The sequence below is a fragment of the Rhizobium sp. ERR 1071 genome, assembly GCF_007828675.1.
GTDB lineage: Bacteria > Pseudomonadota > Alphaproteobacteria > Rhizobiales > Rhizobiaceae > Rhizobium > Rhizobium dioscoreae.
The window spans coordinates 173,014-230,684 of record NZ_VITM01000008.1; the positions used below are offsets into that span (position 1 = coordinate 173,014).

General features: G+C 60.7%; 50 protein-coding genes and 2 riboswitches (2 of these 52 only partly in view). Of the genes, 22 read left to right on the plus strand and 28 right to left on the minus strand.

The features are described from left to right. Positions 1–124, plus strand: partial view of a beta-ketoacyl-ACP reductase gene (locus FBZ99_RS24510; RefSeq protein WP_069611533.1) — the 3' end only. The gene continues 602 nt to the left of window position 1, outside the view; the window shows 124 of its 726 coding nt (coding positions 603–726); its start codon lies beyond the left edge, outside the window; its stop codon occupies positions 122–124. Between the two features lie 215 nt (positions 125–339). Here the strand turns inward: FBZ99_RS24510 and FBZ99_RS33260 are convergent, their stop codons facing one another. From FBZ99_RS33260 to FBZ99_RS24520, 3 genes are all read right to left on the minus strand, one after another. Continuing rightward, a complete protein-coding gene (locus FBZ99_RS33260) occupies positions 340–513 on the minus strand; it encodes a hypothetical protein (RefSeq protein WP_173002557.1) in 174 nt (57 codons plus the stop codon). A gap of 148 nt (positions 514–661) precedes the next feature. Then, positions 662–916: a YMGG-like glycine zipper-containing protein gene (locus FBZ99_RS24515; protein WP_113389778.1), complete on the minus strand. Its 255-nt coding sequence runs from the start codon at positions 914–916 to the stop codon at positions 662–664. A 45-nt stretch (positions 917–961) separates the two neighbouring features. Further along, the gene (locus FBZ99_RS24520) at positions 962–1,117 is read right to left on the minus strand and encodes a DUF3309 family protein (protein ID WP_075853478.1); all 156 of its coding nucleotides are present in this window, start codon (positions 1,115–1,117) and stop codon (positions 962–964) included. 1,265 nt (positions 1,118–2,382) lie between these two features. Here FBZ99_RS24520 and FBZ99_RS24525 point away from each other — a divergent pair. From FBZ99_RS24525 to FBZ99_RS24545, 5 genes are all read left to right on the plus strand, one after another. Further along, a complete protein-coding gene (locus tag FBZ99_RS24525; protein ID WP_145635469.1) occupies positions 2,383–5,520 on the plus strand; it encodes a helicase-related protein in 3,138 nt (1,045 codons plus the stop codon). A gap of 3 nt (positions 5,521–5,523) precedes the next feature. Continuing rightward, complete coding sequence (locus tag FBZ99_RS24530) at positions 5,524–5,928, plus strand: RNA-binding S4 domain-containing protein (protein WP_113389779.1); 405 nt, start codon at positions 5,524–5,526, stop codon at positions 5,926–5,928. A gap of 206 nt (positions 5,929–6,134) precedes the next feature. Beyond that, positions 6,135–6,473 (plus strand): ferredoxin FdxA, encoded by a 339-nt coding sequence (gene fdxA, locus FBZ99_RS24535; RefSeq protein ID WP_069611537.1) that lies wholly within the window; start codon positions 6,135–6,137, stop codon positions 6,471–6,473. 399 nt (positions 6,474–6,872) lie between these two features. Continuing rightward, entirely contained in the window at positions 6,873–7,445 is a 573-nt protein-coding gene (locus FBZ99_RS24540) for a CarD family transcriptional regulator (protein WP_069611538.1), read from the plus strand. A gap of 407 nt (positions 7,446–7,852) precedes the next feature. Beyond that, positions 7,853–8,716, plus strand: a complete 864-nt coding sequence (locus FBZ99_RS24545) for an RNA polymerase factor sigma-32 (RefSeq protein WP_113352721.1) — start codon at positions 7,853–7,855, stop codon at positions 8,714–8,716. Between the two features lie 28 nt (positions 8,717–8,744). Here the strand turns inward: FBZ99_RS24545 and FBZ99_RS24550 are convergent, their stop codons facing one another. The 5 genes from FBZ99_RS24550 to FBZ99_RS24570 form a co-directional block, all read right to left on the minus strand. Further along, positions 8,745–10,169: a M48 family metalloprotease gene (locus FBZ99_RS24550; protein ID WP_246661196.1), complete on the minus strand. Its 1,425-nt coding sequence runs from the start codon at positions 10,167–10,169 to the stop codon at positions 8,745–8,747. A gap of 378 nt (positions 10,170–10,547) precedes the next feature. After that, positions 10,548–11,276 (minus strand): thiamine ABC transporter ATP-binding protein, encoded by a 729-nt coding sequence (locus FBZ99_RS24555; RefSeq protein ID WP_113421230.1) that lies wholly within the window; start codon positions 11,274–11,276, stop codon positions 10,548–10,550. Further along, on the minus strand, positions 11,269–12,906 hold the full coding sequence (gene thiP / locus FBZ99_RS24560) for a thiamine/thiamine pyrophosphate ABC transporter permease ThiP (protein ID WP_246661197.1): 1,638 nt from the start codon (positions 12,904–12,906) through the stop codon (positions 11,269–11,271). Before thiP ends, FBZ99_RS24555 begins: the two co-directional genes overlap by 8 nt. A gap of 10 nt (positions 12,907–12,916) precedes the next feature. Then, complete coding sequence (thiB, locus tag FBZ99_RS24565) at positions 12,917–13,945, minus strand: thiamine ABC transporter substrate binding subunit (RefSeq protein WP_186450348.1); 1,029 nt, start codon at positions 13,943–13,945, stop codon at positions 12,917–12,919. Between the two features lie 50 nt (positions 13,946–13,995). After that, positions 13,996–14,112, minus strand: a riboswitch (TPP riboswitch). A gap of 70 nt (positions 14,113–14,182) precedes the next feature. Next, positions 14,183–15,718, minus strand: coding sequence for an MDR family MFS transporter (locus tag FBZ99_RS24570; protein ID WP_113389785.1), 1,536 nt, complete (start codon positions 15,716–15,718; stop codon positions 14,183–14,185). Between the two features lie 166 nt (positions 15,719–15,884). Between FBZ99_RS24570 and FBZ99_RS24575 the strand changes: the two genes are divergently transcribed. The 5 genes from FBZ99_RS24575 to FBZ99_RS24595 all read left to right on the plus strand — a co-directional run bounded on the left by FBZ99_RS24575 (position 15,885) and on the right by FBZ99_RS24595 (position 23,642). Continuing rightward, complete coding sequence (locus FBZ99_RS24575) at positions 15,885–16,412, plus strand: MarR family winged helix-turn-helix transcriptional regulator (protein WP_113331467.1); 528 nt, start codon at positions 15,885–15,887, stop codon at positions 16,410–16,412. A 72-nt stretch (positions 16,413–16,484) separates the two neighbouring features. After that, complete coding sequence (locus tag FBZ99_RS24580; RefSeq protein ID WP_113352716.1) at positions 16,485–17,138, plus strand: thiamine diphosphokinase; 654 nt, start codon at positions 16,485–16,487, stop codon at positions 17,136–17,138. A gap of 2 nt (positions 17,139–17,140) precedes the next feature. Continuing rightward, positions 17,141–18,970, plus strand: a complete 1,830-nt coding sequence (locus FBZ99_RS24585) for an ABC-F family ATP-binding cassette domain-containing protein (RefSeq protein ID WP_145635473.1) — start codon at positions 17,141–17,143, stop codon at positions 18,968–18,970. 317 nt (positions 18,971–19,287) lie between these two features. Beyond that, positions 19,288–20,469 carry an efflux RND transporter periplasmic adaptor subunit gene (locus tag FBZ99_RS24590; protein WP_113389816.1) on the plus strand — a complete coding sequence of 394 codons (1,182 nt, stop codon included), beginning with the start codon at positions 19,288–19,290 and terminating at the stop codon, positions 20,467–20,469. Next, complete coding sequence (locus FBZ99_RS24595) at positions 20,466–23,642, plus strand: efflux RND transporter permease subunit (protein ID WP_113352714.1); 3,177 nt, start codon at positions 20,466–20,468, stop codon at positions 23,640–23,642. Before FBZ99_RS24590 ends, FBZ99_RS24595 begins: the two co-directional genes overlap by 4 nt. A gap of 210 nt (positions 23,643–23,852) precedes the next feature. Here the strand turns inward: FBZ99_RS24595 and FBZ99_RS24600 are convergent, their stop codons facing one another. The 10 genes from FBZ99_RS24600 to FBZ99_RS24645 all read right to left on the minus strand — a co-directional run bounded on the left by FBZ99_RS24600 (position 23,853) and on the right by FBZ99_RS24645 (position 33,036). After that, positions 23,853–24,581, minus strand: coding sequence for an SIS domain-containing protein (locus tag FBZ99_RS24600; RefSeq protein ID WP_113331474.1), 729 nt, complete (start codon positions 24,579–24,581; stop codon positions 23,853–23,855). A 22-nt stretch (positions 24,582–24,603) separates the two neighbouring features. Next, positions 24,604–25,761 carry an N-acetylglucosamine-6-phosphate deacetylase gene (gene nagA, locus FBZ99_RS24605; protein ID WP_145635475.1) on the minus strand — a complete coding sequence of 386 codons (1,158 nt, stop codon included), beginning with the start codon at positions 25,759–25,761 and terminating at the stop codon, positions 24,604–24,606. After that, on the minus strand, positions 25,761–26,792 hold the full coding sequence (locus FBZ99_RS24610; protein WP_113421223.1) for an SIS domain-containing protein: 1,032 nt from the start codon (positions 26,790–26,792) through the stop codon (positions 25,761–25,763). The genes nagA and FBZ99_RS24610 overlap by 1 nt, the downstream gene beginning before the upstream one ends. Then, positions 26,789–27,562 (minus strand): GntR family transcriptional regulator, encoded by a 774-nt coding sequence (locus FBZ99_RS24615; RefSeq protein WP_112724171.1) that lies wholly within the window; start codon positions 27,560–27,562, stop codon positions 26,789–26,791. The genes FBZ99_RS24610 and FBZ99_RS24615 overlap by 4 nt, the downstream gene beginning before the upstream one ends. A 122-nt stretch (positions 27,563–27,684) precedes the next feature. Next, positions 27,685–28,710 (minus strand): aldose epimerase family protein, encoded by a 1,026-nt coding sequence (locus tag FBZ99_RS24620; protein ID WP_113331483.1) that lies wholly within the window; start codon positions 28,708–28,710, stop codon positions 27,685–27,687. A 133-nt stretch (positions 28,711–28,843) separates the two neighbouring features. Then, on the minus strand, positions 28,844–29,332 hold the full coding sequence (locus tag FBZ99_RS24625) for a hypothetical protein (protein WP_145635479.1): 489 nt from the start codon (positions 29,330–29,332) through the stop codon (positions 28,844–28,846). 110 nt (positions 29,333–29,442) lie between these two features. Then, positions 29,443–30,636, minus strand: coding sequence for a vWA domain-containing protein (locus FBZ99_RS24630; RefSeq protein WP_145635481.1), 1,194 nt, complete (start codon positions 30,634–30,636; stop codon positions 29,443–29,445). Positions 30,637–30,639: 3 nt separating this feature from the next. Beyond that, complete coding sequence (gene metA / locus FBZ99_RS24635) at positions 30,640–31,566, minus strand: homoserine O-acetyltransferase MetA (RefSeq protein ID WP_113331489.1); 927 nt, start codon at positions 31,564–31,566, stop codon at positions 30,640–30,642. A gap of 47 nt (positions 31,567–31,613) precedes the next feature. Further along, positions 31,614–31,691, minus strand: a riboswitch (SAM riboswitch). A gap of 80 nt (positions 31,692–31,771) precedes the next feature. Beyond that, positions 31,772–32,194, minus strand: coding sequence for an NUDIX domain-containing protein (locus FBZ99_RS24640; RefSeq protein WP_113389792.1), 423 nt, complete (start codon positions 32,192–32,194; stop codon positions 31,772–31,774). Then, entirely contained in the window at positions 32,194–33,036 is an 843-nt protein-coding gene (locus tag FBZ99_RS24645; protein WP_113389793.1) for an AAA family ATPase, read from the minus strand. The genes FBZ99_RS24640 and FBZ99_RS24645 overlap by 1 nt, the downstream gene beginning before the upstream one ends. Before the next feature lie 163 nt (positions 33,037–33,199). Between FBZ99_RS24645 and FBZ99_RS24650 the strand changes: the two genes are divergently transcribed. After that, a complete protein-coding gene (locus tag FBZ99_RS24650) occupies positions 33,200–35,050 on the plus strand; it encodes an ABC transporter ATP-binding protein/permease (protein ID WP_113352707.1) in 1,851 nt (616 codons plus the stop codon). A gap of 133 nt (positions 35,051–35,183) precedes the next feature. On the opposite strand, the gene efp is transcribed toward FBZ99_RS24650, so the two are convergent. After that, the gene (gene efp, locus FBZ99_RS24655; RefSeq protein ID WP_069611558.1) at positions 35,184–35,753 is read right to left on the minus strand and encodes an elongation factor P; all 570 of its coding nucleotides are present in this window, start codon (positions 35,751–35,753) and stop codon (positions 35,184–35,186) included. Between the two features lie 151 nt (positions 35,754–35,904). Here efp and epmA point away from each other — a divergent pair, with 151 nt between their 5' ends. The 7 genes from epmA (at position 35,905) to FBZ99_RS24690 (ending at position 44,246) form a co-directional block, all read left to right on the plus strand. Continuing rightward, positions 35,905–36,969: an EF-P lysine aminoacylase EpmA gene (gene epmA, locus FBZ99_RS24660; protein ID WP_113421221.1), complete on the plus strand. Its 1,065-nt coding sequence runs from the start codon at positions 35,905–35,907 to the stop codon at positions 36,967–36,969. After that, positions 36,966–38,018: a lysine-2,3-aminomutase-like protein gene (locus tag FBZ99_RS24665; protein WP_113421220.1), complete on the plus strand. Its 1,053-nt coding sequence runs from the start codon at positions 36,966–36,968 to the stop codon at positions 38,016–38,018. The genes epmA and FBZ99_RS24665 overlap by 4 nt, the downstream gene beginning before the upstream one ends. A gap of 355 nt (positions 38,019–38,373) precedes the next feature. After that, positions 38,374–38,625 carry an acyl carrier protein gene (locus FBZ99_RS24670; protein ID WP_075853503.1) on the plus strand — a complete coding sequence of 84 codons (252 nt, stop codon included), beginning with the start codon at positions 38,374–38,376 and terminating at the stop codon, positions 38,623–38,625. Further along, positions 38,625–39,818, plus strand: a complete 1,194-nt coding sequence (locus FBZ99_RS24675) for an acyl-CoA dehydrogenase family protein (protein WP_145635484.1) — start codon at positions 38,625–38,627, stop codon at positions 39,816–39,818. The genes FBZ99_RS24670 and FBZ99_RS24675 overlap by 1 nt, the downstream gene beginning before the upstream one ends. A gap of 5 nt (positions 39,819–39,823) precedes the next feature. Continuing rightward, entirely contained in the window at positions 39,824–40,732 is a 909-nt protein-coding gene (locus tag FBZ99_RS24680) for an amino acid--[acyl-carrier-protein] ligase (protein WP_113352703.1), read from the plus strand. 8 nt (positions 40,733–40,740) lie between these two features. Beyond that, a complete protein-coding gene (locus tag FBZ99_RS24685; RefSeq protein ID WP_145635486.1) occupies positions 40,741–41,700 on the plus strand; it encodes a DUF1839 family protein in 960 nt (319 codons plus the stop codon). A gap of 77 nt (positions 41,701–41,777) precedes the next feature. Then, positions 41,778–44,246: a glycoside hydrolase family 2 protein gene (locus tag FBZ99_RS24690; RefSeq protein ID WP_145635488.1), complete on the plus strand. Its 2,469-nt coding sequence runs from the start codon at positions 41,778–41,780 to the stop codon at positions 44,244–44,246. 67 nt (positions 44,247–44,313) lie between these two features. Here FBZ99_RS24690 and FBZ99_RS24695 read toward each other — a convergent pair whose 3' ends face one another. The 6 genes from FBZ99_RS24695 to FBZ99_RS24720 form a co-directional block, all read right to left on the minus strand. After that, complete coding sequence (locus FBZ99_RS24695) at positions 44,314–45,393, minus strand: ABC transporter ATP-binding protein (protein WP_113352895.1); 1,080 nt, start codon at positions 45,391–45,393, stop codon at positions 44,314–44,316. A 44-nt stretch (positions 45,394–45,437) separates the two neighbouring features. Further along, the gene (locus tag FBZ99_RS24700; protein WP_145635490.1) at positions 45,438–46,508 is read right to left on the minus strand and encodes a Gfo/Idh/MocA family protein; all 1,071 of its coding nucleotides are present in this window, start codon (positions 46,506–46,508) and stop codon (positions 45,438–45,440) included. 7 nt (positions 46,509–46,515) lie between these two features. After that, a complete protein-coding gene (locus tag FBZ99_RS24705) occupies positions 46,516–47,541 on the minus strand; it encodes a Gfo/Idh/MocA family protein (RefSeq protein WP_145635492.1) in 1,026 nt (341 codons plus the stop codon). A 73-nt stretch (positions 47,542–47,614) separates the two neighbouring features. After that, entirely contained in the window at positions 47,615–48,463 is an 849-nt protein-coding gene (locus FBZ99_RS24710; RefSeq protein WP_173002562.1) for a carbohydrate ABC transporter permease, read from the minus strand. Between the two features lie 28 nt (positions 48,464–48,491). After that, positions 48,492–49,427 carry a carbohydrate ABC transporter permease gene (locus FBZ99_RS24715; RefSeq protein ID WP_371864875.1) on the minus strand — a complete coding sequence of 312 codons (936 nt, stop codon included), beginning with the start codon at positions 49,425–49,427 and terminating at the stop codon, positions 48,492–48,494. Between the two features lie 37 nt (positions 49,428–49,464). Then, entirely contained in the window at positions 49,465–50,748 is a 1,284-nt protein-coding gene (locus tag FBZ99_RS24720) for an ABC transporter substrate-binding protein (RefSeq protein ID WP_113331514.1), read from the minus strand. Positions 50,749–50,928: 180 nt separating this feature from the next. Here FBZ99_RS24720 and FBZ99_RS24725 point away from each other — a divergent pair, with 180 nt between their 5' ends. The 3 genes from FBZ99_RS24725 to FBZ99_RS24735 all read left to right on the plus strand — a co-directional run bounded on the left by FBZ99_RS24725 (position 50,929) and on the right by FBZ99_RS24735 (position 54,959). Further along, the gene (locus FBZ99_RS24725; protein WP_113352696.1) at positions 50,929–51,624 is read left to right on the plus strand and encodes a TetR/AcrR family transcriptional regulator; all 696 of its coding nucleotides are present in this window, start codon (positions 50,929–50,931) and stop codon (positions 51,622–51,624) included. A 423-nt stretch (positions 51,625–52,047) separates the two neighbouring features. Next, entirely contained in the window at positions 52,048–53,469 is a 1,422-nt protein-coding gene (locus FBZ99_RS24730; RefSeq protein ID WP_145635495.1) for a mandelate racemase, read from the plus strand. Positions 53,470–53,696: 227 nt separating this feature from the next. Next, on the plus strand, positions 53,697–54,959 hold the full coding sequence (locus FBZ99_RS24735; RefSeq protein WP_145635498.1) for a Gfo/Idh/MocA family protein: 1,263 nt from the start codon (positions 53,697–53,699) through the stop codon (positions 54,957–54,959). A gap of 31 nt (positions 54,960–54,990) precedes the next feature. Here FBZ99_RS24735 and FBZ99_RS24740 read toward each other — a convergent pair whose 3' ends face one another. From FBZ99_RS24740 to FBZ99_RS24750, 3 genes are all read right to left on the minus strand, one after another. Next, positions 54,991–55,578: a transglycosylase SLT domain-containing protein gene (locus tag FBZ99_RS24740; RefSeq protein ID WP_145635528.1), complete on the minus strand. Its 588-nt coding sequence runs from the start codon at positions 55,576–55,578 to the stop codon at positions 54,991–54,993. Positions 55,579–55,795: 217 nt separating this feature from the next. Further along, positions 55,796–56,821, minus strand: coding sequence for a hydroxyacid dehydrogenase (locus FBZ99_RS24745; protein WP_145635500.1), 1,026 nt, complete (start codon positions 56,819–56,821; stop codon positions 55,796–55,798). After that, positions 56,818–57,671, minus strand: the final stretch of a protein-coding gene (locus tag FBZ99_RS24750; RefSeq protein WP_145635502.1) for a DUF2264 domain-containing protein. 1,003 nt of this gene lie beyond the right edge of the window; the window shows 854 of its 1,857 coding nt (coding positions 1,004–1,857); its start codon lies off the right edge, out of view — the gene reads right to left on this strand; it ends in the stop codon at positions 56,818–56,820. Before FBZ99_RS24750 ends, FBZ99_RS24745 begins: the two co-directional genes overlap by 4 nt.

Genomic DNA, 57,671 nt, shown 5'->3' on the forward strand with positions numbered 1-57,671 from the left:
CCCCGTTGGGCGCCTCGGCGAGCCTGAGGAAATCGCCCGTATCGCGGTTTTCCTCGCCAGCGACGATGCCGGTTTCATCACGGGATCGACCATATCTGCCAATGGCGGCCAGCTCTTCGTATAAGCAATTCCAGAAGAAGCGCAGGGCAGCTTTTCTCATCCGAAGTTGCGTAAAGGTAATGAGATGGAGCGGTTCGGAACTCTTGCGAGAGGCTGAGCCGCTTCAGACCGTTATGGAGCGGGATGCCGAAAAGTGTCAGGGGATTACAGCGGATTCAGATTTAGGCCGACTCATCCGGCTCTAGGGGTGGACTAAGAGTTCCCATTCCCGGCGTGCAATCATCCCCGGTTTGAATTTGCTTGCTGTCGCTGCCGTGGCTTGAATTCCAGAACGACGGCTTCAAGTGCGCCCTGCTGCTTTTCCTTTCCGCGTGCTCTTGCCGCGCTGGCGAGGGCGTAGAAAGTCGTGCCGATGAGCACGAGTGCTGCAATGCTTGCGATGATTGCGGCCATGATGCCGTTCCTTTCTCAAAACACTGCCACCTTCCCCCGGGCGATGCCGCGGGAAGACGATTTTCCTGAGGGAACGGTTGTTCCGTGAGTTTGTTCCAGAACGCGTCCTGACCGGCCGTAAAGGACGATCGGTCAGGCGATGCTGGCTTTAGCGGCAGCGAGCTTCGTAACGGTGACCATACCGATCGCGGTAGATGCAATATCCGCGACGATCTTCCGAGCGTCCGATGAGGTTGCCGACCACACCGCCAGCGACTGCGCCGACAGCGGCGCCACCCCAGCTATGCGTGGCTACGCCGCCAATCAGCGCGCCGGTACCGGCTCCGATGGCCGTGCCTTTTTCCGTAGACGTGCACGATGCCAATGCGCCGAGGACGGCGATCGCGAGGATGATCTTCTTCATGGTGTAGCTCCCTGGTGTTGCGAGGTTTGAACAACAAACCGCGGATCAAATCCGTCCCATCAATAACAGAATAAGGACAATGACGAGAACAAGCCCGAGACCACCCGATGGGCCATACCCCCACGCCCGGCTGTAACCCCAGCTGGGTAGTGCGCCGATCAGCAGCAGAATCAGTATCACAAGCAATACCGTACCAAGCATGATGTGTCTCCTCCATGTCGATCGCTTGAATGTCCCGCCAATATCGCTTCCGATCCGACGTTATCCTTCCAGCGCTTCAGCTCAAATCCGTATCCAGGAACAGGCTGAGTTCCGCAATTCTGTGCAGATAAACTTGCGTGCTCGATAATTGTTCCGGCTAAGAAATAAAAATGCGAGTAGGCGGGAGCCTGGGCCTTAGGGAAACGTTAGTGCGGCAACGTCATATCGCCGTCGCCGGAGCGATGGGAGATCCGTTTGTATGGTTAAAATATGATTAAAATACAATGGCTTGTGGTGAACGAAACGGGAAAGGACCGATGTCTGTGATTCGTCGGCGATTCGTTCTCTATTTGGACTTGGGCTAACCGCGAGCCTCCTCCAGGTACGCCATCAAGGTGCCGGAAGGGCGAAGTGGAGCCCAGGTGAACCGCATAGATGGTGCTTTCGCCGGCCGATTGGTTAATTTGCTGCAGGTTTGTGGGAGGTTCGTCTATTCATGGCAGTGCTATTTCGCGATGCTGTTCCGACGAAATACAATATGTAGCCGTGAACGAATACGATACCTGCCTCTATCCGCGATTCGTCACCGATTCGTTCCGGCTTTGATCGATGTGTTAATGGCTGCAGCTATTGCGTGTATTTGCTGATTCGTTATAGCTGCGCTCGTTAAAAGGTTAATCACAATCGCAGATTCGGCCGGAATTCGGGTCTCAACCATTCAGAGTCCGGTATGTCCGCGGCCGGGAAACACTAAATATTGTGGAGAACAGAAACGGAACCGCCTGGAATCTGCGATTCGTCTCCGATTCGTTCCGGCTTTGGCCCGGATGTTAACGCGATCCTTTGATTCACGCGAAACTTCATTATTTACAGACCATTAACCATAATGCGATCGGAAATTTCGCTGGCTGGGCATTCTCCGCTTGACTCCTTTTGCGCTGGAAAAGTTGCGTAAACAAGATTCAGCATTTGGTGTGAATCTTTTCATTGAAATCCATATGTAGTCGTGAACAAATAAGGAACGCAGTGGAGTCAGCGATTCGTCTCCGATTCGTTCTCAAGCTGTTCCGGAATCGCCGGGACTCGCATGGGATGCAGCCGAAATGTAGCTTATGGTTGAGGCGATCAAATATGAAATCGGTTGTTGTCGTATCTGTTTTTTCATTCGGGTCTTGCCTTTGTCACATATGGTCGTCATCTGTTCGTTTCCTCCAGGAGGAACATGCTGATCGGAAGACGGTAGTTTCTCGCCCATGCACGGACCTATGACTCAGACTTCGCAGCCCATGATCCTGAGCGGACGCGGCGTAACCGCGGTGCTCGGACCAACCAATACCGGCAAAACCCATTATGCTATCGAGCGCATGGTGGCACACGGCAGCGGCGTGATCGGCCTGCCGCTGCGGCTGCTTGCCCGCGAGGTCTATACGCGCGTCGTCGAAAAGGTCGGGGCACACAATGTCGCGCTCGTGACCGGCGAGGAAAAAATATCGCCACCCAATGCGCGCTATTCGGTCTGCACCGTCGAGGCCATGCCGCGCGAGACGCGCGCTTCCTTCGTCGCCATTGACGAGGTGCAGCTTGCCGGTGACCTAGAGCGCGGGCATATCTTCACCGACCGTATCCTGCATCTGCGCGGCCGCGATGAAACCCTGCTGCTTGGTGCCGGCACCATGCGGCCGATTCTCGAACAGCTTCTGCCAGGAATTACGGTTCTCGAACGGCCCAGGCTGTCGCATCTCTTCTACGCCGGGCAGAAGAAGATCACGCGCCTGCCGCAGCGCACGGCGATCGTCGCCTTTTCCGCCGACGAGGTCTATGCGATCGCCGAGCTTATCCGCCGCCAGCGCGGTGGCGCGGCCGTCGTTCTCGGGGCGCTCAGTCCACGTACCCGCAATGCGCAGGTGGCCCTCTATCAGGAAGGTGATGTCGAATATCTGGTTGCGACAGATGCGATCGGCATGGGGCTCAACCTCGATGTCGATCATGTCGCCTTCGCCCAGGACCGCAAGTTCGACGGCTATCAGTTCCGCAACCTCAATCCGGCCGAGCTTGGCCAGATCGCAGGTCGTGCCGGCCGTCACCTTAAGGATGGCACTTTCGGGGTGACGGGGCAGGTGGACCCGTTCGATGACGAGCTGGTGCGCCGGATCGAGGGACACGAATTCGATATGGTCAAGGTGCTGCAATGGCGCAGCAAGGATCTGGATTTCGCTTCGATCGCGGCGTTGCGTGCAAGTTTGGAAGACGCGCCTCGCGTGCAGGGCTTGACGCGGGCGCTGCCTGCGGTAGACCAGCAGGCGTTGGAATATCTGTCACGCGATCTGGAGATAGTCGATCTTGCCAGCAACCCGGCTCGGGTTGAGAAATTGTGGGAGGCCTGTGCGCTTCCCGACTATCGGCGCATCACGCCTGCCCAGCACGCCGATCTCATTGCCGCCCTCTTTTCCGATCTCGTGCGCTATGGCACGGTGAAAGAGGATTTTCTGGCCGAACAGGTGCATCGCGCCGATCGGACGGACGGCGAGATCGACACGCTTTCGGCGCGAATCGCGCAGATAAGGACTTGGACCTATGTGTCGAACCGGCCTGGCTGGCTTGCCGATCCGACACACTGGCAAGAAAAGACGCGGGAAATCGAAGATCGATTGTCCGACGCGTTACATGAGAGGTTGACGAAACGCTTTGTTGATCGCAGGACATCTGTGCTCATGAAGCGCCTGAGAGAGAATGCGATGCTGGAAGCTGAAATCAGTGTGAATGGAGATGTCTTCGTTGAGGGACATCATGTGGGACAGTTGACCGGATTCCGGTTCACGCCTATCGCAGGGACCGAAGGGCCTGATGCCAAGGCTGTCCAGACGGCCTCGCAAAAGGCGCTGGCGCTGGAATTCGAGGCACGTGCCGCACGTCTGCATGCGGCCGGTAACGGCGATCTCGCGATCAGTGCCGATGGCCTCGTGCGCTGGCTCGGCGATCCCGTCGCGCGCCTGTCAGGCAGCGATCATGTCATGCGTCCGCGCGTCATCCTGCTCGCCGACGAGCAGCTGACCGGCAATGCGCGCGATCATGTCGCCGCTCGTATTGAACGCTTCGTGAATCACCACATCAGCACCGTCCTGAAGCCGCTGGACGATCTCCAGCGCGCCGAAGATCTGCAGGGCCTTGCCAAGGGACTGGCCTTCCAGCTGGTGGAGAATCTCGGCGTTCTGTTCCGCCGGGATGTCACTGAGGAAGTGAAGTCGCTGGATCAGGACGGGCGTGCCTCGATGCGCCGCTACGGCGTTCGCTTCGGCGCCTACCATATTTTCGTGCCCGCCCTTCTGAAACCCGCTCCGGCCGAGCTCATTACGCTGCTCTGGGCACTGAAGAATGACGGCCTGGACAAGCCCGGCTATGGCGATCTGATTCCGGTTCTAGCTGCCGGCCGTACCTCGGTCGTTACCGATCCTGGATATGAGCGCACATTCTACAAGCTTGCAGGCTTCCGGTTCCTCGGCAAGCGCGCGGTGCGTATCGACATTCTGGAGCGCTTGGCGGACCTCATTCGTCCGCTGCTGCAGTGGAAGCCTGGCCAGGCTTCGCGCCCCGACGGCGCCTATGACGGCCGTCGCTTCACGACGACGACCGCGATGCTCTCCATTCTCGGCGCGACGCTTGAGGACATGGAGGAAATTCTCAAGGGTCTCGGTTATCGCGCCGATGCGGTCAGGGCGGAGGAGGCCGCGGCCTTCCTCGCCCAGCAGGATGCGGCTGCGGCACCAGCGGCGCCGGCCGCAGATGCCGTTACTGAAAAAGCCGACCATGACGATGCCGATGCTTCGAGCGACGAGCCGGCTAAGGAAACGGAAGCTGTCACCCAGGAAGCAGCTCCGGCTGCGGATGTCTCGGCTGAACCGGTTGCCGTAGCGACTGAGTCTACCGAGGTTACCGAAGCTGGTGCAGTTGCCGCGGAAGCAGCCGAGCCCAAGCCGGTTCTGCTTTGGCGTCTGGGTGGTCGCAATGACCATCAGCAGCGCCAGGGTGGTCGCGGCCATGGCGATCGCCGCGGCCCGCAGGGCGAGGGGCGTGGTCACCAGGGCAATCGCCGTGGCGGCGAGCAAGCCGCCGGTGAAGGAAGTCGCGAAGGCGGTCGTGATCGTCGCGACGGACGCGACAATCGTGAAGCTCGTGGCGGCGATAAGGGTCCGCGCGGCAATCGCGAAGGTGGCCGTCCGCAGCATCAGGGCAACCGTGGCGAACGGGGCGATCGTCAGGAGCGCGGCGACCGGAATGATCGCAACAATCGCGGCGCGTCGCAGCCGCTGCGCTTCGAGGCCAAGCCGCCGCGCAAGGAAAAGCCGATCGATCCGGATTCTCCTTTCGCCAAGCTCGCTGCCCTCAAGGAGCAGATGAAGAAATAGGCCATGACGGACGAGAAACAGCCATTTTCCGGTTCGCGCCAGCGCATCGACAAATGGCTGTTCTTTGCCCGCATGGTGAAATCCCGTTCGCTGGCCCAGCTCTATGTGCAAAACGGCAGTGTCAGGGTGAATGGCGAGCGGATCGCCCAATCGAGCTTCGGCGTCAAGGCAGGCGATCGGATCGAGCTCTCGCTGGAGCGTCGCGATATTGTGTTGATCGTGCGGGCGTCCGGCGAACGCAGGGGGCCATTCGAGGAAGCCAGGCTGCTTTACGAAGATCTGACGCCGCCGCCGGATGAGACAAAACGTCTCACCCCGTTCGAGCAGGCGTTGCGCGCACCGGGCAGCGGCAGACCCACGAAACGAGATCGGCGCGCAATCGACCGCCTCACCGCCGACGACGATTAGAAAACTCTGCCTGTCGCAGGCGGTTTTCAAGATTGTTTGTCCTTGAAATTGGCTGGCAAAGTGGATACCTCACGATCAACCTGCCGGTAACCCGCCGGACGGCGCGTTTGTGCGTGACGCATTCGTGTGCCCGTTCGGCTCCGCGGAGAGGTGCGACGTTCCAGGTTGCGCATCCGCGGGAACTAGAGACATTCCTGGAGTGCTTCATGACATATGTCGTGACCGACAATTGCATCCGCTGCAAATATACCGACTGCGTGGAAGTCTGCCCCGTCGACTGCTTCTACGAAGGCGAGAACTTTCTCGTCATCCATCCCGACGAATGCATCGATTGCGGTGTCTGCGAGCCGGAATGTCCTGCCGAGGCGATCAAGCCCGATACGGAGCCGGGTCTCGACAAGTGGCTGAAGGTCAATGCGGAATACGCCGCCATCTGGCCGAACATCACCGTCAAGCGCGACCCGATGCCGGAAGCCAAGGAAATGGACGGCGAGCAGGGTAAATTCGAGAAATATTTCTCGGCCAACCCCGGCGCGGGCGACTGATCGAAGGTCGTGACAGGCCAGCGATAAAGGTGTAGTCGATATCGCAGAAAGCGAATCATTGCCGTTGGGCCGCTGGTCGGTCAACGTGGCCATTTTGGCGCGCGTGCAGCAAATTATTGATTTCCTCAGATTTTTGTGATAGGTTCCTCATACTGATCCACTGCGGCATTTCGCATGCCCAAAACCATCACGAAAGCAAATCACCAATCCGTACGCGGTTTCCTTGACATATCAACGTATTGTGTTGTCGGGTCCCGGATCGCGATGGATGGGTTTCTGTTTGCATAAGTCTGGCTGGACCAGGATGAAGTGACCCGACGGTACGTCCGTCTCATCCGGGCCTGACTGACCCGGCACCCCGGCCCTAACGGGGCGCGTAACAGGGAGTTTTTGAAAAGAATGACGACCCAGCAGAAAAAACCTTCAGCAGCACGCCACGGCTTCAAGACTGGTGAAGCGATCGTTTATCCGGCCCATGGCGTCGGTACGATCACTGCGATCGAAGAACAAGAAGTCGCAGGCATGAAGCTCGAGCTGTTCGTAATCGACTTCGAGAAAGACAAGATGCGCCTGAAGGTGCCGGTGGCCAAGGCCATGAGCATCGGCATGCGCAAGCTTTCCGAGACGGATTTCGTCGAGCGTGCATTGAAGGTCGTGCAGGGCAAGGCCCGCGTAAAGCGCACCATGTGGTCGCGCCGCGCGCAGGAATACGATGCCAAGATCAATTCCGGCGATCTGATCTCGATTGCGGAGGTTGTTCGCGATCTCTATCGTGCCGAGAACCAGCCGGAGCAATCTTATTCGGAGCGCCAGCTTTACGAAGCTGCTCTTGATCGCATGGCGCGCGAAATCGCGGCCGTCAACAAGATGTCGGAAACCGAAGCCGTTCGCCTTGTCGAGACCAATCTGAACAAGGGCCCGAAGCGCGGCAAGGTCGTCGACGACGACGACTCGCAGGACGAAGCCGCATAAGGCCAAGACGCCACCATTGCTTCAAAAACCCGGCCTTCGTGCCGGGTTTTTTTCTTTGGAACCTTTTCCGTTCTGCCGCGTTTAAGCCTCGTGTTGGCGGTCGGTGTGGGTACTCTCCTGTGGAGAGGGGGTTCCATACAGGCCGTATTGTAGACATTCACGAGGACCGGCCTATGCGTTTTCACTCGAAGCTCCCCGGCGATCTGAAGATGCTTCAATCGTCAGACCCGTTCGATGAGATCGAACTAGACTAGTCATCGATAATCCGGCCAGCCGGATATCGGTTTCCAATTCGCAATTTCATTCATTGATTTCCATCCGAACAGCGATGTTCGGAAGCGATGCTTGCTGCCCTTTTCGTCGACCGCGGCATAGAGACGATTTGAGGCCGAACCTAGGAGATGCATATGACGAATATGTCTGCAGATCGGCGCATGATCAAAGTTGCGATGGCTGCTCCCTATCTCGATCGCGACGAAGAACACGATCTCGCTATTCGCTGGAAGGATCACGAGGATCGTGGTGCCCGCAATCAGATCGCAACCGCTCATATGCGCCTCGTCATTTCCATGGCGGGGAAATTTCGTAATTTCGGATTGCCGATGAGCGATCTAGTGCAGGAGGGCTATGTCGGCTTGCTGGAAGCGGCAGCCCGCTTCGAACCGGAACGGGAGGTTCGGTTCTCTACCTATGCAAGCTGGTGGATCCGCGCTTCGATCCAGGACTATATCCTGCGCAATTGGTCGATCGTACGCGGCGGCACGAGTTCCGCCCAGAAGGCACTGTTCTTCAATCTGCGCCGTTTGCGCGCCAAGCTTGCCCGCAGCAATTCCAGCGTCACCGTCCAGTCCATCCACGAGGAAATCGCCGTCACGCTTGGCGTCAGCCTCGCCGACGTGCAGACGATGGATGCGCGCCTTTCCAGTAGCGACACCTCGCTGCAGGCGCCTTCGATTGCCGGCGATTCCGAAAGCGCCGAACGCATTGATTTTCTCATCAGCGACGAACCGCTTCCCGACGAGCAGGTCTCCGACATGATCGATGGCGAACGCCGTCGCATCTGGCTGGCATCGGCTCTGAAGCATCTCAACGAGCGCGAGATGAAGATCATCCGGGCGCGTCGTCTTGTCGAAGATGGCGCAACGCTGGAAGAACTCGGGGCCGATCTCGGTATTTCCAAGGAGCGCGTGCGGCAGATCGAAAGCCGCGCCCTGGACAAGCTCCGCAATGCGCTTGTCGATGCGGACCCGCGCATGGCAAGCTACGCCTGAGGCAGATCTTCTCCCGGCTGGGAGCGATCTATTCCGAGATAATTTTGACCCTATCGCCCGGCGCAATCGTCGCCCCGGTTGGTAGGGCATTGATCAGTTTGAACAGGTCGAGCTTGCGATCGGTGCCCATCATGCGGGCAGCGAGCGTGGTGATGGTGTCGCCAGGCTTGACGGTGACGACACGCACGCGCAGCGGCTTCAGCGAGGCCGCCTCCTCCGGCGTCATATGCCGGAAGCTCGCGCGCAGGACATTTGCGGTCTGATCGAGCTGGGCGATATTTCCTTTCGGCACTGCCGTCAGGAAACGGAAGATTTGCGTGCGATCGCGGATCACCGTGACATCGAAATCCCAGCGATCGGCGGAGGCGCGCGCTGTCGCGGCCGGCATGCCATTAACGGTGATCGACTGAATCGAATTGGGATCGAGGCCCGTGACCCAGCCGCTGGAAATATAGTTCGTCAGATTCTGGTTTTGGGTATCGGCAACGCCATCGAAACGGATGGCGATATCGCCCGGGCCAGTCGCCATGACGGCTTCAACCTTGTTGTCGATGCGGAAGTCGGGCGGCACGTCGAAGCGGATGCCGAGGCCGCCATGCAGGAAGGTCTGGCCGCGCACATAGCCTTCCTCGGGGCTGTCGCCATAGAGCAGCCCATCGATGCCGTTCAGGTAATAATCGCGGCCGATGTCGCCGACCTTGCCTTCCTCGCCGAATTCGCGGGCATGCGCCTTGGCAAGATCGATCCGCTGCGGCGTGCTCGGGTGGCTCGAAAGGAAGTCCAGGCTCTGGTCGACGTCGGAATTGGCCGACATGAAGCGGCTGTAGTCTTCCATCGCGTTCAGGAAGCGAGCGGCGGCATAAGGATCATAGCCGGCTTGGCCGAGCGTGCGGATGCCGATCTCGTCGGCCTGCAGCTCCTGCTGGCGCGAGAAGGCGGCAAGGCGCAGCTTGCCGCGGGCAAGCGCCTGCTTGCCGGCCAGATCGCTCGACAGGACTTCCGAAACGACGCGGCTAGCGATGACTTCGGCCTCCTCGCGCTTCTGCCTTTCGATGCCGTGGTTGGCGGTGACGTGCGCCATTTCATGCGCCAGCACGGCAGCAACTTCTGAAGCGTCGTTGGCGAGCGCCAACAGGCCGCGCGTGACATAGAGATAGCCGCCCGGCAGCGCGAAGGCGTTGATCGAGGGAGAATTGAGAATGGTGATGCGGTAGGACTGCTGCGGATTTTCCGACACGCTGGTCAAGGCGCCGGCGATGCGGGCGACGAGCCGCTCGGTCTTGGCGTCCTTATATTCGCCGCCATAGCTTGCGAGGATCCGCGGATGCTCGCGAGCGCCCATCTGCGCGCGCGGGTCGTTCTTCTGGACTTCGGAGACGATCTGCGGATTGGCGGAGGGAGAAACGCTCGGCTGGTAGGATTGATCCAGCACCGTCTGGCAGCCGTTCAACATCGCCGCGGCCGTAAGGACGGGGACAAAGCGGCGCAAACGGGCTGCGACGGTCGCATCGATCCTTCGTTGTGCTCGCTTGCTCTGCTTCAGGACCTGCATCCTACTCATTTCGCTGTCATGCCGGTTCGGCGCCAAATCCGGTTGATCCTTACCGGGCCGATCATCGTCGTGCGCCGACAAAGGTTACTTCCGCCCCCATCGATCCGCATTTACCCGGACGGTCTCCACCCCTTGCTGTAGCCGATTTTGGCACCGGTTGCATAGCGAGACTCCGTTTAAATGTGGCGGCGTTGTATTTTAGCAAGCATTCCCCAGGACTTTCAGCCGCTTGCCGCGACGAAATTAAGGCAAAACCGGCGGCAAGATGCTGCGACGCAATCAATGTTGCAGAAATGTGGTCAGTGCCGGAATGCCGTCCGTCTTCAGGAAGGTCCCGATGGGAGCGGCGAGCTTGATGGCGCCGCCATCGATGAAGACGGCGTGGTCGGCAAGGCGCCGCACTTCGGCCGGATCATGCGAGACGATCAGCACCGTATTGCCGGTTTCGCGATGCAGGGTTTTCAGGAGTTCGACCATGCCGGAGCGCAGGCCGGGATCGAGGGCGGCGAAGGGTTCGTCGAGCAAAAGGATCGGCTTGTCGCGCACGAGCGCCCGCGCGAAGGCGGCGCGCTGGCGTTCGCCGCCGGAGAGTGTCCCCGGCTTGCGCGTCTCGAAGCCGGGCAAGCCGACGCGCGCCAGGGCTTGCGAAACCCTTTGCCGGTCCTGCGCCGAGAGCCTCAGCGATGGGCTGATGCCGAGACCGATATTGGTGAAGAGGTCGAGATGAGCAAAGAGGTTGTTGTCCTGGAAGACGAGCGACACGGGCCGTTCAGCGGGATGCAGGCCGGTTACGTCCTGTCCGGCAAGCAGAACGCGGCCTCGATCCGGCGGTTCGAAGCCGGCTAGCAAATTGAGGAAGGTCGATTTTCCTGATCCCGACGGGCCGGCGACGGCGATGATCTTGCCCTGTGGCAAATCACAGTCGAAGCGGAAATCATGGGTGCCGAGGCGCAGCTCGACACCGGCCATGGCAATGCCCTGTTCCTTCATGTCGCGGCCGTCAGCCATGTCGTCTGCTTTCGTCATCGCGTGCACCCTGGCCGGCCGTGCCGGCAATGGTCAGGAGAAGACATACCAGGCCAAGGATCAAGGCATATCCATCGGCATCATTGGTGCGGTAGCTGCCGAGCTTGCTATAGACCAGCCAGGGCAAGGTCATCAGGCTGTCCGAGCCGAAGAGGGCAACCGCGCCAAGATCGCCCAGCGACAGCGCCATGGCGAAGGAAAGTGCCGTGAAGAGCGGCTTGCGCAGGCCGGGCCAATCGATGAGGCGAAGGCGGGAAATGCCGTGAAGGCCGAGGCTTGCCGCCAGACGTTCGGTGCGACGGACATGGACCGCATAGGCTGGCTCGATGACACGGATGACGAAGGGCAGCGCCATCAGCGCGTTGATGACGACGATCAGAATGGCCGCAAAGCGGCTCGGGTCGCCCAAGGGCCGGAGTGCCAGAAACCAGCCGGTCGCCAGCACGATGGGTGGGACCAGCAGGATGAGGGAAGAGCTTCCGCTCAGCACGATTGCCAGGCCGCGGAGGCCGAAGGTCTTGCGGCGATCCGCCGATATCACCGTTCGGGCTCGGATGATCCCAAAGGATGTCAGGACGGCCAGGAGCCCGGCGACGAGCGCAATCGCCAGGCTGGTGGCAGCCGCCTGCAGAAAGATCGGCTGGCCGGCGAGCCTGAAGAGGTTCGCCTCAACGCCGGTAACGACGACCGAGGCGAGCGGCAGGCCGAGAAAGAGCGTGGCCGCCGACAACAGAGCGGCATCGATCCATCGACGGGCAGGCGCCTGCCCATCGATGCGCCGCAGGGCGCGGCCGCTGGTGAGGCCATGATCGTCAGGGGCACGAAACAATGACATGGCGCCGAGGATGACGAGAGTGACGACGATTTGCAGAAGCGACAGCATGACGGCGCGGCCGGGATCGAAATCGAAGCGCAGCGCCTGATAGATCGCCACTTCCAGCGTTGTCGCAGCCGGACCGCCGCCGAGGATCAGGACCAGTGTGAAGCTAGTGGCGCAGAGCATGAAGATCAGGCCAGCGATGCCGGGAATGAGGCCACGCAGGACGGGCCATTCGATGAATCGGAAGACCGAGGCGGGCCGCATGCCGAGTCCGCCGGCCACAAGCCAATATTCCGCGGGAACACGTTCCAGCCCGGCAAGCATCAGCCTGCTGGCGAGCGGCATGTTGAAGAAGACATGCGCAAGTAGGATGCCGGCAAGACCGTAGATGCTGATAGGATGCGACAGGCCGAGAGTTGCGAGGGCCTGATTGAGCAGACCTTGCCGGCCCCATATGCCGAGCAGGCCGAGCGCGCCGATCAGTACGGGCAGGCCCATCGGCACGGCCATCAGCCGGATGAGCCAAAGGCGGCCGGGAAAGCGCGGCTGGCGCGCCAATGCGCGCGCGACCGGAATAGCGAGTACAACGGAAAGCAGCGTCGAGAGCACCGCCTGCAGCAGCGTGAAGCGCAGGACGCGCAGCAAGTAGGGATCTGCCAGCGGATTGGTGCCGCCGGAGTCGATGCCGGCGGCGAGCAGAACGAGCACGGCGATCCCGACGAAGAGCACGATGCCGGCGAGGCTGACTGCCCCGCCGGAAATGGCGCGTCTTCGCTCTGGTGCCGTGAGTATCGTCAAGGCATCAGTTGCCGCTGGTGGCGGCCAGCCATTCGTCGATCCAGGCCTTGCGGTTCTTGTCGACATCGGCGGGGCTCATCAGGAAGGTCTTCGAGGGCACCACGAGCTTGTTGAAGGCGTCCGGCAGCGGCTCCGAAGTGGCTGAAACCGGCATCATCCAATTGCTTGTCGGGATGATGTCCTGGAAGCCCGTGGAGATCATGAATTTGAGGAAGTCGCGCGCAAGCTCCTTGTTCGGCGAGGACTTGATGAGGCCGGCGACCTCGATCTGGATGTAATGCCCTTCCGAGAAGTCGGCTGCCTGATAGCGGTCGGTCTTGTCCTCTATCATATGATAGGCAGGCGACGTCGTATAGGAGAGCACCATCGGCGCTTCGCCCTTTGTGAAGAGGTCATAGGCTTCCGACCAGCCGGGGGTGACAGTCAGGATGCGGCCCTTGAGCTTTGTCCAGGCATCGGCGGCCTTGTCGCCGTAGATCGACTTGACCCAGAGCAGCAGACCGAGACCCGGCGTCGAGGTGCGCGGGTCCTCGATGACGATCTTCTGATTGGGATCGCCTTCGACGAGATCCTTCATGCTCTTGGGGGGATTCTTGACCGTCTGGCTGTCATAGATCACGGCGAAATGGCCGTAGTCGTAGGGCACGAAAACATCGTCCTTGAAACCGCCGGGAATCTTGAGGGCCGAGGTGTCGACGCCGCTGGCATCGAAGAGGCCGGTATCCTTCGCTTCATCGATGAGATTGGTATCGAGGCCGAGAACGACATCGGCCTTGGTGCCCGTCCCTTCCAGCTTCAGGCGGGAGAGAAGCGCCACGCCATCGGTGACGGCGACATAATTGACCGTGCAGCCGCAGGTCTTCTCGAAAGCGGCCTTGACCTTGGCGCCCGGCCCCCAGTCGGCGGTGAAGCTTTCATAGGTGTAGATGGTCAGCGTCTTGTCGGCTGCTTCGGCCGTCTGGGCAGCAAAAAACGACGTTCCGGCGGCAAAGGCCAGGCCTGCGAAGAATGACAATAGCGAACGGTGTTGCATGACAGCGCCTCCTTTTTGGTTTCGTCTTGAAGGGGAAAAGGGCGCTATGATTTCGTCACGCGTCTAATCCCTCCGCCGGTGTTAGCCGGATCAGGTTCCGCGGGTTGGCCGGTGAAAGCCTCTCAGCCGAAATGTCCGAAGGACATAAGGCACCCCGTTAGAGCGTCGGCAGATTTAGCCTTGTGACGAAGGGATGACAAGGGAAATGATGCCCTTGCCGATTGCAGCATGGAGGATTTACTCGGCAGCCTCCGCGACCGCCGGGCTTTCGAATTTCTTCGTCGCCCCCGGAAGCTGCACGTTCTTCAGCATCAGCGCGGTCAAAAGGCCGAGAAGGCAGATGCCGGCGGCGGTCACGAACAGCGGGCTGAAGGCGCTCGCATAGGCATTGGCGACCGCCTCGCGGGTTGCTTCCGGCAAAGCCGCCATCATCTTCGGCGTCAGCTGCTCGATATCGGATACGCCTGATATGGAGATACCAACATTGCCGAGTTTGGCGGCGATGATGGCGCCGTAGATGGAGATGGCGATGGAGGCGCCGCCCATGCGCGAGAGCGTGACGGCACCCGTTGCCGCGCCGACGTCACGGGAAGCCGCTGCATTCTGCACGCCGATGACGGGCACCTGCTGCGCAAGGCCGATGCCGATGCCGTGCAGCAGCATCAGGCCGCCGATGATGACGATGGGCGTACCGGCAGGCAGGAAGGCAAGTGAGCCGAACGCGATGGCGCTGCAGGCAGCACTCGCGACGGCGAAGGGCTTGTAGCGCCCTCTCGCGGCAATTAGCCGGCCGGCCGATAGTGAGCCGCAGACGATGCCGCCGGTCAGGAGAATGAACAGCAGCCCGGCCATCGATGGCGAAAGGCCCGTCGTCGTCTGCAGGAAGAGCGCAAAATAGTTGACCATGCCGATGGCCACGGCGCCGCTTGTGATCGAAATGATCAGCAGAAGGCCGAATGTCGGGTTACGGAACAACGTCATCGGCACGATGGGCTCCGGTGCGCGACGCTCGATGAAGACCCAGGCGATAGCGCAGATCACGCCGAAGGCGATGATACCGAGGCACTGCGGCGACAGCAGAGATCCGAAGAGTTCGCTGCCGTCGGCGGCAAGCACGATGCTCGTCGTCGTCAGCGCAAGAACGATTGCGCCGGCATAGTCGATCTTCGGGCGTCGGGCCGGTTTGCGATAGGGAAGCATGGTAGCAAGGCCGGCCAGCACGATAAAGCCGATCGGGACGTTGACGAGGAAGATCGAACGCCAGCCGAAGAGATCGCTCATCGTGCCGCCGAGAACCGGGCCGATGGCGCCGGAAGCCATGAGCACCAGGCTCGAGTAACTCTGGTAGCGAGCGCGTTCCCGCGGCTCGAAAAGATCGGCGTTGACAGCGAAGATCGAGACCATGATGCCGCCGCCGCCGAAGCCTTGAAGGACGCGGGCGGCGATCAGCGTATCCATCGAGACGGCCAGGCCGCAGACGGCGGAGCCGATCGTGAAGATCGCGATCGCCGTCATCATCACATATTTGCGGCCGAAGAGATCGCCGAGCTTGCCGTAGACGGGCATGACGGCGGAGAGCGAAAGAAGATAGGCTGATCCGATCCAGCCGAAGCGCTCCAGATGCCCGAATTCGCCGACGATCGTCGGCAGTGCCGTCGAGACGATCTGGTTATCCAGAGTTGCCATGAACATGGCGGTCATCAGAAACAGGAAAAGAATAAGCCGCCGCTTATGATCCGCCACGAGCGGCGTGAAGCTTGTCTGCATGTCCATGGGGCAGGAAATCCGAACTTGGCCGAAACGTTGCGCGGTCGATCGAATGCGCGGGACGCCCGGTTTTCACAGTTGAGATATATGTGCCATTAGCATATAAATGTCAACAACAGGTGAATGCTGTTTGCATGTTTTATTTCTTTACCGCCTCTGATATGGTGGAAAGATGACATCTGCGACGAATACACGTGAAATTGAAGCCCAGGCTCTGACCGACGACGAGAATCTCCTGCGTATCGGCCATGCGATGACGCGCATGCGCCTACTGACAGGTCGCCGCATGATCGGCAGGCTTGCCATTCAGAGCGTCGCGCCGGGACTCGAGCTGTCTCATCTTGACGTGCTCGATGTTGTGCGGCGGGCGGAAGAGACGGGCGAAGTCACCGTCGGCACGATTGCCGAGATGCTGCGGATCGATCCGTCGCGGGCGAGCCGCATCGTTGCCGACATGGTGACGCGCGGCGTGTTGCGACGCAAGGCGTCGCAGGCGGATGCGCGGCGCATCGTGGTGGTGTTGACCGCGCTCGGGCAGCGATTGCTGTCGGAGATCCAGGCGCAGAAATATTCCGTCATCGGCAGCATCTTCGCCGATTGGACGCCGGAGGAAATCGAGAATTTCTCGCTGCTGTTCGACCGCTACGTCAGCGGCTACGAGCGGGTTTTCCAGGCGCGCATCAAGGAAACGGACGACTGAGCGGTTGTCGCGGTTGTTCTTGAGCATGGCGCTCTTCCCTAGGGATACGACTTTGCGCTATGGGCTTGCCTCATGAGCCAGTCCACCACCTTCACCATCCTGCTTGGCGGCGAGCTTCGCCTGACGGAGCGATTGCGCGATGCGGTTTCCGGCAGCCGTTTCATCGCGGCCGATGGCGGCATGCGCCATGCGCTCGCGCTCGGGGCGGAGCCGGAGCTGTGGGTCGGCGATTTCGATTCCACGCCTGCCGATCTGCAGGGGGCCTTTCCGAATGTTCCAAGGCAACCCTATCCGGCGGCGAAGGCAGCGACTGATGGCGAGATCGCCGTTTCGGAAGCGATCGATCGCGGTGCCACGAGGCTGATCCTTGCCGGTGCCATGGGCGGCGAGCGGTCGGATCACGCGATCCAGCACCTGCTTTACGGCGTGCATCTGGCCGAAAAGGGCTTCGATATCTTCCTGACCTCCGGTGACGAGGAGGCGGTGCCGCTTCCGCCGGGTGAACTCACGCTGGCGCTGCCGGCTGGCTCGCTGTTTTCGGTCCTCGGATTCAGCGACCTGACAGGTCTCTTCATCGAGAATGCCCGTTACCCCTTGCACGATTTTCATTTGCCCTTCGGCGCGTCGCGCACCATTTCCAATGTGGCGGAAGGCGACGTGCGCTTCTCGCTCGGCAGCGGCAGGGCCATCGTTCTTGCCCGCCCTTATGACCTTTCCGGAGTCTGATCTTGGCCCCTCCCATTCTGAAACTCGACGACATCTTCCTGAGCTTTGGCGGTGCGCCATTGCTCGCCGGTGCCGACCTGCAGGTGGAGCCGGGTGACAAGATCTGCCTTGTCGGACGCAATGGTTCCGGCAAGTCGACGCTCCTGAAGATCGCCGCTGGTCTTGTCGAGGCGCAATCGGGCGAAGTCTTCCGTCATCCGTCATCGACCGTGCGCTATCTCGAGCAGGCACCGGATTTTGCCGGTTACAAGACGGTTGCCGCCTATGCCGAAGCCGGCCTCGGGCCTGGTGATGATCCCTATCGCGTCACCTATCTGCTCTCTCATCTTGGTCTGACCGGCGAAGAGGATCCGAAGAATCTTTCCGGCGGGGAAGCACGCCGTGCAGCGCTTGCCCGTGTTCTGGCGCCGGAGCCGGATATCCTGCTGCTCGACGAGCCGACGAACCATCTCGACCTGCCGACCATCGAGTGGCTGGAAGGCGAACTGCAGAAGAGCCGCAGCGCACTCGTGCTGATCTCGCACGACCGTCGCTTCCTTGAAAAAGTGTCGACCGCGACCGTTTGGCTGGACCGCGGCACCTCGCGCCGGCTGGATAAGGGATTTGCCCATTTCGAGGCCTGGCGCGATCAGGTGCTGGAAGCCGAGGAGCTGGAGCAGCACAAGCTCGGCAAACAGATCGAGCGCGAGGAGCACTGGCTGCGCTACGGCGTGACGGCGCGGCGCAAGCGCAACATGCGCCGCCTCGGCGAGCTTCAGGACATGCGTTCGCGCTATCGCGGCCATAAGGGGCCGCAGGGAACGGTGCAGGCATCGGCCGCCGATGCGCAGGAAAGCGGCAAGCTGGTGATTGAGGCCGACAAGATCACCAAGTCTTATAATGAGCGGGTCATCGTCGCGCCCTTTTCGATCCGTGTGCATCGCGGCGATTGCATCGGTCTCGTCGGCCCGAACGGCGCGGGCAAGACGACGCTTCTGAAGATGCTGACGGGTCAGCTGGAGCCTGATAGCGGCACGGTGAAGCTCGGCACCAATCTGGAGATCGCGACGCTCGACCAGAAGCGCGAGGAGCTGAACCCGGAAGATACGCTCGCCAACTATCTGACCGATGGCCGCGGCGAGAACCTGCTCGTCAATGGCGAGCAGCGGCATGTGACCGGCTATATGAAGGAATTCCTCTTCCAGCCCGAACAGGCGCGCACGCCGATCAAGAACCTCTCCGGCGGCGAGCGCGCCCGGCTGATGCTGGCGCGCATCCTGTCGCGGCCCACCAATCTCCTGATCCTCGACGAACCGACGAACGATCTCGATATCGAGACGCTCGACCTGCTGCAGGAAATCGTGTCCGGCTTTGCCGGCACGGTCATCCTCGTCAGCCACGATCGTGATTTCCTCGACCGTACCGTGACCTCGACGATTGCGCCCGCCGATCCCGAAGATCCGGACGGCCGCTGGATCGAATATGCCGGCGGCTATTCCGACATGCTTGCCCAGCGGAAGGGCGCTATCGAGGAACGCAGGCGGGCTGAAAAGGCGGCCGAAAAGCCGAAGTCGGCCGAAGCTTCGGCGTCGGCTTCCGAGGCTTCGAAGGGCAAGGGCAAGCTTTCCTACAAGCAGAAATTCGCGCTCGAAAACCTGCCGAAGGAAATGGCCAAGGCGGAGGCCGAGATTGCTGCTCGCGAGAAGAAAATGGCCGATCCGAACCTCTTTTCCAAGGATCCGGCAACCTTCAACCGCCTTGCTGCGGAGATGGAAAAGCTGCGCGAAAGCCTGACCAGGATGGAAGAAGAATGGCTGGAGCTCGAAATGCTGCGCGAGGAGCTGGAGGGCTAAGGCCCATATCCGCTCATCCTATGCGCGTCTTTACTATGCAGAAAAAACAATCGGTTGCGCTCGGTCGCAGCCGGTTCATTCCCTGTTGTCGAATCCGATAAACCGTTTATACATTAACGCATGCTGCCGGACGACGGGCCGGTTGATACCCCCGGGCCGACGTGGCCCGTGGCGCATGTTGGGGAAGTCCGAAGCGGCCTGATTGGATTGCGCCTGATGGCGACAGGTTCTTCGTAGAAAGTTGCAGACAAATTTCGTGAGCGCTTACCGTGATGACGGCGCCTGATGCCGCATGCGGTTTTTCGAGGGGGGGCTTCATGCCGATGCTGCCGCGTGCCGTGTTGTTCAGCTGTGTTCTTGCCGTTTTTTCGGGCGCCCAGGCGCTGGCGCAGGGTGCGCCGCCTGCTCCGCCCGTCACGGTTGCCAAGCCCATCGTCCGCGATGTTGTCGACAGCGACGAGTTCATTGGGCGCTTCCAGGCGGTTGATGAAGTTTCCGTGCGCTCGCGGGTCGGCGGCTATCTGCAGGAAGTGCATTTCAAGGATGGCGCCATGGTCAAGCAGGGCGACCTGCTTTTCGTCATCGACCAGCGGCCATTCGTGACCGCGCTGAACGAAGCGACGGCCTCGCTGGAAGTCGCGAAGTCGTCGCTGACGCTCGCCGATGCACAATTCAAGCGCGCGCAATCGCTGTCGACAACGGGCAGCCAGTCGGCGTCGACCCTCGACGACCGCCGCCGCGATCTCGTTTCCGCCGAAGCGAATGTGCGTGGCGCGCAGGCCGCTGTCGATCGCGCCAATCTCGACATGGATTTCACCAAGATCACCGCACCGCTCAGCGGCCGCATCGACCGCCGGCTGATTTCCGTCGGCAATCTCGTGCAGGCCGATCAGACCGTGCTGACGACCATCGTCTCGCTCGATCCCATCGATTTCTATTTCGACGTCGACGAGCGCCGGCTGCTCTCCTATGCCGATGAGGCTCGTAAGAACGGCAGTGCCCTCCAGCAGGGCGGCGGCGGGCTGGATGTGACCGTGACCATCGCCGATTCCCGCCAGAAGCCGTTCAAGGGCAAGCTCGATTTCGCCGAAAACCGCGTCGACAACGAAACGGGCACGATCCGTGTCCGCGCCCGCTTCCCGAACCCTGATTTCATCCTGCAGCCCGGCCTGTTCGGACGCGTTCAGGTGCAAGGCTCGAACAGCTACAAGGCGATCCTGATCCCCGACGAAGCTATCGGCTCGGATCAGAATCAGCGCGTCGTCTATGTCGCCGATACCGCCGGCAATATCACGCCGAAGCCCGTGCGCCTCGGGCCGAAGCTCTATGGCTATCGCGTCATCCGTGACGGCATGACCGGCGACGAGACGATTGTCGTCAACGGGCTGATGCGGATCCGGCCCGGCGTCAAGGTGACACCGCAGCTGATCGAGCTGCCGCAGCAGGCGACGAACGACGAGCCGCCGGCCCAGGCCGATGCACAGGGGACCAGCCAATGAGGTTTTCCCACTTCTTCGTCGATCGGCCGATTTTCGCATCGGTCCTCTCCATCGTGCTGCTGATCGTCGGCGGCATCGCCTATTTCCAATTGCCGGTAGCGCAATATCCTGAGGTTGCGCCTCCCACCATCGTCATTCGCACCTCCTATCCCGGCGCCGACGCCCAGACTATCGCCGATACGGTGGCGACGCCGATCGAGCAGGAGGTCAACGGCGTCGAGGACATGCTCTACATGTCCTCCTATTCCAGTGCCGACGGCTCCATGTCGCTGACGGTCACCTTCAAGCTCGGCACCGATCTCGACAAGGCGCAGGTGCTGGTGCAGAACCGCGTCGCCATCGCCGAGCCGCGCCTGCCCGACGACGTCCGCCGCATCGGCATTACGACAGTCAAGAGTTCGCCCGATCTGATGATGGTCGTGCATCTCCTCTCGCCGAACAATCGCTACGACCAGCTCTACATTTCCAACTATGCGCGTACGCGCATCCGCGACATTCTCGTCCGTCTGGACGGCGTCGGCGACGTGCAGCTCTTCGGCGAACGGCAATATTCGCTGCGCATCTGGCTCGATCCGGAAAAGCTTGCGGCTTACGGCATGACCGCCGGCGATATCGTGCAGGCGCTGCGGGATCAGAACGTGCAGGTGTCGGGCGGCGCGATCGGCGGGCCGCCGGTTTCGGGCACCAACGCCTTCCAATACACCGTCACGACCCAGGGGCGCTTTTCCGACGCACGGCAATTCCGCTACGTCATCGTCAAGGCAACCGGCAACGGGCGTCTCGTGCAGTTGCAGGATGTTGCGCGCATCGAGCTCGGCGCTCAGGATTACGTCACCAACAGCTATCTGAACGGCAGCCCGGCGGTGGCGCTCGGCGTCTTTGCCCGGCCCGGCACCAATGCGCTCGCCGCCGCCGCCGATATCCAGAAGACCATGGAGGACTTGTCGCAGGATTTTCCGCAGGGGCTGGAATACCGCATTATCTACAACCCGACGGAGTTCATCGCAGAGTCGATCCACGAGGTCTACAAGACGATCTTCGAGGCGGCGGTTCTCGTCGCCATCGTTGTGCTGGTTTTCCTGCAATCCTGGCGAACGGCGATCATTCCGATTGTCGCAATCCCCGTTTCGCTGATCGGCACTTTCGCCTTCCTGCTCGCCTTCGGCTTCTCGCTGAACATGCTGACACTGTTCGGCCTGGTGCTCGCCATCGGTATCGTCGTCGACGATGCGATCGTGGTGGTGGAGAATGTCGAGCGCAACCTCGCACTCGGCATGACGCCGAAAGAGGCGTCACATGTGACGATGAACGAGGTCGGTACGGCCGTGCTCGCAATATCGCTGGTGCTGATTGCGGTCTTCGTGCCGACAGCCTTCATTCCCGGCATTTCCGGGCAGTTCTACCGGCAGTTCGCGGTGACGATCTCGGTCGCGACGGCGATTTCCTGTCTGAACTCGCTGACGCTCTCGCCGGCGATCGCCGCGATCGTCCTTCGTCCGCACAGCCACGAGAAATCCAACAATATCTTCGCGCGCTTCGGCCGTGCCCTGGGTGACGGGTTCAACCGGGGTTTCGAGCGAATGAGCCGCGGCTATTCCTGGATCGTCCGCCACCTCGTCACGACGTGGGCGGCTCTCGCCTGCGCGCTTCTCGTCTTTGCCGGTCTGTTGGCCGGCACATGGTATATGGGTCGAATCGTGCCGCAGGGCTTCGTGCCGACGATGGACCAGGGCTATGCCATCGTCGTCGTGCAGCTGCCTGATGGAGCCTCGCTGGCACGCACCAACGCCGTCATCCAGAAGGCCACCGATATCATCAATAAGACGCCCGGCATCGCCAATGCGGTCGCCTTTGCCGGCTTCAACGGTGCAACCTTCACCAATGCCTCGAATTCGGGTGTCATCTTCACGCCGTTCAAGCCATTCGAGGAGCGGTTGAAGAGCGGCGACACGGCCACCAAGATCATCGGCCAGCTCTTCGGCAGCCTGCAAGGCATCGAGGAGGCTTTCATCATCGCCATTCCGCCGCCGTCGATCCGTGGCATCGGCAATTCCGGCGGCTTCAAGATGCAGATCATGGACCGGGAAAATGCTGACATGCGCCGCATCCTGCCGCTCGCCTATCAGATGATGGGTGTTGCCGCGCAGAATAAGGGCGTCAGCGGCGTCTTCACCACCTTCTCGGCCAACAGCCCGCAATATTTCCTGGCGATCGACCGCGACAAGGCGCGGGCGCTCAACGTGCCGATCCCGAATATCTTCGAGACGCTGTCGATCAATCTCGGCACGTCATATGTCAACGACTTCAATGCCTTCGGCCGCGTTTATCAGGTGCGGGCGCAGGCCGATCAGCAATATCGCATGGACCGCGAGGATATTCTGGCGCTGAAGGTGCGTTCGGCGACCGGAGCGCTTGTACCGCTCGGCACGCTGGTCGATATCCGGGATACGACCGGCCCGACGCTGGTGCAGCGCTATAACATGTATGTCTCGGTCCCCCTTCAAGGTAATCCGGGGCCGGGCGTCTCTACCGGCTCGGCCCTCGATATCATGGAGGGGCTGGCGAAGAACCTCCTGCCTTCGGGTACGACTTTCGAATGGACGGAGCTTGCCTATCAGGAAAAGCATACCGGCAATACCGCGATCTATATCTTCGCCCTGTCGGTCATCTTCGTCTTCCTGGCGCTGTCGGCGCAATATGAAAGCTGGATCCTGCCGCTTGCGATCATTCTCATCGTGCCGCTGGCGGTTCTGGCGGCACTGATCGGCGTGCATCTGAGGGGGATGGACAACAATATCCTCACGCAGATCGGGCTTATCGTGCTGATAGGCCTTGCGGCCAAGAACGCGATCCTGATCGTGGAGTTTGCCCGACAAGCGCAGGCTGAGGGAAAGAGCGCCGTCGAGGCGGCCATCGAGGCCAGCCACCTGCGTCTGCGTCCGATCTTGATGACGGCCTTCGCCTTTATCTTCGGCGTCGTGCCGCTGATGATTGCCACAGGCCCCGGCGCGGAAATGCGGCAATCGCTCGGTACGGCCGTCTTTTCGGGCATGCTCGGCGTGACGCTGTTCGGCCTGTTCCTGACGCCGGTTTTCTATGTCGTTCTGCGCCGGCGGCGCAAGCAGGCGGAAGCCGCGCAGGAGCCTTCGGCCACCGATGCCGCGGCACAATGATGCCTGACCAAGCGGCTGGGTGTTTCACGGGAAACGCTCAACCGCCCTATCCCATTGTTTTTGCGGGGTTTCAGATAGGAAGCTGCTGCGAGCTTTCGGGTGGGACCTGAGAGCGTTTCAGTTTTTCACGGAATCTCTGAGCCGCTCTATCTCTTTGTTTTCACGCAATCCCGGACGGAAAACCGCTGCGCACTTTTCCTGGAATCGCATCTAGAGATGCGGATTGCGAGGCCGGTATTTCTTGACCAGCTGCTGGTTGGTTTCCTTGGCGCCCGGCATGTTGGCGCTGAGGTAGACGGGCGGATTGCCATCCTTGCAGAGTTCGGCAGCGACATCGGCGAAGATGGCGTTCAGGACCGTCGTACCGACGGCTGTCGAGGCCGGCCCGACCTTCAGCTCCGTGCCCGGCAGATCGATCATGGCATCGCCCGGCGGCAAGCCGTTGTCCAGCACGATATCGGCGATATCGGCCAATCTGCGGCGTCCATTGGCGATGGCGGCCGAATAGGCGAGCGATGTGATGGCAATGACCGTCGCGCCGATTTCGCGGCCATAATCGGCGGCCTCGATCGGCGCGGCGTTGACGCCGGAATTGGAGGCGATGACCAGCACGTCGCCCGGCTGCATGCCGTAGCGTTCGAAGACCGGGCGGATGAGCCCTTCGGTGCGCTCATAGACCGAGCTGATAACGGCGCCTTCATGCAGCATTGCAGAGCCCACGAGCACGGGAATGGTGAAGGCGAGGCCGCCGGCGCGATAATGCACCTCCTCGGCCAGCATGTGCGAGTGGCCGGTGCCGAAGACATAGACGCGGCGATCGGCGCGTGCGGCCGCGCAAATGGCGGCCGAAGCCCTGGACATCGGCTCGGCCAGCGTTTCACGCAAGGTTTCCAGCCGGCCGATGAGGGCGGTGAAATAGCTGTCCGTGACTGCGGTCATGCCGAGCCTCCTTTTTCAAATTTTAGGCCGAAGGCTGGCCGGAGATCCATGTTTCGGTGACTTCGATGGCGTCGTTGATGTGGACGAGATCGGCGCGGGTTCCCGGCGTCAGATGGCCGCGGTCGGTAAGCCGCAGGAAGCGGGCGGGATAGGACGTCGCCATGCGCAGGGCCTCAGCCAGCGGCAGCTCGAGAATATTGACGCCGTAGCGGATGGTGGAGGCCATATCGACATCGGAGCCCGCCAGCGTGCCATCATCGAGTGTCAGCTTAGAGCAATAGCCGCCCTTGGTGCGATAGACCGTGCGGCCGTTCAGCGTAAAGCTCGGAAGATCGGTGCCGACGAGCGACATGGCATCCGTGACGAAGAACAGCCGGCCTTCACCGCGCTTTGCACGCAGCGCGACGCGTAGCGCTATCGGATCGACATGATGGCCGTCGGCGATGATGCCGCACCAGGGGGCAGGGTGATCGATCGCCGCACCGACGAGACCGGGTGCGCGATGGCCCATCTGGCTCATGGCGTTGAAAAGATGGGTAACGCCGCGCGCACCGGCATCGAAACGCGCATCGGCGGCTTCCGCCGTGCAATCGCTATGGCCGATGCTGACGATGACGCCGCCTTCGGCGAGTGCCTGCACCTGCCGCTCGGTGACCTGCTCGGCGGCAATCGTCACCAGCAAGGTGCCGATCGCCTCACGGGCGCGGATGAAGGTCCGGACGTCGTTGTCTTCGACCGGGCGCATCAGCTCGGCAAGATGCGCGCCCTTGCGGGCCGGCGCCAGATGGGGGCCTTCCAGATGCAGTCCGGCGACGCCGCGATTGGCTTTCGCGGCCTCGATCGCGCCTTCGATCGCCGCCGCGCTCGCGGCCGCGACATCGGTGATCAGCGTCGGCAGTAGCGATGTCGTACCGTAGGGGCGGTGTCCTGCGGCGATCATAAACATGGAGTCGGCCGAGGGCTCGTCATTCAGCATGCGGCCACCGCCGCCATTGACCTGCGCATCGATGAAGCCGGGAGCAAGCACACCGCCGTTCAACGCGATCGTTTCGGCATTGTCGGGCACATCATTGGCACCGGTAATGGCATGGATACGGCCATTGCCGATCACCAATGCGCTATCCTCGTGAAACCGATCGCCATCGAAGATGCGGGCGCCGGTAAAGACCTTGTAGTCCATCACATGGTCTCCGTTACCTTGAGGAGATTAGCCGGCTTGTCCGGGTCGAAACCCTTGCGACGCGTCACCGACTCGATGAGACGATAGTAGCACAGCAGCGACACGAGCGGATCGAGCAGGCCGTTGCCCGTCGTCGGCATGCGCAGGTTTATGCCGGCAAGCGGTGCGGTCGAGAAGGAGACGGCTGTGGCGCCGAGCTTCTGCAGGCGTTCGAGCGCCTGAGCATTGTTGGCAAAGGCAGCATCGTCGGGCGAGAAGGCGACGATCGGGAAGCCCGGCTGCACGAGGCGCATCGGGCCGTGCATGAGTTCGGCCAGCGAGAAGGCTTCGGCATGAAGGCTGGCTGTTTCCTTGGCCTTTAGAGCTGCTTCCAGCGCGATAGCGAAGGCGGGGCCGCGGCCGCCGGTATAGAGCGAGGAGGCATTGAAAAGCACATCCTCGGCAGCCTTGCCGTCGATGCCCGAGGTGGCGGCAAGCGCTTCCGGCAGTTTCGCAAGGCCGTCGATCAGGGCCTTATCCTGCGAAATCGCTGCCGTCACGCCGGCAAGGGCGGCAACCGAGGCGATGAAGGATTTTGTCGCAGCGACGCTCTGTTCCTTGCCAGCATTGAGGCCGAGCACGATGTCGGCTTCCTTGGCGAGCGGGCTGTCGGTGACGTTGACCACGGCGATCGTGGTGGCGCCACCCTTCTTGGCAGCGGCTTGCAGGGCGATAATGTCAGGGCTGCCGCCGGACTGGGAGACGGTGAAGTGGATGCCGCCCTTCAGATGCAGTGGTGCGCCATAGACGGAGGCGATCGACGGGCCGACAGAAGCGACGGGGACGCCGCAGGAGATTTCGAAGAGATACTTGAAGAAGGTGGCGGCATGGTCCGAAGAGCCGCGCGCGGCCGTCGTGATCAGCGATGGACGACCGGTCGAGAAGAGCTTCGCGATCTCGGCGAAAGCTGGCTTTTCCTTTTCAAGCAGCGTCGCAACCACCTCGGGCGATTGGCCGGCTTCCGTCAGCATCAGGGATTGGGTTTCGCTCATAGGTCATCTCCAATTCTCAATTCAGCAACAAAATCATAGGCATCGCCGCGATAATGCGAGCGGGTATATTCAACGACGCGCTGGTCGGCCAGGCGGGAGACGCGTTCGATCAGAAGCGCCGGCGCGCCGGCCTTCACGGTCAGGATCGAGGCGGAGGTCGGGTCGAGCGTCACAGCGGTCAGCCTTTGCTGGGCACGCACCGGCTTGAAACCCTTGGCAGCAAGGGCGTCATAGAGCGATCCTTCGGATATGGCATCTTCGCCCAGAAACTTGATGGGAACGACGGCGCGCTCGATAGCGAGTGGCTGGCCATCCGCCAGGCGCAGTCGGTCGAGCCGCAACACGGGCTCATCAAGGCTGAGGCCGAGCAGGAACGATTCCTCCGGCGCCGGTGCGCTGACGGTGCGTGACAGGATGCGCGCCGCCGGTTCGCGGCCGCGCGAGCGCATGTCGGCGGAGAAGGAGGAGAGGCGCCAGAGTGGTTGCTCGATGCGCTCGACATGCTGCGAGACGAAGGTGCCGCTGCCGTGGCGGGATTCGATGACGCCCGAGGCGAGGAGATCGCGATAGGCGGTACGCACCGTGACGCGGCCAATTTCCAACGCTCCGGCTAGGTCTCGCTCGCCCGGCAACGCCGTGCCCGGCTTCAGCAAACCTTCCTGGATGAGGCCGGTCAGCGCCTGCGCCAGGCGCTTGTAAAGCGGTCCGCTCGCGGTCTCGTCGCTCAAACCGCGATTGTTCAATTCGAGGATCAAACTGGTTCTATCCATGGTGTTTATATAGAACCTATTTAGAACCAATTCACAAGGTGAATCTGGTCGCATCGCAAAAAAGAATCGGCCGGGCGCTTTGGACGCCCGGCCGACTTTCAAATGAGCGGGCCATGCCCAACTCAGTTCTTGGTGAAGATATAATCCGTTTCCTGCCGCAATACCTCGCCCGGGCGGAGCACGGCATTGGGGAAGCCTTGGTGGTTGATGGCGTCGGGCCAAACCTGCGTTTCCAGGCAGAAACCGGCAAACGGGCCGATCTTGCGGCCGTCATGGCCGGGAACCGGCACGTCCAGCTTGAAACCGGTATAAAACTGCACGCCGGGCTCGGTGGTGCGCACCTCGAGCGAGACGCCGGAATTGACGCTGCGGGCAAGGACCACGGACCGCTTGGCGGTACGCTCGGTCGAGAGGCAGAAATTGTGGTCGTAAAGCGCCTGCTCGCTTCCTTCGAAGCGCTTCATCGGCGCCATCTCGCGGAAATCGAAGGCGGTGCCTTCGACGGAGCGGATCTCACCGGTCGGCACCTGCTTGTCATCGGTCGGCGTGTAATGGTCGGCGGCGATCATGATATCGTGGCCAAGTGCATCGTCGCGGCCATCGAGATTGAAATAGGCGTGCTGGCAGACATTGGCGAGCGTCGGCTGATCGGTGGTCGATTCGTAGGTGACCGACAGTTCGCCATTGCCATGGACCCAATAGGTCGCCTGGATCGTGCAATTGCCGGGATAGCCGGCACGACCATCGGGATCGACGATCTTCAGGACGACGCGGTCGGTATCGTGCTCGACGATGGTCCAGTTGCGCTTGGCGATATTGTTCTTGCCGCCATGCAGATGGGTGACGCCCTTCTCATTGAGCTCCAGCTGGTACTGCTTGCCGTCGAGCGTGAAGCGGCCGGCGCCGATGCGATTGGCGCAGCGGCCGGGCGTGGCGCCGAAATAGGAGGAATGAGCCGGATAGTCAGAGAAATTGTCGAAACCGAGCAGGAGCGCCGGCTCATGGCCATCAAGACGCAGATCCTGGATGACCGCGCCCCAGGACATGATATGAGCGGTCAGGCCGCCACCGACGATCTTGACGCGATAAACGGTCTCCCCATCCGCCGTCGTCCCAAAATGTTCCCGCTGCAAAGTGCTTTCCGTCATATCAGCTCATCCATTGCTTTTGAGTATGCGAGGTCAGACCCTGCCTCCATTCGCGCCGTTCCGCAACCGGGCAGAAGGCGAAATTTAAGGGCAAGCGGAAAGGGATCAAGGTCTGATTAGGCTTTGCCCATAGCTAGACTGACAGGCTATGCTGTGAATGTGAGGCGCATAAGACAGGCGGTCGATTTCGTCCCGATCCGTTCGGCTTATCGTGAAGAGAGTTGGCTGTCCGTCTGCTGAAAAGCGTTCTGATCATTTGGTTCGACCCATCCGCTTTTTCGGTCTTCATGATCACCATCAACCTGTCGCCGCGAACGGCGAGAAGGATGTAGAACGCCTTTTGACTGTATTTTTCCACGTAGGAGTTCCAACGTCCCATGCCTGCCGCGTAGTGGGAATTTCCGTAGCTGCTCGTCTCGGCGGTGGCGCTCCAGCCGTTGTTCGTACTGATCCTCATGAATCTGCCTTGCCTGATTATTCCCACGCGGCATTTTTCACCGGCGCTCACGTTGGAGTCGATCTGTTCCCATTGTCCGGAGAAGTCCTCTTCCTCGGATCTTGCCTGCTGCGAGACGAGCAAAGTGATTGCGATGAAGAGAAGTAATTTTACAGCGTGGCGCACGCACATCTCCACCAGTTTCCGCAGCGATTTGGGACGGTATCTGCTGTGCTTCTTTATCTACAAATGGTTGTGGTAATTTGGTGGCGCTGCGGCATGCAAATGCTGATCAGTCAGCGCGACAAATCTCTTGTCGCTCTCTCCAGCCCGCCGAGCGTCAGGGGATACATGCGGTCGCTCATCAGACGGCGTATCATCGAGATCGAGGTCGTATGGCCCCAATAGCTTTCCGGCACGGGGTTGATCCAGATGCATTTGCGGAAATGGCCTGTCACGCGGCCAAGCCAGGCCTCGCCGGCCTCCTTGTTCCAATGCTCCACCGAGCCGCCCGGCTGAGTGATCTCGTAGGGGCTCATGGATGCGTCGCCGACGAAGACGACGCGGTAGTCGGGACCGAAGGTGCGGATGAGGTCGGTCGTTGCCGTAATATCGACGCGCCGGCGGCGATTGTCCTTCCACACGCCTTCATAGAGGCAGTTATGGAAGTAGAAATACTCCATGTGGCGGAACTCTGATCGCGCGGCGGAGAAGAGTTCCTCGACGACGCGGATATGGTCATCCATCGAGCCGCCGACATCGAAGAACATCAGAAGCTTCACCGCGTTGCGGCGTTCCGGCCGTGTCCGGACATCGAGATAGCCATGCTCCGCGGTGGAGCGGATCGTGCCGGAAAGATCAAGTTCCTCGGCTGCCCCCTCGCGAACCCAGCGGCGCAGGCGCTTCAGCGCTACCTTGATGTTGCGAGTGCCGAGCTCGACGCCGTCGTCGAGATTCCTGAAGTCGCGCCGATCCCAGACTTTTACCGCCCGGCGATGGCGCGAGGTTTCCTGGCCGATGCGCACGCCTTCCGGATTGTAGCCGTAGGCGCCGAAGGGCGAGGTGCCTGCCGTGCCGATCCATTTCGAGCCGCCCTGATGCCGGCCCTTCTGCTCGGCCAGCCGTTCGCGCAGCGTCTCCATCAGCTTGTCGAAGCCGCCGAGTGCCTCGATCTCTCTTCTTTCGTCTTCGGTCAGATGCCGCTCGGCAAGTTTGCGCAGCCATTCCTCGGGAATGGCGGTCCGCTCCATTGCTTCTCCATCGGCATTGCCGCCGATCGCCTCGACGCCGCGAAAGTAATCGGCGAAGACCTGATCGAAGCGATCGATGAAGCGTTCGTCCTTAATCAGCGTCGCGCGGGCCAAATAGTAGAAGGCCTCCACGTCGTAATCGGCAATCCCTTCTTCCATTCCCTCAAGCAGCGACAGGAATTCCCGGAGCGTCACCGGAACTTTCGCTTGCCTCAGCTTCAGGAAGAAGGGAATGAACAAGCCTCACGTCCTTTCCTGGCCAATCTCCTCCAGATCATACGGCGTGGTCTGGTAGATCTCATTGATCCAGTTGCCGAAGAACAGATGCGCATGGCTGCGCCACCGGTTCTGCGGAGGAATTTCCGGGTCGTTATGCGGGAAGTAGTTGTGCGGCATCTTGATCGGCACGCCCGCATTCACATCGCGGAAATACTCATCCGCCAGCGACGTGGAATCATACTCCACGTGATTGAACATGTAGAGCCGGTTGCAGGCTTGTTCGTGCACGAGACAGACGCCCATCTCGCTCGAGTCCATCAGTATTTCCAGGCCGGGCACTTTTTCGATGTCTGCCCGGCGCACTTCGGTCCAGCGGGACACCGGAATGGCGAAATCGTCGGAGAAGCCGTTGAGATAGACCGAAGAGGGCTTCAGGTTCTGGTGGCGATAGACGCCAAAAGCCTTCTCCGTAAGCGTATATTTCGGCACCTTGTGGAAATGGTAGATCGCCGCCATCGCCCCCCAGCAGACGTTCATCGTCGAATGGACGTTGGTGGTCGTCCAGTCTAAGATCTCCTGCATCTCGTTCCAGTAGGTGACGTCCTCATATTCCAGCAGCTCGATCGGTGCGCCGGTTATGATGAAGCCGTCGAACTTGCGGTGCTTCACTTCTTCCCACGTCTCGTAGAAAGCAAGCAGATGCTCCTGCGAGGTGTTCTTGGCCTTGTGGCCGCCAACGCGCACCAGCGAAAACTCCACCTGCAGCGGCGATGCGCCGACCAGGCGCGCCATCTGGATCTCGGTCTTGATCTTGTTCGGCATGAGGTTCAGAAGCCCGATTTGAAGGGGGCGGATATCCTGTCGGAACGCCACCGTTTCGGTCATCACCCGCACACCCTCGTTCTGGAGGGTTTCAAACGCGGGGAGCGTATCGGGAATCTTGATGGGCATCGTTTCACTCGCCAAATACAAAAAAACCGGCCGCGATAAGAATCGCTACCGGTCCGCACGCGGCCCTTTAGCGACTTATTTAACGTGGCTGCAAGCCGGCCGGCCAAATCACCACGAGGGAAATTTCATAAACCCGACATCTCCGCGGGTCAATGGGGCAAGCGTCGGGGAAAGTCTGGGGTTGAGCTTGGAGGCGCGATGTGGCCTACAGATATTCAAGGAGGGCTTCCATGCCGTAACCCAGGCGATGCCTGGCAGCTTCGATCGGTAGCCAGAAGAAGCGGAAGCCGATCGGGTCGCCACCGTCGAAAGGCGTCATTTCGTAGTGAAGCCAAGTGGCAGGCGCTCGTTCGGAGATATGGCAGCGGAAATAGTGCCGTTGGTGATGGTAATCGCGGCCGTTCTTTTCGAAATGGTAGTCGTGAACGCCCAGCGAATAGAGTTCGTGTGGCGCAAAACCGGTCTCCTCCTCGAATTCGCGCGCCGCGGCCGCTACGATGTCCTCACCGGATTCGACCGTGCCGCCAGGAACCTGGATCTGGACGGCGGGAAAATCTGGCTCACCGAAAACAAGCAGATGCCCATCCCGAACGGCATAGATTAAGACCTTGACGGCATCGGGTTGCATTATCTTCCCTGCCCTCGCGCCATGAAGGCCAGCCGTTCGAAGAGATGGACATCCTGCTCGTTCTTCAGCAGTGCGCCATGCAGCTTCGGCAACGCGTTCTTCGCATCGGCGCGTAGCGTTTCGGGATCGATATCGTCTGTAACAAGCAGGCGAATCCAGTCGAGCGCTTCGGAGGTCGAAGGCTTCTTCTTCAGGCCAGGCACGTCGCGGATTTCGAAGAATTGCGTCAGTGCCGCATGAACGAGCGCCTGCTTGATGCCGGGATAATGCACCTCGACGATACGCTTCAGCGTCTCCATGTCGGGAAAGCGGATATAGTGAAAGAAACAGCGGCGCAGGAAGGCGTCCGGCAGTTCCTTCTCGTTGTTCGAGGTGATGATGACGATCGGGCGGATCGCGGCCCGAATGGTCTCCCCGGTCTCGTAGACATGGAATTCCATGCGGTCGAGTTCCTGCAGGAGATCGTTCGGAAATTCGATATCCGCCTTGTCGATCTCGTCGATCAGCAGCACGCACTTCTTCGGCGAGGTGAAGGCCTGCCAGAGCTTGCCTTGGCGGATATAATTCCTGACATCATGAACTCTGACGTCGCCGAGTTGGCTGTCGCGCAGGCGTGAAACCGCGTCATATTCGTAGAGACCCTGCTGGGCCTTCGTCGTCGATTTGACATTCCACTCGATCAGGTCGAGACCGAGCGCGGCCGCCACCTGGCGTGCAAGTTCGGTCTTGCCCGTACCGGGTTCGCCCTTTACGAGAAGCGGACGCTCCAACCTTATGGCGGCATTGACTGCGACCATCAGATCCTTGTCGGCGATATAGTCGGCGGTTCCCTGGAATTGCATCGGAAGGCTTTCTCAATCTTTCGAGCGCAAGCTAATTGCTGACCTTATTCGGTTCAAGACGCGAAACCGTGTATATAGGAATGTGATCCCACCGATCTATTGCAAGGGTGGACATGAGGGCGGGTCATGATTAACTGACGGGACGCGTCGCAGGGAAGTGCTGATGGCAGTTGAAAAGCAAGCCAAGCCGAATATCCAGGGAAATGAACAGGTCGGATACGATTTGAGCCTTTTCTTTCGGCTGAGGATGATGTTCTCCGCTTTCTGGAATTCGGCTGTTCGCATCAAGATCATTTCCCTGACCATCGCGCTTTTCGTGATCATTCTGGTCACGGCTTATGTCCAGGTGCTGCTCAACAGCTGGAATGCGCCCTTCTACGATTCGCTGGCAAGGCGCGATATTTCCGCTTTCTTCCATCAACTCGGCGTCTTCGGCATCATCGCCGGCTCGCTGCTGGTCCTCAATGTCGTTCAGGCCTGGCTCAACCAGATGACCGCGCTCTACATGCGTGAGGGGCTGGCGCGCGATCTGGTCGATCAATGGCTGCAGGCCAAGCGTGCGCTTCGTCTTGCCTCCTCCGGCCTGATCGGCGTCAATCCCGACCAGCGGTTGCATGAGGACGCCCGCAATCTTGCCGAAAGCTCGACGGGGCTTGCCATTGGACTGGTACAGGCGACGATCCTGCTTTTGAGCTTCATCGGCGTGCTCTGGGAGCTCTCCAGCGGCATGGTCTTTCACCTCCGGGGCATGAGCTTCTCCATTCCCGGCTACATGGTCTGGGCGGCAATCCTCTATGCCGGATCCGCCTCTTTCCTCAGCCAATTTGTTGGCCGGCGTCTGGTGAGATTGAATGCAGACCGCTATTCGAAGGAAGCCGAGCTGCGCTTCGCGCTCATGCATGCCAATGAGCATATGCCGGCAATCACCATCGCCGGAGGCGAGGAGAACGAGCGCCGGCGGATCAATCTCGACATATCGGCCGTGCTTGCTGTCATCCGTCAGCTTGCCATCGCCAATACCAATCTCACCTGGGTTTCGGCCGGCTATGGCTGGCTGGTGCTGATCATTCCCATCCTCGTTGCCGCGCCCGCCTATTTCTCCGGCGGCCTGACCTTCGGTCAGCTGATGGTGGCCGTCGGCGCCTTCAATCAGGTCAATTCCGCGCTGCGCTGGTATGTCGCCAATTTCGGCCCGATTGCCGAATGGCGTGCGACGCTGATGCGCGTGACCGATTTCCGCAAGGCACTGACGGAAATGGACGATAAAATGCCGATGCCGCACACCCTCGTCTTCGAAAAGGCGGCGCCGGGCACGATGGTCTGGACCGATCTGGAGATTTCGACGAAGACCAGCGACGAGGCGACGGAAAACGGCTTCCGGATCGCGGAGGGTACGGTCACGATCAATGCCGGCGAGCATGTGATGATCAACGGCGATCACGGCGTGAATCGCAGGCTGCTGTTCGAGGTGCTGGCGCATCAATGGTATAGCGGTTCCGGCACGGTCAGCCTGCCGCCGATGGACGACATGCTGTTCGTGCCGCACACGCCCTATGTGCCGACCGGCACCCTCAGGGAGGCAATCTGTTTTCCGGACGATCGGGACGCCTATGACGATGCCGCCGTCGATGCCGTCATCGACAAGGTAGGGCTTGGCCGTCTGAAGAGCCGTCTCGATACGCAGGCTCGCTGGGATCGATTGCTCGATACCGAAGAGCAGAAAGCCGTCGGTTTTGCGCATCTGCTGCTTGCAAAGCCGAAATGGGTTGTCTTCGACGATGCCCTGGAAGGGCTGGAGGCCGAGGTTCAGGCGAAGGCCTTTGCTCTGCTGGCTGAGCTGGAAGATGCAACCCTTATCTATATCGGCCGCTCCGACGCCTTCATGCACGCCATGTCGCCGCGCGTCCTGCATCTGCAGTCCCTGGCTCCGCATGAGCACAGCACCGATATGCAAACGCCTTCCGAAACTACCGGTGCGGCGCAGGTGGATGAGAAAAAGGCCAGTGCGCCGTAACCAGGTCCACCGCAACCAGGGCGGTACGGTAAGTCTTCGCGCAGTCGCTGCCCCTCCGGCTTCAATTTTCCCAAAACGCAAAACGCCCCGTCACCAGGACGAGGCGTTCTTCATGCAAGCAGGTGGCCGAGGCTCAGTCCTTGGCGCGCTCGACGTAGGAATTGTCTTCCGTTGCGATGACGACGCGGGTGCCGGCGTTGATGTGCGGCGGAACCATGGTGCGCACGCCGTTCGAGAGCATGGCGGGCTTGTAGGACGAAGATGCCGTCTGGCCCTTGACGACCGGCTCGGTCTCGGTGATCTCGAGCGTGACGTGGCGCGGCAGTTCGAGCGCCAGCGGAACGCCTTCATGGATCGACAGAATGCAGGTCATGCCTTCCTGGAGGTAGGCCTTCTGGTCGCCCATGGTTTCGGCATCGACGACGACCTGGTCGTAGGTGGCCGGGTTCATGAAGTGGAAGCCTTCGCCGTCTTCATAGAGGTACTGGAAGTTCACGTCTTCGACGAAGGCGCGCTCGACCTGCTCGGTGGTGCGCCAGCGCTCGGACACCTTCACGCCGTCGACGATGCGGCGCATGTCGACCTGCGTGACCGGCGTACCCTTGCCCGGATGAAAGTTCTGTGCGGTGAGAACGACGTAGAGCTTGCCGTCGACGTCGAGAACGTTGCCCTTGCGGACCGAAGAGGCGATGACCTTGACCATAAGACTTCCTTGTAACGCTGCCTTTTGCGTCGTAGAGGGACTGTCGAAATGCTCTCCGAGACGCAGCTTTTGTTTGCTTGGGGGCGCAACTACCCTAAATCAACGGAAATAGCCACCCCCAAGGCGGCCGGTGCCCTGAAGAAAGCTAGGAATGAAGCCAAAGACGAGCAAAGCGTCCCCCTGGTGGACCCGCAATGTCCATGCGGACCGGCGGCCGTTCCTGATCGGCCGCAATGCCATCCAGGCGGCGCTGCGGACTTTCTTCGCGCGTAACGACTTCATCGAGGTGGATACGGCGACGCTGCAGGTGTCGCCCGGCAACGAGGCTCATCTGCATGCTTTCGAGACCGAGGCGCTGACGACCGACGGCAAGGCATCGCCCCTTTATCTGCACACATCACCCGAATTTGCCTGCAAGAAGCTGCTTGCGGCGGGCGAGGAGCGTATCGCCTGCTTTGCCCACGTCTATCGCAATCGCGAGCGTGGGCCGCTGCACCATCCAGAATTCACCATGCTGGAATGGTATCGGGCAGGAGAGAGCTACGAAATCCTGATGGCGGATTGTGCCGCGCTGCTGGCGCTGGCGGCCGAGACGGTCGGGGCGAAGAAACTCAGCTACCGCGGCGCGGAGATCGATCCATTTCTCCCGCTCGAGCGAATCAGCGTCGCGGCCGCCTTCGAACGATATGCCGGTATCGATCTCTTCGCCTCCATCGGTCTCGACGGATCGACGGATCGCGAGCGCCTGGCGGCGGATGTGCGCAAGGCGGGCATTCGCGTTGCCGACGACGATCTGTGGCAGGATCTTTTCAGCCGCGTATTGGTGGAGAAGATCGAGCCGAATCTGGGCTTCGGACGCGCCACCATTCTCGACGAATATCCCGTTTCTGAGGCGGCGCTTGCGCGGCCATCGGCCAGGGATCATCGCGTTGCCGAGCGATTCGAGCTCTATGCCTGCGGCGTCGAGCTGGCCAATGCTTTCGGCGAATTGACCAATGCCGAAGAGCAGCGTCGTCGCTTCGAGATCGAAATGGCGGAAAAGCAGCGTGTCTATGGCGAGACCTATCCGTTGGACGAGGAGTTTCTGGAGGCGCTTGCCGCCATGCCCGAGGCGAGCGGCATCGCGCTAGGCTTCGACCGGCTCGTGATGCTGGCAACCGGCGCCTCACGGATCGAGCAGGTGCTGTGGGCACCGGTCGCGGAGTATGACGCATGAATGTGGTGCGCCCGATCCGGACCATCGGAGAGCTTGAGCGCGCCGGGCTGATCGATGCCGATCAGGCAGCGGCGCTGGAAGCGGTGGCGGAACGCTATGCCGTCGCCCTGACGCCGACCGTTACGCGTCTGATCGACCCCGCAAACCCCGCCGATCCTATTGCCCGGCAGTTCGTGCCGGATGCCGCCGAACTTACCGTCACTTCGGAGGAACGCGCCGATCCGATCGGCGATCACGCGCACAGCCCGGTCGAAGGCATCGTACACCGCTATCCGGATCGCGTTTTGCTGAAAGCCGTGCATGTCTGCCCGGTCTATTGCCGGTTCTGTTTCCGCCGCGAGATGGTCGGGCCGCAGGGACTTGGGACGCTGGATGGGGATGCGTTGGACGGTGCCTTTGCCTATATCCGCGACCATAAGGAGATCTGGGAGGTCATCCTGACCGGTGGCGATCCGCTCATTCTCTCGCCGCGCCGGCTGGAAGAGATTCTCGGGCAGCTTGCCGAGATCGACCATGTGAAGATCGTCCGCTTCCATACCCGCATCCCCGTCGTTGACCCGTCAAGGATCGATGCGGCGCTGATTGCGGCTTTGAAGGCGAGCGGCAAGACCATCTATGTGGCGCTGCATGCCAACCATCCACGCGAGCTGACGGAGGAGGCGCGCGCCGCCTGCGCCCGGCTGGTCGATGCCGGAATCGTGCTTATCAGCCAGTCGGTCCTTCTGAAGGGCGTCAACGACGATCCGGAGGTGCTGGCGGCGCTGATGAAGGCTTTCGTGGAGACGCGGGTGAAGCCCTATTACCTGCATCATCCGGACCTTGCGCCCGGAACCAGCCACTTCCGCCTTGGTATCGCCGAAGGGCAGGCAATCGTAGCAAGCCTGCGCGGCCGCATTTCCGGCCTTTGCCAGCCCACTTACATTCTCGATATCCCCGGTGGCTATGGCAAGGCCGATATCGGCCAGAGCTCCGTCCGTGAGCTGGGTGAAGGTTGCTACTCGATTTCAGACTATCGCGGCGGCGAGCATATTTATCCGCCGCAAAGCTAAAGTGCGTACTTATGATCTTATTGCACTGACGCTCTGATTGTGATTGTTATTTTCGAATAAAACGTAGTGGCGAATTTTGGTGCGTTAACCTTTTTTGATGCCTAGCTCTTCCAAAAATCGACATGGCATAATATTAGAAAAATATAATATTTTTGCGGAAGTCATCATTTATATGGCTTACGGAAGGTAAATTTTAATCAGACAAGTGTTGAATATAGCAATTCTCTACCAAGTATAAGTTGTTTGTGTTTACCACGTCGCTTAGCGGAATGTTCTATTTTGCCTGTTACTTCTTGGTGAAGGATAAGACGGCGTAACTGCGGTTATGCTTACCATTGCCAGAAGGGACTAGACTATGAACAAGACGATTCGCGATTTGCTGGCCAAGTTCGGCGCGCTTCCCGTTGCTATTGATCAAATCGAAGACGATGCCGATCTTTATGCGACCGGCCTGTCTTCTTTCGCTTCCGTCCAGTTGATGCTCGGCATCGAGGAAGCCTTCGACATCGAGTTTCCCGACAACCTGCTGAACCGCAAGTCCTTCGCCAGCATTGCCGCGATCGAAAGAACTGTCGGCATGATCCTCGATAGTAGAAAGGTCGCATAATGACTGCGGCGGTCGCTTTACTCGAGGTTGGGTCGGGCGAAGGAGCGGCGGTGCGCGCCGCCCGCGTCGCAGCGATCGCCAGCCAGCACGCCGATGCCGTCGATGCCGAAGGCCGGTTCCCACGCGAAGCCGTCGACGCGATGCGCGCCGAGAAGCTGCTCTCCATTCAGATCCCCGCCGATCTTGGCGGTGAAGGCGCGTCGGTGACCGAAATCGCCGAGCTCTGCTCGATCCTCGGTCAGGCTTGCGCTGCAAGCGCCATGGTCTTCGCCATGCACCAGATCAAGCTATCGAGCCTGGTCGAGCACGGCGCCGACAGCGACTGGCACCGCGATTTCATGCGCCGCATCGCCAGGGAACAGCTGCTGCTCGCCTCGGCGACAACCGAGGGCGGGATCGGCGGCAACCTGCGCAACAGCATCTGCGCCATCAAGGTCGAAGGCGATACTTGCTATCTCGAAAAAGATGCGACCGTCATCTCCTATGGCGCCCATGCCGACGCCATTCTGATCACCTCGCGCAGCCACGCCGAGGCGGCGTCTTCCGATCAGGTGCTGACCTGCTTCCTTAGGGATCAATACGAGATCAAGCGCACGGTCGAGTGGAACACGCTCGGCATGCGCGGCACTTGCTCCGACGGCTTCCTGTTCAAGGGCGTGGCGCCGGCCAAGCAGATCCTGCCGAAGCCATTTGCCGAGATCGCCGCGCAATCGATGCTGGCAAGCTCGCACCTGCTCTGGAGCGGTGTGTGGTATGGCATTGCCGCCGATGCGGTTTCGCGCGCACAAGCTTTCGTTCGTGCCGCTGCCCGCAAGTCTCCCGGCGCACCGCCGCCCGGTGCACTGCGTCTCGCCGAAGCCTCCAGCATGCTGCAGATGGTGAAATCCAATGTGGTTGCCGGGCTCAAGGCCTATGAGGAGGCGAAGCTCGATGCGGACCGCCTGTCGTCGATGGCCTTCGCCGTGGCGATGAACAACGTCAAGATCGCATCCTCGGAGATGATCCTGCCGATCATCAATCATGCGATGCTGATTTGCGGCATCATGGGCTACAAGAACGGTACGCCCTACAGCCTCGGCCGCCACCTGCGCGACGCGCACTCGGCGCAATTGATGATTTCGAATGACCGCATTCTCGGCAATACGTCGACCATGCTGCTCGTCCACAAACAAGATACCAGCCTGTTGGGGTAACCGTCATGGATATGCAAACATCGTTTCTCGACCGTCTTTTCGAATCCGGCCTGCTGATCGACACCGGTGTTGATGGCCTCTACGGGCGCAGCGGCCAGTTCGAAGACGTTATTTCCGCTTTCGAGCGCCTGATCGACAAATTCGGCGGCGCCGATGGCGCCGAAGCAATCCGCTTTCCGCCCGGCATGAACCGCGCCTTCTTTGAGACGAGCGGCTATATGAAGAGCTTCCCACAGCTAGCCGGCACCGTGCACAGCTTCTGCGGCAACGAGCTCGATCACATGAGCCTGCTCAAATGCATGGAAGTCGGCGACGACTGGACGAAAGACCAGCAGGCCACCGATATCGTGCTGACGCCCGCCGCCTGCTATCCGCTCTATCCGACGGTTGCCAAGCGCGGCGCCATTCCGGAAGACGGCGCGCTTTACGATCTGCAATCCTATTGCTTCCGCCATGAGCCTTCCAAGGACCCGGCCCGCCAGCAGCTCTTCCGCATGCGCGAATATGTCTGCATGGGTAGCGAAAAGCACGTGACGGATTTCCGCCAGAGCTGGATGGATCGCGGTGTCGAGATGATGAAGGCCGTCGGCCTCGACGTCACCATCGATGTCGCCAACGACCCGTTCTTCGGCCGGGCCGGCAAGATGCTCGCCAACAACCAGCGCGACCAGAACCTGAAGTTCGAGCTGCTGATCCCGATCACCTCGACCGCCAAGCCGACCGCCTGCATGAGCTTCAACTACCATCAGGATGCCTTCGGCACGAAATGGGGCCTGAACTTTGCCGATGGCCGCGTCGTGCACACGGCCTGCGTGGGCTTCGGCCTGGAGCGCATCGCGCTGGCGCTGTTCCACACCCACGGTCTCGACACCAAGGAATGGCCCGAGAGCGTGCGCAAGGCACTGTGGGGCTGATCGCACCCATGGCTTCCGTGTTTCAGGGACTGGATCCCGCCGCCTACAAGCCACATGCGCTGCACGACAGCGAGCGCATGTGGCCTGAGACCAACTGCTACATCGATCTCTGGATCGAGGTGCTTTCGAGCCTGAAGCTGCCGCCCGAAGCCATGCTCGGCTTCACGGTGACACAGGATTTCGAGGGCGATCAGTTCACCTTCTTCAAGGTGCCGCTCGAGGATCTGGAAGCGCTCTATGGCGTGCGCTGCACCGAGCTTGCGATTTACGACAAGGTTGAGAACCATGTCGCCGAGCAGATCGGCCGCGGTCGGCTCTGCCTGGTGGAGATGGATTCCTTCTTCATGCCGGACACGCAAGGCGTCGGCTATCGCCGCGAACACGGCAAGACGACGGTCGCGATCAACCGGCTCGATATGGAAGGCCGCACGCTCGATTATTTCCACAATGGCGGCTTCTTCCAGCTGTCGGGCGAGGATTTCGACGGACTGTTCCAGCTGCATCTGACGGACGAGGACCTGCCCTTCCTGCCCTATACGGAATTTGCGAAATTTCCGGAGAAGGTACCCGCTGACGCTGGAATCCGCGAGACGGCGCGGCAGCTTCTGTCCTTCCATTTCCGCCGTCGCCCCAAGGCCAATCCGATCCGCGCCTTCGCCGAGGTCTTCCCGGCGCAGGTGGAGGCGATCGCCGAACGGCCTTTCGGCTTCTTCCATAAATATGCCTTCAACACGCTGCGTCAGCTCGGCGCCAATTTCGAACTGGCCGGCAGCCATTTCGATTGGCTCGCGGCTGATTTGGGTAACGCGGCTGGCGAAGCGCGGAAAATTTCCGAGACGGCAAAATCGGTGCAGTTCCAGCTTGCCCGTGCCATCACGCGCAAGAAATTCGAGCCGCTGCGCACGGCGCTTGATCCGGCCGCCGATGCATGGGATTCCATGATGAGCGAACTCGAACGGAAGCTTTGACGGGTTTCCGTTCGATCCGCGATACGGCTGGGTTATTTCTGAACATATTGGGGCGGGGGTAATCCCCCGAAGATGTCATGGGCGGGCGCTTGGCGGATCTCGGCGGCGGAATGCGGCTGAGCGAAGGTTGGAATCTGGTACTGACGGAGGCGGGCACCTGCCTCTTGCCCTCCGATGTGCCGCTGACCTCAGGTTTCATTCCCGCGCCCGTGCCGGGCACGGTGGCGGAGGCGCTGGAAAAGGCCGGGCGTTTCGACCGGACAAGGCCGCAGCCGCTTCATGATCGCGATGCCTGGTACATCTGCCGTCTGGTGGATGTGGAGGCGGGCGAGGCGGTCCTGCGACTGGAGGGGCTGGCGACGCTTTGCGAAGTCTTCCTCAATGGCCAGCAAATCTTCGTTTCTGAAAGCATGTTCGAGGCCCATGACCTTGACGTCACCCTGCTTGGCGGTGACGAGCTGGCGCTCTGCTTCCGCGCGCTGGAGCCGAAGCTTTCCGAGCCCGGGCCACGCGCCCGCTGGCGGCCGCAGATGATCACGCCCCAGGGCCTGCGCATGGTGCGCACGACATTGCTCGGCCATATGCCAGGCTGGTGCCCGGATGTTCAGGCCGTCGGCCCGTGGCGGCCGATCTCGCTGCTGCGGCCGAGCGCGCCTGTCATTCGTGATCTCTCCTTGCGGCCGGATTTGCTTGAGAATGGCGAGGGCAGGCTCTACGCCTCGCTCTCGATCGAGGGCGACGTTGAAGAGCTGGTATTGAAGTGCGGAGAGACGAAACAGGCCTTCGAAAAGGACAGCGCCGGCCGTTATACCGCAATCCTCAAAATTCCCGATGTGGCGCCCTGGTGGCCGCATACCCATGGCGTGCCGCAGCTCCATGATATCTCGCTCGTCGTCGATGGCATGGAGCATGCGCTCGGAAAGACCGGTTTCCGTCGGCTGTCGGTCGATCGTGGTGTCGATGGCCAGGATTTCGCTTTGATCGTCAACGGCGAGCGGATTTTCTGCCGCGGCGCGGTCTGGACCACAGCCGATATCGTACGCCTGCCTGGTGGCCGCGACGATTATGAATCCTGGCTGCGGCTGGCGGTTGAAGCCGGCATGAACATGATCCGTATCGGCGGCACCATGGCATATGAAACGCCGGAATTCTTCCGCCTGTGCGACGGACTTGGCCTGCTGGTCTGGCAGGATTTCATGTTCGCCAATTTCGACTATCCGAAGAATGACAAGGCGTTCAACGCCCATGTCGAGGCGGAGGTTTCGCAGTTCCTGAGCGGCACTCGGCTGTCGCCTTCGCTGGCCATCCTTTGCGGCGGCAGCGAGATCCATCAGCAGGCAGCCATGATGGGCCTGCCCGAACAGTTCTGGAAAAGCCCTGTTGTCGAGGAGATCATCCCGCCACTGGTGCAATCGTTGCGGCCGGATGTGCCCTATGTCGTCAACTCGCCCTCGGGCGGGCCGATGCCGTTTTCGCCAAATGTCGGCGTCACGCATTATTATGGCGTCGGGGCGTATATGCGGCCGTTTGCCGATGCGCGCCGCGCCGACGTCCGCTTCGCCGCAGAGAGCCTGGCTTTCGCGCATGTGCCGCAAGCCCGTACTCTGGGGCAGCATCTGCCGGTTCCGGCAGTCCATAGCCCGCTATGGAAAGAGCGGGTACCGCGCGATCGCGGCGCATCCTGGGATTTCGAGGATGTGCGTGATCATTATCTTCAGGAGCTTTACGGTTTCGAGCCCAACCGATTGCGGCGGGAAGACCCGGATCTCTATCTCAACCTCTCGCGGGCGGTGACCGGTGAAGTGGCGGAGGAGACCTATGCGGAGTGGCGCCGCCGAGGTTCCGGCTGCAACGGCGCGCTTGTCTGGACGCTGCAGGATCTGCTTCCCGGCGCCGGCTGGGGCGTGATCGATTCGACCGGAGAGCCGAAGCCGGTCTGGTATGGGCTGCGCCGCGCCTTCCGGCCAGTGCAGGTGCTGCTGATGGACGAGGGTACGAACGGTCTCGACGTACATGTCATCAACGAGAGCGATGCGGCGCTCGATCTGACCGTCGAAGTCTCCTGCCTGCGCGATGGCCGTCAGATCGTCGTCGGTGGCGGCCGCGATCTGGTGCTCGAAGCCCGCGCCAAGCAAAAGATAGCCTGCACTGATCTGTTTGGCGCCTTCTTTGACACGACCTATGCTTTCCGTTTCGGTCCGCCATCACATGATGTCGTAGTGGCTCGGCTGACGAACTCGGTAACCGGCGCGGTGATCGCTGAGGCCTTCTACTTCCCGCTTGGCAGAACGAAAGCTTTTCACGATGCCGAGATCACTGCATCGGTTCTTCAGGAAGGCGAGGATTGGTATTTGGAGCTGATCAGCGACCGGCTGGCACAATCCGTGCAGATTGATCTGGAAGCCTATCGGGCCGAGGACGACTGGTTCCATCTTGCGCCGGGCAGCCGGCGGATTCGCCTGTACCGGCGGGAGAGCGTTCCGGCCGATGTCATTCCATCCGGGCAAATCCGCTCCATCGGCAGCCGGCGGATCGTCGAGGTGTAACCAAGGCGCGGCAAATGCGGGGACCTATCTCGCCCGCCAGGGGCGAGATAACCCTGCGTGAGCTCTCCTACAGCGTCGCCCCATCTGGCCCGAACAGGTGGCAGCGCTCGGGATCGATATGAATGCTAACCGTCTCGCCGGCGCGGATGGCTTGCTGATCTTCCAGCGCGACCGTCAGCGCCTGGCCGCCATGTAGCGTGACGTAGAGGATCGTCTGGCCGCCGAGATGTTCGACGAGATCGACGCGGGCATTGCCGAGCGCCAGGCCGCGATCGCCGACGTTCAGGTGCTCCGGGCGGGCGCCGAGGGTTACCGGCTGTCCAGGCTGGAGGCTGCCTAGCCGGCGCGGCAGGCGCACCGTCTGGCCGGCGAGATCGATGACGGCGGAGCCGTCGTCGGAGGCGACGATCTTGGCATCGAGGAAGTTCATCTTCGGTGAGCCGATGAAGCCGGCAACGAACTTGTTCTTCGGCTTGTTGTAGAGGTCGAGCGGCGCGCCGACCTGTTCGATCTTGCCGCCGTTCAGCACCACGATCTTGTCGGCCATGGTCATGGCCTCGGTCTGGTCGTGGGTGACGTAGATCATGGTGTTGCCGAGGCGCTGGTGCAGGCGGGCGATCTCGACACGCATCTGCACGCGCAGTTCGGCATCGAGGTTCGAAAGCGGCTCGTCGAAGAGGAAGATGTTGGGCTCGCGCACGATGGCGCGGCCGATGGCGACGCGCTGGCGCTGGCCGCCGGAAAGCTGTTTCGGCTTGCGCTGCAGCAGCTGCTTGATCTGCAGGATCTCGGCCGCCTTTTCGACGCGCGGCTGGATGTCCTGCTTCTTCATGCCGGCCGTTTCCAGGCCGAAGGCGAGATTCTTGTAAACGGTCATATGCGGATAGAGCGCATAGGACTGGAAGACCATGGCGATGCCGCGCTTGGAGGCGGGGACATCGTTCATGCGGCTGCCGTCGAGATAGAGCCCGCCGCCGGAAATCGGCTCGAGGCCGGCGATCATGCGCAGGAGCGTGGACTTGCCGCAGCCGGAGGGGCCGACGAAAACGGTGAACTCCCCCGGCTCGATCTCCAGGTCGATCCCGTGAACCACCTGAAGCTCGCCATAGCGCTTGATAACCTTCTGCAGCGATACGCTTGTCGCCATGGGTGCTCCCTCCTTGTTGGTCCTGACGGCTCGCGGGGCAACGTTCATGATGGCCTCCAGCTCTTGTATTTCTTGGCTTCCGGTCCGACGGGGAAGCGGACTTCGGTGCGCGTTTCCGACGATTCATAGAATGCCGTGACCAGCTCCAGCGCCTGACGGGCATCGGCCGTCGTCACCGGCAGCGGTCCGCCGGACACTAGCGCGTCGTGGAACAGCCTCATCTGCGTGTTGAAACGGTTGGGAATAGGCGACCAGTCGGCGAGCAGCGCATCGATCTTCGCGCCGATCTCGTCATTGGAGGGGACGATCTTCCAGGGGTCCTGGCCGGGGCTGTAGGGCTCGTGATTGCTTTCGATCAGGACGTTTTCGAAGGCGAGGCGCAGGCGGCTGATCTGCTCCTGCGAGCCGAGCGTTGCGCTGATGGTGGCGAGCGCGCCGTTTTCCATCAACAGGCTGGCGCTGGCGCAGTCCTCCACCTCAATATCGTTGACGCGGGTGGCGACGCGGCCGAAGAGGCCCGCGATCGGCCCCATCAGATAGGTCAGCATGTCGTGCAGATGGATAGAGTGCGTCATCAGAACGCCACCGAGCTCGGTATCCCACTTGCCGCGCCAGGGAACCGCATAATAATCGGCGCCGCGCACCCAATGCGTCTCCGACGTGGCGACATAGGGCTTGCCGGCAATACCCGAAGCGATGATGCGCTTGGCCTTCTGGATGCCGTCGCCATAGCGATACTGGAATATTGGCATCAGCCGGCCCTTGGCGGTCTTTTCGGCCGCGATGACCGCATCGACATCGGCGAGCGATCCCACAAGCGGCTTTTCGCAGACCACGTGTTTGCCGGCGGCAAGCGCCTGCATGATGAGCTGGAAATGCGAGCCGGGCGGCGTGCAGATGTCGATGATGTCGATATCGGGCATGTTGAGGACTTCGGAGAAATCCTTGAGGCGTCTCGCGATGCCGAATTCGTCGCCGACGGCGTTCAGGCGTTCCTCGTTGAGATCGCAGAGAACCGCGACTTCGAAACGATCCGGATGTGGCAGGTAGCCTTCGACGATGTGGGAGCGGCCGATGCCGAGGCCGATGATCGCGACTTTCTTGATGTCGGACATAACGCAATTACCTCTGAACGCCGTTGAGCGATGTTGCCTCGGCGAGCGCCTGCGCTTTCAGCGCAAGCTCCATGGCCTTGAAGCAATGTTCCTGACCCATCGCCGTTTCGGTACGGTCTCTTATGTCGGCAACCAGCTGGCGGCCATAGGGCAGCTCCACTCCGGTGCAGTCGATATGCTGCATGCCCTTGCGGTCGGTGAGGAAGAGGTGATCGCTGCCGGGCCGCCCGGCGACGTCGATATATTTGCGCAGCTCGATCGTGCCTTCCGTGCCGACAATGAAGAGGCGGCCGTCTCCCCAGGTGGAAAGCCCGTCCGGCGTGAACCAGTCGACGCGGACGTAGCCGGTGACGTCAGGCGTTCTCACATGGAAATCGCCATAATCTTGCAGGCCTGGTGTTTCCGGATTGGCACGGTTGGACACCGTTGCCGACAGAACTTCGGCTTCGAGAGAGTCTGCAAAGAACAGAAACTGCTCGCACTGATGTGAGGCGATGTCGGCGATGATGCCGCCATAGCGCTTGCGGTCGAAGAACCAGTCCGGCCGGGTGGGTTTGCGCAGCCGATGGGGGCCCAGGCCGGTCGTATGGATGACCTTGCCGATGGCGCCGGCTTTCACCAACTCACCGGCCTTGACCGTCGATGCCGTCTCGAAATGTTCGGAATAGAGGATGGAGACGATGCGCTTGGTCTCGGCCTGCACTTTTCGCACTTCAGCGAGCTGATCCAGCGTCACCATGCCGGGCTTGTCGAGCATCACGTCCTTGCCGTGGCGCATGGCCTCGATAGCGAGATCGGCGCGCTCACTGGAAATCGCGGCGCTGACGATCAGCGTGATGGAGTTGTCCTCGAGAATTTCTCTTTTATCGGCAACGCGTTTCGCCTGCGGAAAGCGCTCGGCGAAGGTGGCGGCGAGATCGTCTTCCACTGCATGGAAGGCGACGAGTTCGGCGCCGGCCCGCAGCATGACGTTGACCTGGCCGTAGATATGATCGTGGTTGAGGCCGATGGCGGCGAAGCGCAGCGCGCTCATGCGACATTTCCTTTCGTGGGTTTGTTGGTTCGCAGACCCAAATCTTGGGTATTCGGGACTGCGGAGTTCATAATTAGCGTTTGAGGCCGGCGGTTGCGATGCCATCGATCAGCAGCCTCTGGAAGAAGAGGAAGATCAGGAAGACCGGGATCAGCGACAGGCTCGACATGGCAAACAGGCTGCTCCAGTCGGAACTTCCCGTGGAGTCGACGAAGGAGCGCAGGCCGAGTTGTACCGTGTAGGTGTTGATGTCCGAGAGGTAGATCAGCGGCCCGAAGAAATCATCCCAGGTCCAGATGAAGGAGAAGATGGCGGCTGTCGCCAGAACGGGAAGCGACAGCGGCAGCATGATCCGCCAGTAGATGCGCCATGGGCTGCAGCCGTCCATCATGGCGGCCTCGTCCAGCTCGCGTGGAATGCCGCGGAAGAACTGCACCATCAGGAAGATGAAGAAGGCATCGACGGCCAGGAATTTCGGTACGACGAGCGGCAGCATGGTCTTCACCCAGCCGAGCTTGAGGAAGAGGATATATTGCGGGATCAGCGTGACGTGATAGGGCAGCATCAGCGTGCCCAGCATCAGCGCAAACCAGAAATTCTTGCCCCAGAAGTTCAACCGCGCGAAGGCGTAAGCCGCCAACGAGCAGGAAATGACGTTGCCGATGACCGAAAGCACGGCGATGACGGCCGAATTCCAGACGAATTTGCCGAAGGTGACCTGGCCGCCGAACCAGCCGCGGGCATAGGAGCTGAAATCGAATTGCGAGGGGATCAGCGAGGCCGTGCCGAAGATCTCGTTCTGGTCCTTGATCGAGCCGGACAGCATCCACAGCAGCGGATAGAGCATCACGATCGACGCGGCGATTAGAGCGACATGGATGAGGACGGAGAGGAACCACGGGCGCTCGCGCGGCGGCTTCATGTCCTCGGCAAAATGGGTGAGCTTCGCGTCAGTCATCGTAGTGGACCCAATAACGAGCGGAGAGGAAGGAGAAGGCGGTGAAGATCGCGATAATGATCACCAGGATCCAGGCGAGTGCGGCAGCATAGCCCATGCGGAAATAGCCGAAGGCTTCCTGGTAGAGATAGAGCGTATAGAACAGCGTCGAATCGATCGGCCCGCCGGTGCCGGATGAAATCACATAGGCCGGCGTGAAGGCTTTGAAGGCATCGATCGTCTGGACCACGGCGTTGAAGAAGATCACGGGCGTCAGAAGCGGCAGGGTGATCTTGAAGAAAATCCGTGCCTTGGAGGCGCCGTCGAGGCTGGCGGCTTCATAAAGATCGGTCGGGATCTGGCGCAGGCCTGCGAGGAAGATGATCATCGGCGAACCGAACTGCCAGATGGCGAGAATGACGAGCGTATAGAGCGAGTAATCGGGATTGGAGATCCAGCTCGGCCCGTTGATGCCGAAGGCGTACCAGAGCAGGGTATTGACGATACCGTCGGCATCGAAGATCTGCCGCCACAGCACCGCGATGGCGACGCTGGAGCCGAGCAGTGACGGCAGATAGAAGATGGCACGGTAGACCGGCAGGCCCTTGATGCCGCGGTTGAGCAGCAGCGCCACCAGCAGCGCGAAGGCGAGCTTCAGCGGCACGGAGCAGACGACGTAAAACAGCGTCACCTTCATCGACGATAGGAATTTGTCGTCCGCCGTCGCGATCCGCACATAGTTGTCTATGCCGACGAGATTGGGAGACTGCAGCAGATTGTAGTCAGTAAAGGATAGATAGAGCGAGGCGATCGCCGGTCCGAGGGTTAGTCCGAAGAAGCCGATGAACCACGGCAGAAGAAAGAGATAGCCGGGTGCGTTGCGCGCGAATGCGCTCGGCGCCTTGTAGGAGGTCTCCACGCGCAACGGCGCGCGCGCGCCGACGGCCAAGCCGCCGGCAACGCTCTTGCTGTTTGTACCCACGGTATCAGCCTCGCGTAATGTTTGCTGCTGCCTGTTCGGTGAACTTCGTTCCAGCGTCCTGCGCGCTGGTTTTGCCGAAGGCCACCTCCTCGGCGATCTTCTTCAACAGGAATGCATTCTCGCCGGCGCCGTTCGGTGGGGATGGCGGCAGCGCTCCGACGTGCGGCGTCAGCCGGCCGATATAGTCGACCACCTGCTTGCTGACGGGATCCAGATCCGGCGTCAGGAGGTCGCGGATCTTTTTTGAAGGCGGAACGCCGCGCTCGACTCCGAGTGCCTTCGTGCCTTCTGGGTCTTCGACCAGATAATTGACGAAGGCGACGGCGGCATCCTTGTTTGCTGACGTCGCCGAAACCGACATCAGCATCGACGGCTTCAGATACTGGCCGGGCTTGCTGTCGGCGTTGGCCGGATAGGAGACGATATCGAGCTTTTCCTTGTTCAGACCTTGAATGGCAACGAACTGGTTGGAATGGGCGAAGCTCATCGCTGCTTTTTTGGTGACAAGCATATCGGTTTCGAGCGTCTGCTGATCGAGCGCCTGCACGTCGGCCGGAACACAGGCGCCAATCTTGCGCATGTGACCCCACAGATCGAACCATTCGGTCGCGTCCTTTGCTTCGAAGGCGAGCTTGCCGTCCGTCGTATACAGCGCCTTGCCGCGCTGGCGCAGCCAGCATTCGAGCGCCGGCTCCCCGCCGCTTGCGTCGGCCGTGCCGTAGAAACCGCGACGCTTCTTGGCAGCCGTGACCTTGGCGCAGGCATCGCCGATCTGCTCCCATGTCATGGCGTCATGTGGCGGTTCGACGCCGGCCTCGGTCCAGGCGGCCGTATTGACGACAACCATGAAGGAGTTCACGCCGAGGCTGACACCGTAGATCTTGTTGTCGACCTTGCCGGAATCGATGTTGGCCGGGCCGAAATCCTCGATCGCCAAACTCTTGCCGAGATAGGGCGTCATGTCGAGCAGCGCGCCGCGGCGGGCATATTCGAAGATATAACGATAATCCATCTGGATGAGGTCGGGCGCGTTGCCGCCGCCGGTCTGGGTGGCCAAGCGCGTCCAATAGCTGTCCCAACCGAAGGATTCGCCCGCGATGGCGATATCCGGGTTCTTGGCCTGATAGGCCTTTACCGCCGCAAACGTCCGGTCGCTACGCTCCTTCGATCCCCACCAAAGAAGGCGCATCGCGGTTGCCGCATGGGCGCTTGAAAGTCCGATACCGCTGAAAGCGAGTGTGGCTGCCATGCCGGCTAGCAACTGCCGGCGATCGATCGTCAACGTCATCCTGGTCTCCTCCCCAGTGAACCGATGATTTACGAACTGCTTTGCATGATATAACTATTTGGTTACAAGTTGGATAGAAACGCGACCGCTGTCAAGCGCCAATCGTGCGGCAATCAAAACGATGCATGCCGGAACCGGCAGCATCCGTCGCTAATGCTACCGTTCGGAAGGAGATCGTCCATGGCGGTCAGGGCGAGACAAGAGCCTGAAAATAAAGCGCAAGCGGATGCCGGCAAGACCTTGGGCAAGCGGTCGAGAAAAGCGTCTCGCAATCCGCAGCGCACCCATGCCACGATCCTGGACGCGGCGACGGAGGAATTTGCCGCGCATGGCTTCGGTGGCGCCAGGGTGGATGCAATTGCAGCGCGGGCGCAAACGAACAAGCGGATGCTCTATCATTATTTCGGCGACAAGGAGGGGCTCTATCTCGCCGTGCTGGAGGCGACATATGCGACGATCCGCAACGCAGAAAAGCAGCTGGATCTGGCGCATCGTCATCCGGAAGAGGGGATGCGGGAGCTGGCCTTGTTCACCTGGCGGCATTTTCTAGCGCATCCTGAGTTTCTGAGCCTGCTTGCCACCGAAAACCTGCATCATGCGCATTATCTGCAGCGCTCCGACAAAGTCTCGGCCATGCATTCGCATCTGATCGACGAACTTGCAGACGTGCTGCGCCGTGGGGAGGCGCTTGGCATTTTCCGGCCGGCAGTCGATCCCATATCAGTCTATCTCACGATCGCGGCACTCGGCTTTTTCTATCTGTCGAACCGGCACACCTTGTCGACGATTTTCGCGCGGAAGCTGATGGCACCGGATGCGCTGAATGAGTGGGGTGAGCATATCGTTGCCGTCACGCTCGCTTCGATCCGCGCGTAGTGTTCGGCAGTGCGGCGGTTCGAGAAATTTTCAAAAGGTGATTGACAACGCCGGAGGTAACGCGCGATCTTGTAACCATATGGTTACATTGCTTGGGCGACTAAGCATTTGCTTTCCTGGTTCTGGAGGGAATCGGGCATGGAGGAGATAGCGTGTGCCTGTCGTTACAATGCGGCGTGGCCGGCGATTTGAAGAACCGCTTCTGCAATGAACTGAATAGCCCCTCACCACAGCCCTCTCCCCGTTGGAACGGAGAGAGGGAGCGACAGAGCAAACCAGCTGGCTGTTACTGGTTTCGTGCTGGTCATGGGCTTGAAAGCTCCTTCTCCCCGCAGGCGGGGAGAGGGCTGGGGTGAGGGGCCACGTATATTGGTGCCCTATGCAAATAGACTTGCCTGACCATCACAGGAGCCGACCAGCATCATGACCGAACCATTGACCATCAGGCTTGTCGAGGCCGAGACATTCGAGCGTCCGGTCAAGCTGCGGCTTCCCTTCCGTTTCGGTGCAGCAACCTTGCGCGAGGCGCGGCAGATTTTTCTGCGGATGCGCATCGAGGATGCGCAAGGGCGCTCGGCCGAGGGCATGGCGGCGGAGCTGATGGTACCGAAATGGTTCGACAAATCGCCCGAGCTTTCCAATGCCGACAATGAAAACCAGCTGCGGCGTTCGCTGGTCCTGGCGCTTAATTCCTTAAGAGGTGCTGGTGCGGGAACGGCTTTCGGCCTGCATGCCGCCGTCGAGGCCTCACATCATGCCCAAGCGGCGGCGGAGAAGCTGAACGGGCTTGTCGCATCATTCGGCCTGGCACTTGCCAACCGGGCTATTCTCGATGCGCTCTGCCGGCTGGAGGGACTGACCGTCGCGGAAGCGATCAAGGCGAACCGCCCCGGCATCGATACCTCCACGGCGCGCGATCTCGCGGGCTTCGATCTCTCCGGTTTCCTCTCGACATTGGAGCCTTCGGCAAGCCTTGCCGCGCGCCACACTGTCGGTCTGGTGGATGCGATCGTGCGCGCTGATATCCCGGCAAGCGAGCGGCTGAACGACGGCCTGCCGGAAAGTTTCGAAGAGGCGATCGACGCCTATGGGCTGACGTTCTTCAAAGTGAAGGTGTCGGGCGTTCCCGACGCGGATATCGACCGCCTTTGCCGCGTCGCTGCCGTCATCGATGCCAAGGTGCCGAACTATTCGGTGACGCTCGACGGCAACGAGCAATTTGCCTCTGCAGAGGCTGTTGCCGATCTGCTTTCCCGGGTGAAGGAAGAGCCGAGGCTGGCAAGATTTGCCTCTTCGATCCTATTCGTTGAGCAGCCGATCGCCCGCGCCCATGCCTTCGAGAAGCCGGTGAAGGCGCTTGCTGCCTTCAAGCCGGTGGAGATCGACGAATCCGATGCCGATATCGATGCCTTCGTCACGGCGAGGGGGCTTGGCTATACCGGCATCTCCTCGAAATCCTGCAAAGGCTTCTATCGCTCGCTATTGAACCGCGCGCGCGTCGCCAAATGGAGTGCCGAGGACGGCATTCCCTATTTCATGTCGGCCGAGGATCTGACGACGCAAGGAGGCCTTGCCGTGCAGCAGGATCTGGCGCTCGCATCGCTCATCGGCATGACGCATATCGAGCGCAACGGTCATCATTATGTCGACGGCATGGCCGGCGCGCCGGAGGCGGAGCAGGCCGCTTTCGCCGAGGTGCATTCCGATCTCTACCGCATCAGCAATGGCCGCACGCGGCTGCGGATCGAGGGGGGACAGCTTGCGATCAGTTCCGTTATCGGTGCTGTCGGTCTCGGTTCATCGGTCGCGCCGGATTGGACGGCGATGGAGAGGTCGCCGCACTAGCCTGCAGATGCTGCCGTGCTTGGCCCCTCACCCTAGCCCTCTCCCCGCAAGCGGGGAAAGGGGGCGACATAGCAAAGCATTTAAATTCGCGGCCTGGACAAGCCGCGGGTTTGGTGGGGAACCCCCTCTCCCCGCAAGTGGGAGAGGGTCGCGGTGAGGGGCTTTTGCCGAAGTAAACGCAGGTCATTGCGGCCCCATCATCATTTGCAGACTCTGGAGGAAGAGACATGCAGTCATCGAAAAAACGTTACGCCCTCGTCGGCACGGGTCATCGCGGCACGACTATGTGGGGCAAGGATCTGGTCGAGCGTTGGAGCAACGAGGTCGAGCTCGTGGCGGTCTGCGATCTCAATGCCATGCGGGCAAAGCGGGCTCTGGAGTATATCGGCGCATCGGTGCCCATCTATACCGACTTCGACGAATTGCTGCGGACGGAAAAGCCGGATCTTGTCATCGTCTGCACCCGCGATTCCACCCATGACGATCTGATCGTCAAGGCTATGGAGGCCGGCGCCGATGTCATTAGCGAGAAGCCGATGACGACGACCGTCGACAAAATCAAGCGCATTCTCAATGCCGAGGCACGTACCGGCAAGCGGTTGGATATTTCCTTCAATTACCGCTTCGCGCCGACCGCTGCGAAGATCAAGGAGCTGATCAATTCGGGCATCATCGGCGATGTCACCTCGGTCGACTTCCATTGGTATCTCGACACCAGCCATGGCGCCGATTACTTCCGCCGCTGGCATGCTTATGTCGAAAATTCCGGCAGCCTTTTCGTTCATAAGGCGACGCATCATTTCGACCTTCTGAATTGGTATCTGGATTCCGATCCGGAAACGGTCGCCACCTTTGCCGATCTCAAGCATTATGGCCGCAAAGGCCCGTTCCGCGGCGAGCGCTGTCGCACCTGTCGGTACAAGGGCGAGTGCGACTATTATCTCGACATCAGCGCAACGCCGCTGCTCGAGAGCCTCTATGAAGACCCCTCATCCGTCGATGGGTATGTGCGCGATGCCTGCGTTTTCCGTGAGGATATCGATATCCCCGATACGATGGTTGCCTCCATCCGCTATCGCAACGGCATCAACGTCTCCTATTCCCTGAATACCTATATGCCGATCGAAGGTCATCACATCGCCTTCAACGGACACAAGGGCCGCATCGAGCTGCGCCAATACGAGAAGCAGAACTGGACAACGCCGCCGGCCGACGAGATCGTCGTGATGAAGAATTTCGGCGATGTCGAGCACATATGGGTGCCGCACTCCTCCGGCGGGCACTATGGCGGCGACGACCGGCTGCGTAACATGCTGCTGCGCTCCGGCCCGAATGACGAACTCAAGCAGCGAGCAGGTTCGCGGGCAGGGGCGTTGTCGGTCCTCTGTGGCATTGCCGCGCTACAGAGCAGCCAGACCGGCCAGCAGGTGTCGGTTGCCGATATCTGGGGCGAAGATGGCGGGTTGAACTTGCTGGAACCGCGGCCTTAGGGCCGCGGTATGGAGCTTTCGCGTTTCGAGATCAGCTGCAGCTCGGCAGCTGCTGAGCGTAGATCCGCGTCATGCCGTTGAAGCGCTTGGCGCCGGCAAGAGCGGTTCCATTGCCGCGCCACGCTCCCTGCAGATAACCTTTGGCGCCGGAATAATAGGCGAGATAGAGATCGTAGGAATCGTTCAGGGCAATGCCGGTCTGCAGGTGCGTCTGGTAGTGATACCAGCCGACGAAGTCGATGGCGTCGGCGAAATTGGTGCGGCTTGCCGTCCAATTGCCGGTTTCGCGCTTGTATTTGTCCCAGGTACCGTCGAGCGCCTGCGAATAGCCGTAAGCCGTCGTCGGGCGTTTCCAGGGAATGAAGCCGAGCAAATAGCGCCGCGGCGGGCGGGCGCGCGGCCGGAAGCCGGATTCGGTATAGATCGTCGCCATCAGGATCGGCACGGGCACGCCGTACTTGCGTTCCGTGCGTTCGGCGGCGCGCTGCCAATTGTTGAACCAGCCATCGCGCTGATCGAAGATCGCGCAGATATTGCGGGTATGGCGGGGTGCGGTGGCGCAGCCCGCCAGCACGCTGAGCAGCATTACGGCCAGAATGGAAAGGACGCGGGTACGCATTACTAGAACCCCTTCATTGCTGCGCCGTGCGTCTTCCGGAGGCACGAGGTACGCAGCAACAACCTGCCGACGCATGATCCTTTCCAAAAGTTCGAGGCAGAGCTTTTGGCGGACCGACGCTCATGAGATTGCTAGCGCGGAATGATTAAAAACGGGTTGTTTGCCGGTGCCGAAATGGGGCGATTTCAGGGTGTTTTCATGGATTTGCTGCGTCGCATCATGCCATGCTAGCCATGTCTTCGCGGCGGATTTCATAGAGCAGCGGCTTGCCTTCGATAAAGCGGATGGCTTCATCCACCGCCATCTCACCGAGGCGGGTCCGTTCCAGCCCAACGGCACCTGCAATATGCGGCGTCAGGAAGACGTTCGGCAGCTCGTAAAACGCCGAGGCGGCTTCTGGAATTTCCGGATCGGTGACGTCGATGATCGCGTCGATATGGCCAGTTTTCAGCACGGCGATCAGGGCCGCTTCATCGACTAGTGCGCCGCGTGCCGTATTGATGAACGTCGCCCCCTTCTTCATCAGCGATAGGCGTTGCGCATTAATCATATGGCGTGTGGCGGGCAGCGAGGGTGCATGCAGCGAGACGATGTCGGCCGATGCCATCAGTGCGTCCAGCTCGGCTTTTTCAACACCGAGGCGCGTCGCTTCGGCCGCATTGACCATCGGGTCATAGAGCAGGACGCGGTAGTTGAAGGGAGCCAGCAGTTCGATCACCCGCCGGCCGATCCGCGAGGCGCCGATGATGCCGATGGTGCGGCCGTAATTGCCGATGGCGTCGGCCTGCATTGGTACCGTCCGGTTGCGGTTGCGGTCGGCGACGTAGAAATCGCGAAAGCGGAAGACCTTCTTGCCGGCGAAGATGATGGCGGCAAGCGTGAATTCGGCAACCGGCAGGGCATTGGCCTGTGCCGCGTGGCTCACCAGGATACCGCGATCGAATAGGCTGTCGCCCACTAGTCCTTTCACCGTGCCTGCGGCATGAACCACCAGCTTGAGATGCGGCGCCTGTGCGAGCGCGGCACCATCGATCGTCGACGCCCCCCAGCCGGTGATCAGAATTTCGGTTTCCGCGAGCAGCTTGGCCGCACGCGAATCGTCGAAGCTTTGCATCGGTGCGGCATCGAGTACGCGGCCGATAGAATCGAGGCGCTGAATGAGCGCCTCGGGCAGGACGTGCTGTGTGCGCGACGGTAGCATGGCGAATGATATCGCGGGGCGGCCGGAGAGGGATGGCGTCATGGCAGGCGGCCCGGCGCCTCAATGGCGCTGACCGTAACGCCCTTGTCTCTGATGAGGGCGCGCAGCGCGTCGATATCGGGTTTGGCTGGCGGCCTGCTCCAGGCGTGATCGACGGCAGCTGGGTCTTTCTCCGCAAGTACGGCTGAGACGAGAATGGTCTCGCCAGCAGGAATCGTGCCCCGCAATTGCGGCACCAGCGTTTTGGAAACGATGAGGTTGGTGTTTGGGGGCGCTTTCTGCGCGATGCCTTCACGTGTGATCGTCGAGCCGAGGTCGAGAATGCCGCTGAAATCCTCTTCGCCGATCGCATAGGCGGCACCGGTGGCGGATAAGAGCGTGTCGGCTTCGAAGTCGCGCCGGGCAATGGCAAAGCCGCCTTCGGCTGTCTGCAGGGGTCGTGGCGTGGTGATCCTGTGCAGGCGGACATGCCAGGGCGACGAGGGGATGAGCCATGTCTCTACCGTCACGTCCGGGTAGGGCGACCATTTGGCGTAGAGCGTCTCGCCGGCGAGCTTCGCCTCTTCATTGGTTTCGCGCACGCGATAATGGAGGCCGTCGTCGCTGAAGGCGAGCATGCCGTCGAAGGCCCCGCCGGCAAAGATGCGCTCGTCGCTTTCGATGCTGAAGCCGTAGCGGGCGGAATAGGCGAATTTCGAGTATTTCTCGGCGCCGAAGCGCATCTGCTGGTTTTCCTGGCCGGAAGAGAGTGCCACGACATCGTCCTTGTTGCGCAGCAAAACCATGCCGGGATGCTTTTGCGGGATGATAGCCGGCTCACTTTCCGGAGCCTTTTCTTCCGCTGTCCAGAATGGATGCGTTTCGGGAAGTGCCAGCGGCAGGAAAGCCTTGA

Bases quoted from the DNA above. Each gene is read 5' to 3' on its own strand.
- FBZ99_RS24640 (WP_113389792.1), bottom strand. From the start codon at position 32,194: ATGCAACCCGATGCCGTCAAGGTCTTAATCTATGCCGTTCGGGATGGG.
- FBZ99_RS24725 (WP_113352696.1), top strand. From the start codon at position 50,929: ATGGCGGTCAGGGCGAGACAAGAGCCTGAAAATAAAGCGCAAGCGGAT.
- thiB (WP_186450348.1), bottom strand. From the start codon at position 13,945: ATGCAACACCGTTCGCTATTGTCATTCTTCGCAGGCCTGGCCTTTGCC.
- FBZ99_RS24735 (WP_145635498.1), top strand. From the start codon at position 53,697: ATGCAGTCATCGAAAAAACGTTACGCCCTCGTCGGCACGGGTCATCGC.
- FBZ99_RS24520 (WP_075853478.1), bottom strand. From the start codon at position 1,117: ATGCTTGGTACGGTATTGCTTGTGATACTGATTCTGCTGCTGATCGGC.
- FBZ99_RS24745 (WP_145635500.1), bottom strand. From the start codon at position 56,821: ATGACGCCATCCCTCTCCGGCCGCCCCGCGATATCATTCGCCATGCTA.
- FBZ99_RS24515 (WP_113389778.1), bottom strand. From the start codon at position 916: ATGAAGAAGATCATCCTCGCGATCGCCGTCCTCGGCGCATTGGCATCG.
- FBZ99_RS24540 (WP_069611538.1), top strand. From the start codon at position 6,873: ATGACGACCCAGCAGAAAAAACCTTCAGCAGCACGCCACGGCTTCAAG.
- efp (WP_069611558.1), bottom strand. From the start codon at position 35,753: ATGGTCAAGGTCATCGCCTCTTCGGTCCGCAAGGGCAACGTTCTCGAC.
- FBZ99_RS24670 (WP_075853503.1), top strand. From the start codon at position 38,374: ATGAACAAGACGATTCGCGATTTGCTGGCCAAGTTCGGCGCGCTTCCC.
- FBZ99_RS24700 (WP_145635490.1), bottom strand. From the start codon at position 46,508: ATGTCCGACATCAAGAAAGTCGCGATCATCGGCCTCGGCATCGGCCGC.
- FBZ99_RS24740 (WP_145635528.1), bottom strand. From the start codon at position 55,578: ATGCGTACCCGCGTCCTTTCCATTCTGGCCGTAATGCTGCTCAGCGTG.
- FBZ99_RS24600 (WP_113331474.1), bottom strand. From the start codon at position 24,581: ATGACCGCAGTCACGGACAGCTATTTCACCGCCCTCATCGGCCGGCTG.
- FBZ99_RS24710 (WP_173002562.1), bottom strand. From the start codon at position 48,463: ATGAAGCCGCCGCGCGAGCGCCCGTGGTTCCTCTCCGTCCTCATCCAT.
- FBZ99_RS24685 (WP_145635486.1), top strand. From the start codon at position 40,741: ATGGCTTCCGTGTTTCAGGGACTGGATCCCGCCGCCTACAAGCCACAT.
- FBZ99_RS24570 (WP_113389785.1), bottom strand. From the start codon at position 15,718: ATGGACATGCAGACAAGCTTCACGCCGCTCGTGGCGGATCATAAGCGG.
- FBZ99_RS24720 (WP_113331514.1), bottom strand. From the start codon at position 50,748: ATGACGTTGACGATCGATCGCCGGCAGTTGCTAGCCGGCATGGCAGCC.
- FBZ99_RS24615 (WP_112724171.1), bottom strand. From the start codon at position 27,562: ATGGATAGAACCAGTTTGATCCTCGAATTGAACAATCGCGGTTTGAGC.
- FBZ99_RS24695 (WP_113352895.1), bottom strand. From the start codon at position 45,393: ATGGCGACAAGCGTATCGCTGCAGAAGGTTATCAAGCGCTATGGCGAG.
- FBZ99_RS24610 (WP_113421223.1), bottom strand. From the start codon at position 26,792: ATGAGCGAAACCCAATCCCTGATGCTGACGGAAGCCGGCCAATCGCCC.
- FBZ99_RS24580 (WP_113352716.1), top strand. From the start codon at position 16,485: ATGAGCCAGTCCACCACCTTCACCATCCTGCTTGGCGGCGAGCTTCGC.
- FBZ99_RS24620 (WP_113331483.1), bottom strand. From the start codon at position 28,710: ATGACGGAAAGCACTTTGCAGCGGGAACATTTTGGGACGACGGCGGAT.
- FBZ99_RS24550 (WP_246661196.1), bottom strand. From the start codon at position 10,169: ATGTTGAACGGCTGCCAGACGGTGCTGGATCAATCCTACCAGCCGAGC.
- FBZ99_RS24680 (WP_113352703.1), top strand. From the start codon at position 39,824: ATGGATATGCAAACATCGTTTCTCGACCGTCTTTTCGAATCCGGCCTG.
- FBZ99_RS24650 (WP_113352707.1), top strand. From the start codon at position 33,200: ATGGCAGTTGAAAAGCAAGCCAAGCCGAATATCCAGGGAAATGAACAG.
- FBZ99_RS24645 (WP_113389793.1), bottom strand. From the start codon at position 33,036: ATGCAATTCCAGGGAACCGCCGACTATATCGCCGACAAGGATCTGATG.
- FBZ99_RS24525 (WP_145635469.1), top strand. From the start codon at position 2,383: ATGACTCAGACTTCGCAGCCCATGATCCTGAGCGGACGCGGCGTAACC.
- FBZ99_RS24690 (WP_145635488.1), top strand. From the start codon at position 41,778: ATGGGCGGGCGCTTGGCGGATCTCGGCGGCGGAATGCGGCTGAGCGAA.
- FBZ99_RS24675 (WP_145635484.1), top strand. From the start codon at position 38,625: ATGACTGCGGCGGTCGCTTTACTCGAGGTTGGGTCGGGCGAAGGAGCG.
- FBZ99_RS24555 (WP_113421230.1), bottom strand. From the start codon at position 11,276: ATGGCTGACGGCCGCGACATGAAGGAACAGGGCATTGCCATGGCCGGT.
- FBZ99_RS24595 (WP_113352714.1), top strand. From the start codon at position 20,466: ATGAGGTTTTCCCACTTCTTCGTCGATCGGCCGATTTTCGCATCGGTC.
- FBZ99_RS24705 (WP_145635492.1), bottom strand. From the start codon at position 47,541: ATGAGCGCGCTGCGCTTCGCCGCCATCGGCCTCAACCACGATCATATC.
- FBZ99_RS24665 (WP_113421220.1), top strand. From the start codon at position 36,966: ATGAATGTGGTGCGCCCGATCCGGACCATCGGAGAGCTTGAGCGCGCC.
- epmA (WP_113421221.1), top strand. From the start codon at position 35,905: ATGAAGCCAAAGACGAGCAAAGCGTCCCCCTGGTGGACCCGCAATGTC.
- FBZ99_RS24730 (WP_145635495.1), top strand. From the start codon at position 52,048: ATGACCGAACCATTGACCATCAGGCTTGTCGAGGCCGAGACATTCGAG.
- nagA (WP_145635475.1), bottom strand. From the start codon at position 25,761: ATGGACTACAAGGTCTTTACCGGCGCCCGCATCTTCGATGGCGATCGG.
- FBZ99_RS24575 (WP_113331467.1), top strand. From the start codon at position 15,885: ATGACATCTGCGACGAATACACGTGAAATTGAAGCCCAGGCTCTGACC.
- fdxA (WP_069611537.1), top strand. From the start codon at position 6,135: ATGACATATGTCGTGACCGACAATTGCATCCGCTGCAAATATACCGAC.
- FBZ99_RS24530 (WP_113389779.1), top strand. From the start codon at position 5,524: ATGACGGACGAGAAACAGCCATTTTCCGGTTCGCGCCAGCGCATCGAC.
- FBZ99_RS24545 (WP_113352721.1), top strand. From the start codon at position 7,853: ATGACGAATATGTCTGCAGATCGGCGCATGATCAAAGTTGCGATGGCT.
- FBZ99_RS33260 (WP_173002557.1), bottom strand. From the start codon at position 513: ATGGCCGCAATCATCGCAAGCATTGCAGCACTCGTGCTCATCGGCACG.
- FBZ99_RS24590 (WP_113389816.1), top strand. From the start codon at position 19,288: ATGCCGATGCTGCCGCGTGCCGTGTTGTTCAGCTGTGTTCTTGCCGTT.
- metA (WP_113331489.1), bottom strand. From the start codon at position 31,566: ATGCCCATCAAGATTCCCGATACGCTCCCCGCGTTTGAAACCCTCCAG.